General features: G+C 58.3%; 65 protein-coding genes (2 of these 65 running past the window's edge). 33 read left to right on the top strand and 32 right to left on the bottom strand.

Going from position 1 to position 54,275, the window contains the following annotated elements; genetic code table 11:
* A protein-coding gene (locus tag BMY44_RS16825) for a sugar kinase (RefSeq protein WP_207510575.1) crosses the window boundary here: on the top strand, positions 1-780 show its 3' portion. The gene continues 144 nt to the left of window position 1, outside the view; 780 of the gene's 924 nt are visible here — the last part of the coding sequence; its start codon lies beyond the left edge, outside the window; its stop codon occupies positions 778-780.
* On the opposite strand, the gene BMY44_RS16830 is transcribed toward BMY44_RS16825, so the two are convergent.
* The 9 genes from BMY44_RS16830 to BMY44_RS16870 form a co-directional block, all read right to left on the bottom strand.
* Positions 777-2,507 carry an ankyrin repeat domain-containing protein gene (locus BMY44_RS16830; protein WP_089997045.1) on the bottom strand — a complete coding sequence of 577 codons (1,731 nt, stop codon included), beginning with the start codon at positions 2,505-2,507 and terminating at the stop codon, positions 777-779. The genes BMY44_RS16825 and BMY44_RS16830 overlap by 4 nt on opposite strands.
* A 185-nt stretch (positions 2,508-2,692) precedes the next feature.
* A complete protein-coding gene (locus BMY44_RS16835) occupies positions 2,693-3,250 on the bottom strand; it encodes a hypothetical protein (protein WP_089997046.1) in 558 nt (185 codons plus the stop codon).
* 103 nt (positions 3,251-3,353) lie between these two features.
* A complete protein-coding gene (locus BMY44_RS16840; RefSeq protein WP_089997047.1) occupies positions 3,354-4,706 on the bottom strand; it encodes a S41 family peptidase in 1,353 nt (450 codons plus the stop codon).
* A gap of 12 nt (positions 4,707-4,718) precedes the next feature.
* Positions 4,719-5,831 (bottom strand): murein hydrolase activator EnvC family protein, encoded by a 1,113-nt coding sequence (locus BMY44_RS16845; RefSeq protein ID WP_089997048.1) that lies wholly within the window; start codon positions 5,829-5,831, stop codon positions 4,719-4,721.
* The gene (gene gpmI, locus BMY44_RS16850) at positions 5,831-7,342 is read right to left on the bottom strand and encodes a 2,3-bisphosphoglycerate-independent phosphoglycerate mutase (RefSeq protein WP_089997049.1); all 1,512 of its coding nucleotides are present in this window, start codon (positions 7,340-7,342) and stop codon (positions 5,831-5,833) included. The genes BMY44_RS16845 and gpmI overlap by 1 nt, the downstream gene beginning before the upstream one ends.
* Positions 7,343-7,446: 104 nt before the next feature.
* Positions 7,447-7,917 (bottom strand): 23S rRNA (pseudouridine(1915)-N(3))-methyltransferase RlmH, encoded by a 471-nt coding sequence (gene rlmH, locus BMY44_RS16855; protein ID WP_089997050.1) that lies wholly within the window; start codon positions 7,915-7,917, stop codon positions 7,447-7,449.
* A complete protein-coding gene (gene rsfS / locus BMY44_RS16860) occupies positions 7,917-8,282 on the bottom strand; it encodes a ribosome silencing factor (protein WP_089997051.1) in 366 nt (121 codons plus the stop codon). The genes rlmH and rsfS overlap by 1 nt, the downstream gene beginning before the upstream one ends.
* A gap of 221 nt (positions 8,283-8,503) precedes the next feature.
* Positions 8,504-9,499 carry a hypothetical protein gene (locus tag BMY44_RS16865; RefSeq protein ID WP_089997052.1) on the bottom strand — a complete coding sequence of 332 codons (996 nt, stop codon included), beginning with the start codon at positions 9,497-9,499 and terminating at the stop codon, positions 8,504-8,506.
* Positions 9,500-9,623: 124 nt separating this feature from the next.
* Entirely contained in the window at positions 9,624-10,958 is a 1,335-nt protein-coding gene (locus tag BMY44_RS16870; protein ID WP_089997233.1) for a mechanosensitive ion channel family protein, read from the bottom strand.
* 207 nt (positions 10,959-11,165) lie between these two features.
* Here BMY44_RS16870 and BMY44_RS16875 point away from each other — a divergent pair, with 207 nt between their 5' ends.
* The gene (locus tag BMY44_RS16875; protein ID WP_131801636.1) at positions 11,166-11,447 is read left to right on the top strand and encodes a hypothetical protein; all 282 of its coding nucleotides are present in this window, start codon (positions 11,166-11,168) and stop codon (positions 11,445-11,447) included.
* Between the two features lie 45 nt (positions 11,448-11,492).
* Here BMY44_RS16875 and BMY44_RS16880 read toward each other — a convergent pair whose 3' ends face one another.
* Complete coding sequence (locus tag BMY44_RS16880; protein ID WP_089997054.1) at positions 11,493-12,107, bottom strand: SOUL family heme-binding protein; 615 nt, start codon at positions 12,105-12,107, stop codon at positions 11,493-11,495.
* A gap of 242 nt (positions 12,108-12,349) precedes the next feature.
* On the opposite strand from BMY44_RS16880, the gene leuC reads away from it, so the two are divergent.
* The 7 genes from leuC to BMY44_RS16920 all read left to right on the top strand — a co-directional run bounded on the left by leuC (position 12,350) and on the right by BMY44_RS16920 (position 18,289).
* Positions 12,350-13,756 (top strand): 3-isopropylmalate dehydratase large subunit, encoded by a 1,407-nt coding sequence (gene leuC / locus BMY44_RS16890; RefSeq protein ID WP_089997055.1) that lies wholly within the window; start codon positions 12,350-12,352, stop codon positions 13,754-13,756.
* A 69-nt stretch (positions 13,757-13,825) separates the two neighbouring features.
* Entirely contained in the window at positions 13,826-14,356 is a 531-nt protein-coding gene (locus tag BMY44_RS16895; RefSeq protein ID WP_089997056.1) for an HdeD family acid-resistance protein, read from the top strand.
* A gap of 28 nt (positions 14,357-14,384) precedes the next feature.
* Positions 14,385-14,864, top strand: coding sequence for a hypothetical protein (locus tag BMY44_RS16900; RefSeq protein WP_089997057.1), 480 nt, complete (start codon positions 14,385-14,387; stop codon positions 14,862-14,864).
* Positions 14,861-15,325 (top strand): hypothetical protein, encoded by a 465-nt coding sequence (locus BMY44_RS16905; protein ID WP_089997058.1) that lies wholly within the window; start codon positions 14,861-14,863, stop codon positions 15,323-15,325. Before BMY44_RS16900 ends, BMY44_RS16905 begins: the two co-directional genes overlap by 4 nt.
* 133 nt (positions 15,326-15,458) lie before the next feature.
* Entirely contained in the window at positions 15,459-16,064 is a 606-nt protein-coding gene (leuD, locus tag BMY44_RS16910) for a 3-isopropylmalate dehydratase small subunit (RefSeq protein ID WP_089997059.1), read from the top strand.
* Between the two features lie 273 nt (positions 16,065-16,337).
* Positions 16,338-17,273 (top strand): hypothetical protein, encoded by a 936-nt coding sequence (locus BMY44_RS16915; protein ID WP_242650588.1) that lies wholly within the window; start codon positions 16,338-16,340, stop codon positions 17,271-17,273.
* The gene (locus BMY44_RS16920) at positions 17,270-18,289 is read left to right on the top strand and encodes an endonuclease/exonuclease/phosphatase family protein (protein WP_242650600.1); all 1,020 of its coding nucleotides are present in this window, start codon (positions 17,270-17,272) and stop codon (positions 18,287-18,289) included. Before BMY44_RS16915 ends, BMY44_RS16920 begins: the two co-directional genes overlap by 4 nt.
* Here BMY44_RS16920 and BMY44_RS16925 read toward each other — a convergent pair.
* Complete coding sequence (locus tag BMY44_RS16925) at positions 18,224-19,138, bottom strand: NAD-dependent epimerase/dehydratase family protein (protein WP_242650589.1); 915 nt, start codon at positions 19,136-19,138, stop codon at positions 18,224-18,226. The two genes, BMY44_RS16920 and BMY44_RS16925, sit on opposite strands and share 66 nt — an antisense overlap.
* Positions 19,139-19,222: 84 nt before the next feature.
* Here BMY44_RS16925 and BMY44_RS16930 point away from each other — a divergent pair, with 84 nt between their 5' ends.
* From BMY44_RS16930 to BMY44_RS16940, 3 genes are all read left to right on the top strand, one after another.
* A complete protein-coding gene (locus tag BMY44_RS16930) occupies positions 19,223-20,107 on the top strand; it encodes a LysR family transcriptional regulator (RefSeq protein ID WP_089997061.1) in 885 nt (294 codons plus the stop codon).
* Positions 20,108-20,165: 58 nt separating this feature from the next.
* On the top strand, positions 20,166-21,269 hold the full coding sequence (gene leuB / locus BMY44_RS16935; protein WP_089997062.1) for a 3-isopropylmalate dehydrogenase: 1,104 nt from the start codon (positions 20,166-20,168) through the stop codon (positions 21,267-21,269).
* 134 nt (positions 21,270-21,403) lie between these two features.
* Positions 21,404-22,363, top strand: coding sequence for a DMT family transporter (locus tag BMY44_RS16940; RefSeq protein ID WP_089997063.1), 960 nt, complete (start codon positions 21,404-21,406; stop codon positions 22,361-22,363).
* A gap of 1 nt (position 22,364) precedes the next feature.
* Here the strand turns inward: BMY44_RS16940 and BMY44_RS16945 are convergent, their stop codons facing one another.
* The 4 genes from BMY44_RS16945 to BMY44_RS16960 form a co-directional block, all read right to left on the bottom strand.
* Positions 22,365-23,852, bottom strand: coding sequence for a TIGR01777 family oxidoreductase (locus BMY44_RS16945; protein ID WP_089997064.1), 1,488 nt, complete (start codon positions 23,850-23,852; stop codon positions 22,365-22,367).
* 4 nt (positions 23,853-23,856) lie between these two features.
* Positions 23,857-24,504, bottom strand: a complete 648-nt coding sequence (locus BMY44_RS16950) for a DUF4166 domain-containing protein (RefSeq protein WP_242650590.1) — start codon at positions 24,502-24,504, stop codon at positions 23,857-23,859.
* 72 nt (positions 24,505-24,576) lie between these two features.
* Positions 24,577-25,137 (bottom strand): GbsR/MarR family transcriptional regulator, encoded by a 561-nt coding sequence (locus BMY44_RS16955; protein ID WP_089997237.1) that lies wholly within the window; start codon positions 25,135-25,137, stop codon positions 24,577-24,579.
* Positions 25,138-25,187: 50 nt separating this feature from the next.
* Positions 25,188-25,964: an aspartate dehydrogenase gene (locus tag BMY44_RS16960; RefSeq protein ID WP_089997065.1), complete on the bottom strand. Its 777-nt coding sequence runs from the start codon at positions 25,962-25,964 to the stop codon at positions 25,188-25,190.
* A gap of 138 nt (positions 25,965-26,102) precedes the next feature.
* On the opposite strand from BMY44_RS16960, the gene BMY44_RS16965 reads away from it, so the two are divergent.
* Together BMY44_RS16965 and BMY44_RS16970 are read left to right on the top strand one after the other, a co-directional pair.
* Positions 26,103-28,508 carry a GcvT family protein gene (locus BMY44_RS16965; protein ID WP_089997066.1) on the top strand — a complete coding sequence of 802 codons (2,406 nt, stop codon included), beginning with the start codon at positions 26,103-26,105 and terminating at the stop codon, positions 28,506-28,508.
* A 40-nt stretch (positions 28,509-28,548) separates the two neighbouring features.
* The gene (locus BMY44_RS16970) at positions 28,549-29,208 is read left to right on the top strand and encodes a TetR/AcrR family transcriptional regulator (protein WP_089997238.1); all 660 of its coding nucleotides are present in this window, start codon (positions 28,549-28,551) and stop codon (positions 29,206-29,208) included.
* On the opposite strand, the gene BMY44_RS16975 is transcribed toward BMY44_RS16970, so the two are convergent.
* Genes BMY44_RS16975 through BMY44_RS16985 form a run of 3 tightly spaced genes read right to left on the bottom strand, consistent with a single transcriptional unit; the run spans position 29,194 to position 31,785 of the window.
* Positions 29,194-30,084 carry an NAD(+)/NADH kinase gene (locus BMY44_RS16975; protein WP_089997067.1) on the bottom strand — a complete coding sequence of 297 codons (891 nt, stop codon included), beginning with the start codon at positions 30,082-30,084 and terminating at the stop codon, positions 29,194-29,196. The genes BMY44_RS16970 and BMY44_RS16975 overlap by 15 nt on opposite strands.
* Position 30,085: 1 nt before the next feature.
* Positions 30,086-31,105 carry an SPFH domain-containing protein gene (locus BMY44_RS16980; protein ID WP_089997068.1) on the bottom strand — a complete coding sequence of 340 codons (1,020 nt, stop codon included), beginning with the start codon at positions 31,103-31,105 and terminating at the stop codon, positions 30,086-30,088.
* A 5-nt stretch (positions 31,106-31,110) separates the two neighbouring features.
* Positions 31,111-31,785 (bottom strand): NUDIX hydrolase, encoded by a 675-nt coding sequence (locus tag BMY44_RS16985; RefSeq protein WP_089997069.1) that lies wholly within the window; start codon positions 31,783-31,785, stop codon positions 31,111-31,113.
* A 133-nt stretch (positions 31,786-31,918) separates the two neighbouring features.
* Between BMY44_RS16985 and BMY44_RS18250 the strand changes: the two genes are divergently transcribed.
* Positions 31,919-32,068, top strand: a complete 150-nt coding sequence (locus BMY44_RS18250; protein WP_165611871.1) for a hypothetical protein — start codon at positions 31,919-31,921, stop codon at positions 32,066-32,068.
* Positions 32,069-32,071: 3 nt separating this feature from the next.
* Here BMY44_RS18250 and BMY44_RS16990 read toward each other — a convergent pair whose 3' ends face one another.
* Both BMY44_RS16990 and BMY44_RS16995 read right to left on the bottom strand, forming a co-directional pair.
* Entirely contained in the window at positions 32,072-32,371 is a 300-nt protein-coding gene (locus BMY44_RS16990) for a DUF1244 domain-containing protein (RefSeq protein ID WP_089997070.1), read from the bottom strand.
* Positions 32,372-32,383: 12 nt separating this feature from the next.
* On the bottom strand, positions 32,384-33,118 hold the full coding sequence (locus tag BMY44_RS16995) for an N-formylglutamate amidohydrolase (RefSeq protein WP_089997071.1): 735 nt from the start codon (positions 33,116-33,118) through the stop codon (positions 32,384-32,386).
* Between the two features lie 128 nt (positions 33,119-33,246).
* Between BMY44_RS16995 and pyk the strand changes: the two genes are divergently transcribed.
* From pyk to rplT, 4 genes are all read left to right on the top strand, one after another.
* The gene (gene pyk, locus BMY44_RS17000) at positions 33,247-34,692 is read left to right on the top strand and encodes a pyruvate kinase (RefSeq protein WP_089997072.1); all 1,446 of its coding nucleotides are present in this window, start codon (positions 33,247-33,249) and stop codon (positions 34,690-34,692) included.
* Positions 34,693-34,728: 36 nt separating this feature from the next.
* Positions 34,729-34,950, top strand: a complete 222-nt coding sequence (locus tag BMY44_RS17005) for a hypothetical protein (protein ID WP_089997073.1) — start codon at positions 34,729-34,731, stop codon at positions 34,948-34,950.
* A gap of 139 nt (positions 34,951-35,089) precedes the next feature.
* Entirely contained in the window at positions 35,090-35,290 is a 201-nt protein-coding gene (gene rpmI, locus BMY44_RS17010; protein WP_089997074.1) for a 50S ribosomal protein L35, read from the top strand.
* A 13-nt stretch (positions 35,291-35,303) separates the two neighbouring features.
* Positions 35,304-35,663: a 50S ribosomal protein L20 gene (rplT, locus tag BMY44_RS17015; protein ID WP_089997075.1), complete on the top strand. Its 360-nt coding sequence runs from the start codon at positions 35,304-35,306 to the stop codon at positions 35,661-35,663.
* A 75-nt stretch (positions 35,664-35,738) separates the two neighbouring features.
* On the opposite strand, the gene BMY44_RS17020 is transcribed toward rplT, so the two are convergent.
* Both BMY44_RS17020 and BMY44_RS17025 read right to left on the bottom strand, forming a co-directional pair.
* Positions 35,739-36,065 (bottom strand): hypothetical protein, encoded by a 327-nt coding sequence (locus BMY44_RS17020; RefSeq protein ID WP_089997076.1) that lies wholly within the window; start codon positions 36,063-36,065, stop codon positions 35,739-35,741.
* Between the two features lie 62 nt (positions 36,066-36,127).
* On the bottom strand, positions 36,128-37,177 hold the full coding sequence (locus BMY44_RS17025; RefSeq protein ID WP_089997077.1) for a GGDEF domain-containing protein: 1,050 nt from the start codon (positions 37,175-37,177) through the stop codon (positions 36,128-36,130).
* Between the two features lie 131 nt (positions 37,178-37,308).
* Here BMY44_RS17025 and pheS point away from each other — a divergent pair, with 131 nt between their 5' ends.
* The 3 genes from pheS to BMY44_RS17040 are packed head-to-tail and all read left to right on the top strand — an operon-like array spanning position 37,309 to position 39,051.
* Positions 37,309-38,382, top strand: coding sequence for a phenylalanine--tRNA ligase subunit alpha (pheS, locus tag BMY44_RS17030; protein ID WP_089997078.1), 1,074 nt, complete (start codon positions 37,309-37,311; stop codon positions 38,380-38,382).
* A 37-nt stretch (positions 38,383-38,419) separates the two neighbouring features.
* Positions 38,420-38,848, top strand: a complete 429-nt coding sequence (locus tag BMY44_RS17035) for a hypothetical protein (RefSeq protein ID WP_089997079.1) — start codon at positions 38,420-38,422, stop codon at positions 38,846-38,848.
* On the top strand, positions 38,845-39,051 hold the full coding sequence (locus BMY44_RS17040; protein WP_089997080.1) for a phenylalanyl-tRNA synthetase subunit beta: 207 nt from the start codon (positions 38,845-38,847) through the stop codon (positions 39,049-39,051). Before BMY44_RS17035 ends, BMY44_RS17040 begins: the two co-directional genes overlap by 4 nt.
* Here the strand turns inward: BMY44_RS17040 and BMY44_RS17045 are convergent.
* Positions 39,021-39,227: a hypothetical protein gene (locus BMY44_RS17045; RefSeq protein ID WP_089997081.1), complete on the bottom strand. Its 207-nt coding sequence runs from the start codon at positions 39,225-39,227 to the stop codon at positions 39,021-39,023. The two genes, BMY44_RS17040 and BMY44_RS17045, sit on opposite strands and share 31 nt — an antisense overlap.
* A 164-nt stretch (positions 39,228-39,391) precedes the next feature.
* On the opposite strand from BMY44_RS17045, the gene BMY44_RS17050 reads away from it, so the two are divergent.
* The 4 genes from BMY44_RS17050 to BMY44_RS17065 all read left to right on the top strand — a co-directional run bounded on the left by BMY44_RS17050 (position 39,392) and on the right by BMY44_RS17065 (position 43,514).
* Positions 39,392-40,174 (top strand): CE1 family esterase, encoded by a 783-nt coding sequence (locus tag BMY44_RS17050; protein WP_089997082.1) that lies wholly within the window; start codon positions 39,392-39,394, stop codon positions 40,172-40,174.
* Between the two features lie 69 nt (positions 40,175-40,243).
* Positions 40,244-42,640 carry a phenylalanine--tRNA ligase subunit beta gene (pheT, locus tag BMY44_RS17055; protein WP_089997083.1) on the top strand — a complete coding sequence of 799 codons (2,397 nt, stop codon included), beginning with the start codon at positions 40,244-40,246 and terminating at the stop codon, positions 42,638-42,640.
* A complete protein-coding gene (locus tag BMY44_RS17060) occupies positions 42,633-43,016 on the top strand; it encodes a methylglyoxal synthase (RefSeq protein ID WP_089997084.1) in 384 nt (127 codons plus the stop codon). Before pheT ends, BMY44_RS17060 begins: the two co-directional genes overlap by 8 nt.
* A 48-nt stretch (positions 43,017-43,064) precedes the next feature.
* Positions 43,065-43,514 carry a YtoQ family protein gene (locus BMY44_RS17065; RefSeq protein WP_089997085.1) on the top strand — a complete coding sequence of 150 codons (450 nt, stop codon included), beginning with the start codon at positions 43,065-43,067 and terminating at the stop codon, positions 43,512-43,514.
* Here the strand turns inward: BMY44_RS17065 and BMY44_RS17070 are convergent.
* Positions 43,511-44,209, bottom strand: coding sequence for a glutathione S-transferase family protein (locus tag BMY44_RS17070; RefSeq protein WP_089997086.1), 699 nt, complete (start codon positions 44,207-44,209; stop codon positions 43,511-43,513). The two genes, BMY44_RS17065 and BMY44_RS17070, sit on opposite strands and share 4 nt — an antisense overlap.
* A gap of 155 nt (positions 44,210-44,364) precedes the next feature.
* On the opposite strand from BMY44_RS17070, the gene mscL reads away from it, so the two are divergent.
* Together mscL and BMY44_RS17080 are read left to right on the top strand one after the other, a co-directional pair.
* Positions 44,365-44,790, top strand: coding sequence for a large conductance mechanosensitive channel protein MscL (mscL, locus tag BMY44_RS17075; RefSeq protein ID WP_089997087.1), 426 nt, complete (start codon positions 44,365-44,367; stop codon positions 44,788-44,790).
* A gap of 168 nt (positions 44,791-44,958) precedes the next feature.
* Positions 44,959-45,537, top strand: a complete 579-nt coding sequence (locus tag BMY44_RS17080) for a DUF2585 family protein (RefSeq protein ID WP_089997088.1) — start codon at positions 44,959-44,961, stop codon at positions 45,535-45,537.
* 15 nt (positions 45,538-45,552) lie between these two features.
* Here the strand turns inward: BMY44_RS17080 and BMY44_RS17085 are convergent, their stop codons facing one another.
* Positions 45,553-46,128, bottom strand: coding sequence for a sigma-70 family RNA polymerase sigma factor (locus tag BMY44_RS17085; RefSeq protein ID WP_089997089.1), 576 nt, complete (start codon positions 46,126-46,128; stop codon positions 45,553-45,555).
* A 116-nt stretch (positions 46,129-46,244) separates the two neighbouring features.
* Here BMY44_RS17085 and BMY44_RS17090 point away from each other — a divergent pair, with 116 nt between their 5' ends.
* Positions 46,245-47,045, top strand: coding sequence for a response regulator (locus tag BMY44_RS17090; RefSeq protein WP_089997090.1), 801 nt, complete (start codon positions 46,245-46,247; stop codon positions 47,043-47,045).
* On the opposite strand, the gene ald is transcribed toward BMY44_RS17090, so the two are convergent.
* Positions 47,042-48,160, bottom strand: coding sequence for an alanine dehydrogenase (gene ald / locus BMY44_RS17095; protein WP_089997091.1), 1,119 nt, complete (start codon positions 48,158-48,160; stop codon positions 47,042-47,044). The genes BMY44_RS17090 and ald overlap by 4 nt on opposite strands.
* A 135-nt stretch (positions 48,161-48,295) precedes the next feature.
* Here ald and BMY44_RS17100 point away from each other — a divergent pair, with 135 nt between their 5' ends.
* Together BMY44_RS17100 and BMY44_RS17105 are read left to right on the top strand one after the other, a co-directional pair.
* Positions 48,296-48,754 (top strand): Lrp/AsnC family transcriptional regulator, encoded by a 459-nt coding sequence (locus tag BMY44_RS17100; protein ID WP_089997092.1) that lies wholly within the window; start codon positions 48,296-48,298, stop codon positions 48,752-48,754.
* Positions 48,751-49,356: an exopolysaccharide biosynthesis protein gene (locus BMY44_RS17105; protein ID WP_242650591.1), complete on the top strand. Its 606-nt coding sequence runs from the start codon at positions 48,751-48,753 to the stop codon at positions 49,354-49,356. The genes BMY44_RS17100 and BMY44_RS17105 overlap by 4 nt, the downstream gene beginning before the upstream one ends.
* Positions 49,357-49,412: 56 nt before the next feature.
* On the opposite strand, the gene rpsU is transcribed toward BMY44_RS17105, so the two are convergent.
* Positions 49,413-49,619 (bottom strand): 30S ribosomal protein S21, encoded by a 207-nt coding sequence (gene rpsU / locus BMY44_RS17110; protein WP_072857096.1) that lies wholly within the window; start codon positions 49,617-49,619, stop codon positions 49,413-49,415.
* 108 nt (positions 49,620-49,727) lie between these two features.
* On the opposite strand from rpsU, the gene BMY44_RS17115 reads away from it, so the two are divergent.
* Together BMY44_RS17115 and BMY44_RS17120 are read left to right on the top strand one after the other, a co-directional pair.
* Positions 49,728-50,414 (top strand): COQ9 family protein, encoded by a 687-nt coding sequence (locus BMY44_RS17115; protein ID WP_089997093.1) that lies wholly within the window; start codon positions 49,728-49,730, stop codon positions 50,412-50,414.
* Between the two features lie 35 nt (positions 50,415-50,449).
* Positions 50,450-51,442 (top strand): NAD(P)H-quinone oxidoreductase, encoded by a 993-nt coding sequence (locus tag BMY44_RS17120; protein WP_089997094.1) that lies wholly within the window; start codon positions 50,450-50,452, stop codon positions 51,440-51,442.
* 88 nt (positions 51,443-51,530) lie between these two features.
* On the opposite strand, the gene BMY44_RS17125 is transcribed toward BMY44_RS17120, so the two are convergent.
* The 5 genes from BMY44_RS17125 to BMY44_RS17145 form a co-directional block, all read right to left on the bottom strand.
* A complete protein-coding gene (locus tag BMY44_RS17125) occupies positions 51,531-52,430 on the bottom strand; it encodes a nucleoside hydrolase (protein ID WP_242650592.1) in 900 nt (299 codons plus the stop codon).
* Positions 52,427-52,879: a ribonuclease HI gene (rnhA, locus tag BMY44_RS17130; RefSeq protein ID WP_089997095.1), complete on the bottom strand. Its 453-nt coding sequence runs from the start codon at positions 52,877-52,879 to the stop codon at positions 52,427-52,429. Before rnhA ends, BMY44_RS17125 begins: the two co-directional genes overlap by 4 nt.
* Positions 52,872-53,468 carry a class I SAM-dependent DNA methyltransferase gene (locus BMY44_RS17135; RefSeq protein ID WP_089997096.1) on the bottom strand — a complete coding sequence of 199 codons (597 nt, stop codon included), beginning with the start codon at positions 53,466-53,468 and terminating at the stop codon, positions 52,872-52,874. The genes rnhA and BMY44_RS17135 overlap by 8 nt, the downstream gene beginning before the upstream one ends.
* A complete protein-coding gene (locus BMY44_RS17140; RefSeq protein ID WP_089997097.1) occupies positions 53,468-53,911 on the bottom strand; it encodes a DUF3429 domain-containing protein in 444 nt (147 codons plus the stop codon). Before BMY44_RS17140 ends, BMY44_RS17135 begins: the two co-directional genes overlap by 1 nt.
* 68 nt (positions 53,912-53,979) lie before the next feature.
* Positions 53,980-54,275 carry the final stretch of an HAD family hydrolase gene (locus tag BMY44_RS17145; RefSeq protein ID WP_089997098.1) on the bottom strand. 355 nt of this gene lie beyond the right edge of the window, so 296 of the gene's 651 nt are visible here — the last part of the coding sequence; the start codon falls outside the window, past its right edge; its stop codon occupies positions 53,980-53,982.

The raw sequence follows: 54,275 nt of genomic DNA on the forward strand, positions 1-54,275 counted from the left end.
CTGACAGCCGTAGGTGATGACGCGATTTCGGAAAAGATGCGCGCGTTCATGCGCGAGAGTGGCATCGGCGATCGGTTTGTACAGGTTTCGCCCAATAAGACCGTTGGCTTGTATCTGATTTCTCTCGATCAGGGAGAGCGCAGCTTTTCATATTGGCGCGGACAGTCCGCAGCTAGGACGTTAGCTGATGATCCGGCTTTGCTGGCTGATGCGATGGACAACACCGATCTCATCTATTTTTCGGGCATCACCTTGGCGATCCTTTCGCCTGACAGCCGCGCAACCCTTCTCGCTGCGCTTCGCGAAGCACGGGCGGGCGGGAAATCAATCGCATTCGATCCCAATTTGCGCCCAAGGCTTTGGACATCGGACAGCGAGATGACCCAAACGATCATGCAAGGTGCAGCTGTCAGCGACATCGCGCTCCCCTCATTCGAAGATGAGGCGGAATGGTTCAATGACGCCAGCCCTGAAGCGACTGCGGCGCGCTATCGCAAGGCGGGTGCGACCACAATCATCGTTAAAAACGGTGCGGCACCAGTGCGCTACGTCAAAGGGGACGAAAGCGGTGAAGTGACCGTAACCCCAGTCAAAAAGATCGTCGATACGACCGCAGCAGGCGATAGCTTCAACGCGGGTGTATTCGCGGGCCACGCTTCAGGTGCAGCAATCACCGACTGCATCGGCTATGCCTGCGCCCTGTCGCGGGTGGTCGTGCAGCAACGCGGCGCGCTCGTGTCGGTTGATCTGTCCAGTTTGCCAAAGATCAAAGTGACCTAAGTTGCCGTTGCTTGCAGCAATGCAACGATGTCACCATGTCCTTCGTCCTTGGCATATTCTACAATGGTGCGGCCTTCATCATCCGCAATCGTCGGGTCGGCACCGCGGTCAAGAAGCATCTGAACGACCTCTGTCTTGCCGTTCACGGCTGCAAACCAAAGCGGCGTCGCCCAGTCGCGTTCGTGGCGTTCCTGCGGGCCGGTACGGACAGAGCGGAAACGCGCATGCACGAGAGTAGCGTCCTCTGACAAAGCGGATTCAACAAGATCTTTGCGCCCCATCGCGGCGGCCGCAAATATATCCATCGGACTTGCAACCAGAATTGCCGCTGCTTCGTCCTGAAGGCCGTGCATCGCGTGCACAAATGGCGGTGTATTGTAATCTGGATCGCGCATCGCCGTGTCGGCCCCTGCGTCGATCAAGGCGCGAATGACCTCGACATGCCCGTTGATGGCCGCCACATGCAAGGGGGTGCGTGTTCCAGCGCGGCTCAGTTCGAACCCCAGCCGGATCATCGTCTGCACGGCGGCAAGGTTGCCGTTCCCCGCTGCCTCCCGCAGAAGCTCCCGTTCCGTATCCGGCTCTGCCCCCAAATGAACAACGGCGAGGCGGCTGGCTGTCTCGAAGTCGCCTTGCATGCAGGAAGCCTGAAAGGCCTGCCGCCCGTCAAGAGGGTCAGCACGACCGCCCTTGGCTTTGATCAACGCCGCAATCTCTGGCATCCCGCGCATCAAGGCCACCTGATAGGGCGTGTAACCGACCGTATACGTTGGATAATAATTGTTATCAGGTGAATTGATATCGACTCCGTGGTCGATCAACAGGCGCGCGCGGTCGGCATATCCCCATCGCAACGCGATAATCAGCTGGAAATGCATGGTGCGATGATCCGCCGGATTGCGGTCAGGCTCGGTCAGCCACCAATCCGATGGGTCGCTGTCCTTCAGCCCGTACTCCAGCATCAATTCAAGATGCGTGTTGTCCGGACTGAAGCAACGGTTATAGGCCCCCTGACTGTCGTTCGGGTTCGCACCCTTGTCCAAAACGGCGCGCGCAAAGCGCACCATCTCGGGATGTTCTGGCAGACGCGCCTTGCCACCTTCTCCATCACCGAAAATACCGGTCAACACAGAAAACCGATAGGTTCCGCCCCACATGTAATGGGCATTTGGGTCAGCTCCGGCATCCAGCAGAACCTGACCAGCCGGATAGGTCGAAACGTAGGGAAGGCGGGCATAGGCGGCGTACATCAAAGGTGTCCATTGAAAGGGGCCGCCCTTTCGATCCACGGAACGCGGATCTTCTGCCACCATCTCGCGCAGCGCCTCTACATCACCAACAGCCGCCGCCGTATGCACCGAATGCCGTGCGATTTCGGGATACATCCGCAAGACCTCTGCTGCGTCCGCGAAGTTTTGTGGACCACGGGTGTTGTCAGGCCCGTAGTGCAGACACGCCAGATCAAGAAAGTAGTTGGCTCGTTGCTCTGTCTTGGACGCATCCGGCGAACCGGCTTCAACATGGTGTTTCAGCTTGGTCCAGCTGGAAAACCCGTGATCCCGCGCAATGACAAGCTGGGCTTGCTGAAGCGAGATTTGCGATGGATCGCCGAAATAGGGCCCAACCTGCGCGAGTGCGTCTAAATCATTCGCCCGCGCAGATCTTAGCAATCTCTTTGCTTGCTTCTTGAGATGCTCTAGCGACGGGCGTGCTGGAAGAACGGGCATAAAAGCCTCCTTTCATAAGTCCGGTATCCGCGCCCTCGGACCTGAAAGAAGGTCAGCGATAGGTCGTCGTTCCAAAAAGTCAGATAGGCTTGGCCCTTCCCGCGGATCGGTCGCGCCCTGACGCGCCGGTCGACGATAGCATGGATTGCAGCGGGCAGCCAATCTTGGGGTTCGTTAAAGCGGGACTATTCGAATAAGTAGAAATCTCGCACGATATTCCACATCCATGGGGTCGTGTCAGGGTGGGCTGTTTTGATGGTCTGTACATAGCTGTCTGAAAAGAAGCCCGCCCATGCGTTGGGGAAAGACGCAACGAACGATGGCTCCAACAACAGCAACGCGAAGAACCCTGTCATTGCCGATCCGTATTCGATTAATGATCGGTATCGTAAGACCAGCGCAAAAATTACAAAAATCAGACAACCGGCAAATACTGATCCATTGGTCTGGAGGTTCGGCCCCGTAAGCCCCATGTCACTTGCGATATGGAACATGAACAGCTTGCCGCAAAGGATCGCGAAGACCCCTGCGAGGAATGCGACCGTCATGAAAAGCAGGAAGTTCTGCAGCCGGTACTCATACACAGGGCTGAAAGGACCCCCGGACTGCGCGAGCGGCAGCTGCTTTTTGGTGTTGCGACGACCATATGGCGGTGAATCAGCGTCAAGCCGCCCGTCTCGGGCAGCTTTGGTTCGGCTTAGAAAATCATGAAGCCGCGCGCGTGATCGATCAGTGGCTGACAATTTCAGGTCCGCTCAAAGTTGTACCCAGCATTCCTATCTCAAGAACTGGGCCAAATTTTGGCGGAACGATGGACCGGGGACATGGCCCCCGATCCATGATTGGTTACTGGCCGTTCGATACTTCCTGCGGACCCAGAGCGTTCAAACCTTTCAGAATATCAATGGCATAGGCCAACTGATAATCCTCTTCCCGCAGTTCTGCGGCAGCTTCTGCACGGGCGCGATCTTCCTCGATCTGGCGAATCTCATCTTCGGACAAGCTGTCATTGTTCAGTGATCCGCGCAGGTCCGCTTCTGACCGGAACCGTGGTGAAGCCTCTTCTTCCGCATCCTCGGGATCGGGTTCGCGACGCGGCTGTTCCACGATGATGTCGGGCGAGATACCAAGTGCTTGGATAGAGCGCCCCGACGGTGTGTAGTAGCGGGCTGTGGTGATACGCATCGCGCCTTCACCCTGCAGCGGCACGACCGTCTGGACAGAGCCTTTGCCGAAGGATTTCGTTCCTACGACAATCGCGCGGCGGTGATCCTGCAAAGCACCGGCAACGATTTCTGATGCCGAGGCAGAACCGCCGTTGATCAAGACGACAATCGGCTTGCCCTGCGCCAGATCACCCGCGGTCGCATTGAAGCGGTCGCTATCCGCGAGATCACGGCCACGGGTCGAAACGATCTCGCCGGCATCTAGAAACGCATCGGACACGTAAACGGCCTGATTGAGAAGCCCACCTGGGTTATTTCGCAGGTCGATGACGATCCCGTCGATATTTTCGATTCCGCCAGCTTCAGCGATCTGTTCAGCCAGCCCTTCCTGCAGATTCGGGAAGGTCTGTGCGTTAAATGTGGTGATACGCAGCACGACGGCCTTGCCTTCCGTGCGGGTACGCACGGCGGTAAGTTTGATGGTATCGCGGATAATAGAGACATCGAAGGGTTCGACCTCCCCGTCACGCACGACGGTGATGATGACTTCCGACCCGACAGGCCCGCGCAGCAGTTCAAGCGCTTCATCAAGGGTCAGGCCCAGCAGACCCTCGCCATCGACTGCGGTAATGAAATCACCGGCTTCCATGCCAGCTGCTGCCGCTGGGGTGCCATCAATGGGTGACACGACCTTCACCCAACCCTCTTCCTGCGTGACTTCAAGTCCAAGCCCGCCGAATTCCCCGCGTGTCTGGACGCGCATATCGGCGGCATCCTCGGCAGACAGATAGCTGGAATGCGGGTCAAGCGACGTCAGCATGCCGTTGATCGCAGCCTCGATCAGTTCTTTCTCGTTGACCTCTTCGACATAGCCGGACCGGATCCGCTCGAAAATGTCCCCGAAAAGATCAAGCTGCTCGTAGACGTTCACATTCTCTTCGGCTTCCTGCGCAAGCAAGGGGCCAGCGATTTGTGTGGTCCCGACCAGACCAAGTAACGTGCCACTCGCAGCGGCGATCATCAGCTTTTTCATCTTCAATCCTATCTAGTCCAGCACGAACCACGTGGCTGGGTCCACGGGACTTTGCCCTTCCCTGACCTCAAGATAAAGGGTCTCCGACGCCGCAGTTGGCGTTGTTGCATCATTTTCAGTCAAAATCACGTTAACGCTGGGCGCTTCCCCGCCCATCAGGCCAATTGGCGCGTCCGCAGGAAGGACCTGCCCAACTGTGCCATAAACCTCTGCCAACCCGCCAAAGACAAAAAGGACGTCCGGCGCGGGTTCGACGATAACGACGTTGCCGTACTCCAGCAATGGCCCCTGAAACAGCAGAGTCGCGGGAACGGGGGTTGTGACAAGCGCCCTTGGTCGTGTGGCAAGGATGACGCCCGGGCGCGTGATGCCCGCTGCGTCGGCCGCATTGAAACCGCGCAGCACTTGCCCTTGCACAGGCAGGGCCAACGATCCCTTCGCTGCGCGTGCATCTGTCCCGCCCGGTTGGTTCAGGAACGCGTCTGTCAGACCGCTTGCAAAGCCATCCAGCGTTTCAGTGCTGGCGATCAGCAACGCGGTCTGAATGGGATCATCGGTAAAGCGTCGGGGTAGATCCGTGCGATCCGAAATCGCTTCGCTCAAGGCGGATCGGGCCTCTTGCGCGCCAGCCAGTCCCTGTTCCAGCGTTTCAGCAGCGCTCTCCTGCAGGCTGCGCAGCAAGGCGACCTCTTCCAATTGCGCACGCAGCGTGTTGACCTCGGCTTGCAGTGCAGGTGTGACATCCGCCGCGATCATCCCGGCACGTGCGGTGCCAAGGGCTCCATTGGGGTGTAGCAAGGACAACGGGCCGGATGTTTGACCGGTCGCCTGCAAGACGCCCAGCAGTTGCCCAACCTCGGTGCTCTTCGCATCCAGCGTTGCCCTGAGGGTCTGTTCCCGGATGGCCGCGCGGCGCAACCCGTCGCGCATCGCGGCCAACCCGTCCTCGTAGGCGCGCACGGTCGCGGTCAGTGCCCGCACTCGGTCACGTGCGCCGCCGGCTTTCGACAACTGCACGGATGCAGCTTCCAGCCGGTCGGCAGCGGCCTGCGCCGCGGCACCGGCGCTGTCCTGTGCAGACGTCGGGGTGGCCAGGCAAAAAAGGCAGGCCGCAAGGCGCAGCATCAGTCGATCAAGCTTTCGCCGGTCATTTCTTCCGGCTTTTCAAGGCCCATCAACTGAAGGATGGTCGGGGCGAGATCGGCAAGGCGACCGTCATGCAATTTTGCACGCTGCGGGCCACCGACCAATACAACAGGCACGGGGTTCAGTGTATGAGCAGTATGGGGGCCGCCGGTTTCAGGGTCGATCATTGTCTCGCAGTTGCCGTGATCGGCCGTGACAATCATCGCACCACCAACAGAGTCCAGCGCTGCCAGAACCTCGCCCAAGCCGTGATCGACGGCTTCGCAGGCTTTTTTCGCCGCTTCCAGATCGCCGGTATGGCCAACCATATCGGGGTTAGCATAATTCGTGACGATCAAGTCATAGCCGTCCTTGATTGCCTTGACAAAAGCTTCGGTCACCTCGGCTGCGGACATCTCTGGTTGCATGTCATAGGTTGCGACTTTCGGTGATGGTGGCATATGGCGATCTTCGCCCTTTTCAGGTGTCTCGACACCGCCGTTCAGAAAAAATGTGACGTGCGGATATTTCTCGGTTTCGGCAAGGCGGAACTGGCGCAGACCCTTCTTGGCGACCCAGGCACCCAGTGTGTTCTTGATCTCGCGCTTGGGGAAAACGGCCGGATACCACGCTGTGTGACGGTCGGAGTATTCAACCATGCCAAGTCTTGCGGCCAACTGTGGCATCTCGCGCGGAAAACCCTCGAACTCAGGATTGGCGATGGCTTCGAGAATTTCGCGGGCACGGTCAGAGCGGAAGTTAAGACAGAACAGCCCGTCCTCTTCGCGCAGTCCGTCGTAATTCGCGATGACCGTGGCGGAGATAAACTCATCGGTCTTGCCCGCTGCGTAGGCCTGTTCTATAGCGGCTTTTGGGTTCTCCGCCTTGTCGCCTTCGCCATGGACGATCGCATTGAAGGCGGTTTGTACCCGGTCCCAACGGTTATCGCGATCCATGGCAAAATAGCGGCCCGTGACGGTGGCAATTTTTACACCTTCCGGCAGCATCTGGATCAGCTTGGCCATGTAATCATGGGCAGATTGCGGGGCTACGTCACGCCCGTCGGTCAAGGCATGGACGACGACGGTGATGCCTTGCATGTTCAAAAGATGGGCCACGGCGGCAATGTGATGGTAATGACCATGCACACCCCCGGCAGAAACGACACCCATCAGATGCGCCCAGCCACCGGTCTGCTTGAGCTTTGCAGCAAACTGCACAAGGGCCTCTGCCTGCGCAAAAGATCCGTCTTCAATCGCAAGGTCGATCTGGCCAAGGTCCATGGCGACGACCCGCCCAGCACCGATATTGGTATGTCCCACTTCCGAATTGCCCATCTGCCCTGTCGGCAGACCAGCATCCTTGCCATGGGTCACCAACTGTGCGCTTGGGCATTCTGCCATGATCCGATCGAAATGCGGCGTGTTGGCAAGTGCGGGGGCATTACCCTCTGTCGTTGGGCCAATACCCCAGCCATCCAGAATACATAAAACAACCGGTTTTTGTGCCATGCGCCCGCTCCATCGAATGTCTGCCGCCTGCTTAGCGCACCTGCGTCAGACACGAAACACCCCGGCCTGTCTTTCTTTGTCCAATCAAACTTTCCCCGAAGGGTCTACACCCGATGATAGGGCGCGCCCGACAGGATCGACGCGGCCCGGTACAGCTGTTCGGACAGCATCACCCGCACCAGCTTGTGCGGCCAAACCATCTTTCCAAAGCTCACGGAAAAATCCGCCTCCGCCCGTAAAGCAGGATCAATGCCGTCAGCGCCACCGATAAGAAAGGTCACATCGCGGCCCTGATCGCCCCAGTCGCTCAGTTTCCGCGCGAAATCCGGTGACGTCAGCAGCTTGCCACGTTCATCCAGCGTCACAAGCAAATCGCCCTTTGGGATTGCCTTGCGCAACAGTTCGGCCTCGGCAGCCATACCGCCGCCCTTCTTGTCTTCGACTTCGTGTTCGATGAAAGGGCCCCAGCCCAGCGGGCGACCGGCGCGGCAGAACCGGTTCATATAGTCATCGGTCAGGGCACGTTCTTCCGATCGGGCTTGCAGCCGACCGACCGCACAGACGGTGACGCGCATCAGGTCGCCTTAGCGACCTCGGATGCAGGCTGCCACATCTTCTCGAGCTGATAGAACTCGCGCACTTCGGGACGGAAGATATGAACGATGACGTCACCGGTATCGATCAGAACCCAGTCGCCGATGTCCTTGCCTTCGACCTTGGAGATGATGCCATAGGCCTGCTTCATGCGATCGACCAGTTTCTCGGCCATCGCGCTGACCTGGCGGGTCGAACGGCCGGAAGCGATGACCATATGGTCGCCGATCTCGGACTTGCCGCGCAGGTCAAAGCTGACCACGTCTTCGGCCTTGTCGTCGTCCAGTGATTTCAGGATAGCAGCGAGCAGGGCGTCGCTGGTGGCGGTTTGCGTGGCCTGTGTCATGTCCGGCCCGCGCTTGGCCGCATGTGCGGCCGAGGTGGATAAAGACAGTTCATTGTCCTCCAATGTTGAGCTCCGGTGTATCGCCCCGGAACAAGGCATACCCTACAATAACACGGATTTGCGCAATCTCAACGGGTGACAGCCTGTGACGCGGTGTTCGTCCAGCGATCAGGCGGAAACCGGCACTTCCGTATCCGGCGAATTGGCCGGTTCCAGACGCCTCAGGCGATCCGCAGCACAGGTGCAAGTCGGCGCAGCAGTGTGACCACCAAAGGCAGCAACAGATAAGCCGCCGTCAATCCGGCCCAGATTTCAAACGTCCATGGTGTGTAGTCTGTCGTATTGCCAAGGGCGGTACTGACATACCCGTACCCTTCGGCCATGGTCTGCACTTCGGCCAGCATCTGCTGTGGTGCGGATTGCACGAATGCCAGCGTCGCCTCTTGTCCGAAGGTCATGTAATGCCACGGCAACCAGAATCCGGCAGCGCCGGCAATGCCGCCAACGATTGATACGATCAGGGCTTTGGCAAGGCGCATGTGCAGCTTGGTGTACAGCAGCCCTGCCGCAAGTGGCGGGAACAGCGCGATCTGCAGCGGCAATTCGTAGGCGACCAAATAAGGGTATGCGTAGACCGCGCCAGCCGCGATTCCAAAGCTCAACAGCGGTTGCAGAAAAAGATGCTTTGCCATCGGATCGGCAAAGTCGGGATGGATGTCGAACGGATTGTGTGGAACGCGCGCGGCCTTTTGTTTGGACAAGGATGCCAGCAGCGGAACTGCTGCAAAAAGGGCCGTCAAACCCACCCAGAATTCGAACATATAGCCGCGCAGATCGAACGTTTTGCCGAAGGATTGCACGCTGTAGGATGTATCCGCGAAAGCGGCCTGTAGTTGCGCGACTGTCGGCAGCCCGTCAAACCGGGCCTGAATCCAAAGGCCCCACATTCCGATGACAAATGCAGCGGCAAACAACACAGCAGCGAACATGCGCTGCCCACGTTCATAGGATACATGTGTGGTGAGAAGAACCAGCGCGATCACCAGACCAAGGCCAAGGCCCGCGCGCCCGGTCATATCTTTAATCTGCGGCATATATTCACTGAACGCCCAGCCCAAACCGGCAGCGATCAGGGTGAAAACGGCAAGGCGAAGGGGGAATGGCCCGCGCGGGGAAAGCCCGGATTGGGGATCGTTGATCAAACCACTATAAGTCATGTCCTGTCCTTGAATGCCTGTAAACGAACGCGTAATCCGCCCAGCAATACATGGAAATCGGGCACTTCGATGGGCAGGAAAGGGCGAGAGTGTGGCAGCCCGCAGCCGTCAGGCAGGGATTGGATCAGTCCAGCGCCCCATGCCTGATCTGCGATCCTTCGAGCATTGTCACTTCGCGCTGCGGGAACGGAATCGAGATGTCGTGTTCCTTGAACGCATCCCACAGCGCCAGATACACGTTGCCGCGGATGTTGGTCAGGCCACCTGTCGGGTCCTTGATCCAAAAGCGCAGGATGTAGTCGACGGAACTGTCGCCAAACCCGACGATGTGACAGACAGTAGGGCGGAAACTGAGCACCCGGTCAACGCTTTGGGCAGCCTCGATCGCGATCTTGCGCACGTCGTGGGGGTTGTCGTGATAGGCCGTGCCGAAATAGATATCAAGCCGCACGAAATCGTTGGAATGGGACCAGTTGACCACCTGACCGGTGATCAGGTCTTCGTTCGGAATCAGATATTCCTTGCCGTCGCGGGTAACGACCGACACGTAACGCGCGCCAAGCGAATTGATCCAGCCGAAGGTATCGCCGAGGCTGATAACGTCCCCAGGTTTGATCGACTTGTCCAGCAGGATGATGACGCCGGACACAAGGTTCGACACAACCTTTTGCAGACCAAAACCAAGGCCGACACCGATCGCACCGGACAGCACAGCAAGGCCCGTCAAATCGATGCCGATGGCCCGTACGCCGATGAAAAACGCCGCCGCATAAAAGGCGATCTGCATGATCTTGACGATCAGCACCTGCATCGACGGGCTGATATCCTCGTTCGTGCGGATCCGGGCAGCGGTCGTCGTGGTGATGAATCGCGCAGCGGTCACCAATGCGCCAAGGATGACAATGCCCTGTACCACCAACAGCATCGAAATCCGGAATTCACCGATGGAAAAGCCAAGGCTGTCCAGCAGCTGTTCGGCCTCGCTTACAAGGCCAAGGATATAAAGTGTGACGTAAATCCAGGCGCCGTAACGCACGAATTTACGCAGAAAGTTACTTTTGATCAGGCGGGTGACGAAAACGACGATAAGCCACGCAAGTGCCAGTGTGCCGATCACGCTCAGTAGGTAACTGCGACTGGGCCAGGTGATTTCGCGCATTGCGAAAATGACAAGCCAGATCAGCAGCACAAAGAAGATGGCGCGCAATCGCTGGTGGACGACGACCAGTACGCGCATTCGCCATTTCGGCCAATTCTCGCGGCTACCCATCCATGCACGGATGCGTGGGCCCAGCACAGCGCGCAGCAACTGCGCGACGACAAGGACGGCGATAGCGATCAGGACCTGATACAGGTTCCACGTGCGAAACAGGCTCAGCAGAAAGACTTCGGCCTGTGAAATCAGGGACTGGCCGACAACGACAACCTGTTCCAACGCAACGTCGGGCGACGGTGGCATACCGTCTGGTGGCGTGGCCTCAGGACCTTGGCCTGCAATCACATCATCTGGTCCGGTCGTGCTGACGTGTCGCGACATTGGTGCCCTTTACCTGCTTTTTCAAAGTTTTGCATGGGCGCTGGCAACGTTCAAGCACTGGTCTGGTTCCGCAGTTCGGATAAGAGTGAGGGACAAGAAAAGCCACCTCTTACGAAGGAACCGACAAAGATGACCCGCATGAACCCGATTTGGATCGCAATCCTTTATTGTGCGGTTAGTTTTGTCATTCTGTTCACCACGTTGGGCGTCCACAAATACTTCATTTTTTCCGGAATCTATATCTGGGCGGCAATCGTCGTGCCAACGTTCCTGATCCCCGGTCTGATCATTTACTGGCGCATACGTTTCAACCAGCTGCACTGGCTCTACGGAGTGGTCGGATGTCTCATGGTCGTGGGGATTTCGTTTCTGCACATGCTGTTCGTCGTTACGGCGTCTGCGACTGTCTGATGCCGGCACCCACGCTGAACAACGCGACTGGGCAACAAACTGCAGTTACTCAATCGGCAGGGCCACCTCATTGCGCCGCTGCCATGGCAAGGTCAGGGGATCATCGTAGATCAAATATTGTGCTGGTCCCGTGATGTTCAGCCCTTCACGGGCGGCATAGGCCCGCAATTCTGCCTCTTTCGCGACCAGTCGACCAGACCCGGCCCAGCCGCTGAACCGCACGGCGACCTGCCTGCCTGGATGCGACATGACAAAGCGGATCGCGTCGTTTTTTGGTTCGGGCAACGTGTCCATCGTGTATTGCGATGGCATCATGAATTGCACAGTCCAAAGCCCGTCACCGCCCGTCTGCGTCACAGGAGAGGTCATTGCGATGTTTTCGGCTGGCGCTTGCGCAACGGGCGATGTCATCGCGACATTCGCCGCACTGGTGTTGCCGCCAAAGATGTATCCGGCAAGGATCTGAAATCCCTGCCGCAAGGCACCGGATTGGCTCGACCGCACCGTCACTTCGGCCATCAAGGCGGGCTCATACTGGCGGATTTCGAACGAACCGTCCTGTTCCAATACGCTGTATTGCGGGGTTTCGTATTTGCCGTAGGTCTCAGCCACGGCGGGACAGGCCAGCGCGAGGGCGGCAATCAGGACAAAGGATTTCATCAAAATGCTCCATTTAGCCTTCATACGCAGGGGATCGGCTAGTCGATCACTCTTGCGGGACTCATGGAGTGGGTATATCTGGATGCCATGACACCGATTTTCGACATGGATGACCGCGCGCGCCTGCCTTGGCGCTTTTATGGTGCCGATTGCACCATTCTCGCCCACCTATGATCGTCCGGCCCCGAAAAGGGCCTGCCATTCCCCACGCTTGAAACGCACATAACCAACGGGAGAGGACCATGTCCCCCAAAACGCTCTATGATAAAATCTGGGATGACCACGTCGCGCACGAGGCAAAAGACGGCACCTGCCTGCTTTATATTGACCGCCATCTTGTTCACGAAGTGACAAGCCCGCAGGCCTTTGAAGGGCTGCGCATGGCTGGCCGGTCTGTCCGGGCCCCCGACAAGACGATCGCTGTTCCCGATCACAACGTCCCCACGACGCTGGATCGCGCAAATGCGGCAACCATGACTGAAGACAGCCGCGTTCAGGTTGAAGCGCTCGATAAGAACGCAAAAGACTTCGGTATCCATTATTACCCCGTCTCTGACGTGCGTCAGGGAATCGTCCATATCGTCGGCCCTGAACAGGGCTGGACGCTGCCGGGCATGACGGTCGTTTGCGGCGACAGCCATACCGCGACCCACGGTGCTTTCGGGGCGCTTGCCCATGGCATTGGCACATCCGAAGTGGAGCATGTTCTGGCCACGCAAACGTTGATCCAGAAGAAATCCAAGAACATGAAGGTCGAAATCACCGGCAAACTGCGCCCCGGCGTGACGGCCAAGGACATCACCCTGTCCGTGATTGGCGAAACCGGCACTGCCGGCGGCACAGGCTATGTGATCGAATACTGTGGCGAAGCGATCCGCGATCTGTCCATGGAAGGGCGCATGACCGTCTGCAACATGGCAATCGAAGGCGGCGCACGCGCAGGACTTATCGCGCCGGACGAAAAGACGTTTGAATACTGCAAAGGCCGCCCGCACGCCCCGAAAGGGGCCGCTTGGGAAGCTGCCGAAGCCTACTGGCGCACGCTTTATTCCGATGACGACGCACATTGGGACAAGGTCATTACGATCAAGGGCGATGACATCGCCCCTGTCGTCACGTGGGGCACATCGCCTGAAGACGTGTTGCCAATCACCGCCCATGTCCCCGCCGCGAGCGATTTTCAGGGTGGCAAGGTCGGTGCGGCGCAACGTTCGCTCGACTATATGGGTCTGAAACCCGGCACGCCATTGAACGAGATCGAGATTGATACGGTCTTTATCGGGTCCTGCACAAACGGGCGCATCGAAGACCTGCGCGCTGCTGCGGCCATTCTGAAAGGCAAGAAAAAGAAGGACGGTCTGCGTGCGATGGTCGTTCCGGGATCGGGGCTTGTGCGCGCACAGGCCGAAGAAGAAGGACTGGCACAAATCTTTATCGACGCCGGTTTCGAATGGCGCCTTGCAGGCTGTTCCATGTGTCTTGCGATGAACCCCGACCAGCTGGCACCGGGCGAGCGCTGCGCGGCAACGTCCAACCGCAACTTCGAAGGCCGTCAGGGCCGTGGCGGGCGCACGCATCTGATGTCGCCACAAATGGCGGCTGCCGCCGCAATCACCGGTAAACTGACGGATGTGCGGGAACTGATGTGAAACAGATGCAACAAAACCGGCAGTTCGTTGGTTTCTTTCGTGAACTATTCACACGAAAGGAGACGGATCATGCATGGTCGCATCTTACATATCGTTTCTGGAATCGTCCTTATGCTGGGCGGGCTGCTGGCATTTCTGCTGCCGCAATTGGCGTCGTTGACGGCAACGTTGATCGTAGGCTGGTCATTCATTCTGGCGGGGGTGCTTCATATCGTCGAAGCTTTCCGCGAGTCCGAAGATCGGCTGTGGAACGGCGCATTCGGAGTGTTGGGCGTTCTGCTCGGCTTGTCGTTCCTGATCAATCCGTTTGGCGGCATGGTGTCGCTGACCATTGTGCTTGGCGCAGCGTTTTTTGCGTCGGGCATTATGCAGCTTTACCTTGCTGGCAAGCGGTTCAGAACATACTCGATCTGGATGCTGGCGATTTCAGGCATCGTTTCTGTCGCGCTCGCGGTCATGATTGCCTTCAACCTGTTCACGGCAGCCGTCACGGTGCCAGGTATCCTGCTGGCGATCGAACTGATGACCACAGGGATCGCGCTGATCATGCTGCGCCCGGACGCGCGCAAACAGACAGACCCAGCAACCGCCAGCGTCTGACGTCCATTGCTCGGAGGCTGCGGACCTCATGAAACGCCGCAGCTTCCTCACCGCACTTGGTGCGGCTATCGCTATGCCTGTCTTGCCATCACTTCCTGCCGCTCAGGTGGCCAGCTTTAATCGCTACACCTACGGCCTTGCTGTATTTCACGCACGTACCCGTGCGCACGTCAGTGCGCGCGGGATCGCACACTGTCTGAAGGTCAGCGTCCCACAGGCCGAAGCAATGATCGCTGAAATGGCGCGGAACGGTCTGGTCAAGCCAGTCTTCGGCGGCCCGAACGTGCGCGCTGTTAGCAACATCCTGAAACCGGATACATGGGGGCTGGACAAGGCCGCACGACAGGCGCGCGCCCAAGTCCGCAAGGATCGCATTGCACCCCCCAGGACAGCGCACAAGTCACTGACGCTGGAAACAGACCTCAGTCGCCTGATCGCACACTTGCGTCAGGTTTGCCGCGATCAAGGCATGACGCTGAGTCCCCGTTGCACAGGAGCGATCGCATGAAGCGCCGCAGTTTCCTTGGCCTGTTCAGCAGTGCGGTTGCCGCACCGCTTTTGCCCGGCGCAACCGTTGCAGCTGCACCAGCGACTTACAGTAAGGCCGCGCTGCATGGGGCCATCATGCACGCACAGACCCGCGGATCGTTCAGCGTTTGGGGGCTTGCGCAAGCGGTCAAAGTACCGGTCGCGCAAGCAGAGGTGCTGATGCAGGACCTCGCCAAGCGCGGCATACTCGGGCCGCTTCAGGGCACGACATTTGGCGGACGCTGGGCGACTAGCCGGATACTGGTGCGCGAACACATCGGCCTTGCCAAATCTGTCCAGACCGCTGCCCGCAAGATTGTGCATGGCGGATCGAAGGCGGGGTTTGCGACCCAGAATTCGGCCATGATGGCGCATCTGCGCAATCTGGCAGACCGCTACTTCGCAGCAAAGATCGGAGGTAAACATGCCGTTTCCAATTGAAATGGATGCAAGCCTTGCACAGTTGGCCTCCAGATGCAGAAAATTCAAAAGACCTGACCGCCGCGCGCGGTCTTAGACTCCACATAACTTTGGATGCGACATCCCGCGTCCCCTGACCGAAAGGATCGGAACAATGGATAAATTCGACAAGCTGAGTGGCATCGCCGCGCCTATGCCGCTGGTAAACATCGATACAGACATGATCATTCCCAAGCAGTTTCTGAAAACGATCAAGCGGTCCGGGCTTGGCGTGAACCTGTTTGACGAAATGCGCTATGACGATGACGGCAAGGAAATCCCCGACTTTGTCCTGAATAAACCGCAGTACCGCGATGCGGAAATTCTGGTGGCCGGCGAGAACTTCGGCTGCGGGTCGTCACGGGAACATGCGCCATGGGCAATCAAGGACTTTGGCATTCGCTGCGTGATCGCGCCGTCCTTCGCGGACATCTTCTATAACAACTGTTTCAAGAACGGCATCTTGCCGATTGCGCTGCCGCAAGAACAGGTCGACGTACTGATGAAAGACGCAGAAAAGGGGTCGAATGCCCGGATCGAAGTCGACCTCGAAGCGCAGACGATCACATCTTCGGATGGCGACGTCTTCACGTTCGATGTCGACAGCTTCAAAAAGCATTGCCTGATGAACGGTCTCGATGACATCGGTCTGACGATGGAAAAGGCCGCTGCGATTGACACATTTGAAGCGCAGGCAGGTGCTGTGCGCCCTTGGGTTTAGGGAATTTTGCCGGGCGACGCGGCCCATCTGCGTCGCCCGGCACAACAATCCGTACTTAGCAAACCGCATTAGTACGCATACTGTCGATAGTCTGAAAATCTGTATTTTGTAGGGTGTTGGCCAATCTCCACCATCCGCAGTGGTGAAGCACGAGCCCGCCACACCGATGCGCCGAAATGGTTGCAATGCTGCACCACCCGCGTCGCAAATCTGCCCCAGTTCTTACCAAGATATGAACCCACGGTTGCGACATTTAGCAAACTGGGCAAAATTATGACGACAATGAGGCAACCTGCCAAAGCGCAGGATCAGAACGGCACAAAGACGCGGCGACGTACTGCGACTGGCCGGAATGAGGGTGAGAACGCAGTGCTATCCAGACTGCCAGGTGCAATTCTGCGCGCGATGTTGGTCGTGCTATTGATCGTGACGCCTTCCGTCATGCTCCCGATGACCTTTGCCGACAGCCATCTGACTGTTACGCTGATCGCGCTTTTTGCAGCCCTGTTCACGCTGGTTGAATATACATCCGCAAGCCCGAGTGTCGTCGAATTCCGGTCGGCCCCGCCGTTTAACCGTGTACGCTATGCCGCCTTGTTCATCACTGTATTCATGCTGTCCGTTCTTCTGACGCACGAAAACAGCGGCGATACGTTTTCCCGCTTCTTTTACCTGATCGGAGAACGTGTTGGGTCCTCGATCGATTTTCCTTATTCGCCAGTGCGCCTGTTTCTTTTGATGATGCCCGCTGATACCAGTCCCGGTACGCTGGCAGCGATGCGCACAGCCGCCGGTCTCAGCTATCTGATTTCTCTCATCTCTATCGCGGTCTTTGTCGTAATGCTGCGAATGCGCCGATGGCCCAAGCGGAACGGCAGCTTCAATGTCTGGGTAAACCTGCCCCGTTTTGATCCGACAGCGGGTGGCGACGTCGTTGCCCGCCTGAATCGTGACAGCTCTGTTAACCTGATCTTAGGCTTTCTGCTGCCATTCCTGATCCCGGCAATCATCAAGATTGTCTTTCTGTTTGGCGGCAACTTCACACTTGATGACCCGCAAACGCTGATCTGGGCGGTCACCGCATGGGCGTTCTTACCTGCCAGTCTCTTGATGCGCGGCGTCGCCCTGTCTCGCGTGGCACAGCTGATCTATCAGCAGCGCAAGAAGGCATATGCGCAGGCTTTGGCCGAAGGGGCATTGCCTGCCTGATCGGCCTGATTGCCGCCGCACCTGCATTTGCCGATCCTATCCGCATCGCCACCTTCGCCGCGCCGCTCAGCCGCGATGGTCCGGGACTTTTGCTGCGTGACCTCGGGCGTGAAGACGCCCAGATAGACGCGATTACTGCGATCATCTCGACGGTTGATCCCGATATTCTGCTGTTAACGGACGTAGATCATGACCACGACGGTCTTGCCCTGACCGCCTTGCGCGAAAGGTTTGGCTACCCGCATCAGTTCGCGACGCGGCCCAATAGCGGACTGATGACGACCCTCGACCTTGACCAGAACGGCAAACTTGGAGAGGCGCGGGACGCCCAAGGGTATGGCCGTTTTCCCGGTGATGGCGGTATGGCGATCCTGTCCCGTTGGCCGATTGGAAACGTCACTGATCTTTCTGATCTTTTATGGCAGGACATGCCCGGTGCCACACTGCCGCAAGAGTGGCCAGCAGTGGTGAACGCCCAACAGCGCCTGTCTTCGGCGGGCCATTGGATCGCCCCGGTCCTGCATCCGGAGGGGGCAATCACGCTCATGGCGTTTTCTGCCACGCCACCGGTTTTCGACGGCCCCGAAGACCGCAACGGGCTGCGCAATCGGGACGAGCTGCTGCTCTGGTCACATATTCTGGATACGGAAGAGCTGGAAAATTTCGTTATCCTCGGCAATGCAAACCTTGATCCAAGCGACGGGGAAGGGCTGCGCGATGCGATGGCGGAATTCCTTGCTGACCCGCGCCTGCAAGACCCTGAACCGATCAGCGACGGGGGGAACGTGGCCGCCAATCCGACGCACGTCGGCGATCCCGCCCTTGACACGGCGGACTGGCCAGAGGACGGACCAGGTAATCTGCGCGTTAGTTATGTCCTGCCGGATGCTGACTGGATTGTCGCCGATGCGGGTGTGTTCTGGCCCGCACCGGATGATCCGCTTGCCGACCTACTCGGCAGCGACGGCCTTGCCGCTGGACCGCACCGATTGGTCTGGGTTGATATCAGCCGGTAGGCCCACGCACATCACGTCCGCCAAAGGGGTCGGACGAAAGTCCGGCAAAAGCTCATCGAACTTTCCCGCGCCAAGCCAGTGATTCAGGCTGTAGAGATAGCGCATTTCCAACATTTCGCGCGCCAATTCAACAAATGGCGAAGCAAGGCGGACAGCCCACCACGGGAACGATGTCACCTTGAAAGCCATGCCAGTTGTCGCCTCGACCTGCGATTTCAACTGATTGAGCGTAAAGCTGTGACCGGGAAACGCGATATCCTCGAAGCTCGAAAGGCTGTCCCGCTTCTCTGCCAGCATGCGTGCCGCGCGGGCCCAATCGGGTACATAGGCATAGGCCTGCATGGCATCCGCGTTACCCGGACTTGTCAACTTTTTGGACGCCGCGGCGCGCATGATCAGCATCGACATGATATCGCCATTGCCATTCGGATCGATGAAATTGCCAGCGCGCAGCACGATCGTCTGCACGCCGGACGCGCGATAGGCATCCTCCATTGCGATCCTGATGCGGCCTTTGCGGGTGTGTGCCGCTTGCGGTGTGGTTTCGTTCATCTCGCCTTCATGTCTGCCAAAGTTATAGACGTTCCCCGGCAGTATGACGGTCGCACCGCTTGCCTTTGCCGCTGCGATCACCTGATCGGTGATCATGGGAATATTGCGCGCCCAGTCGCGGTAAAGCGGTGGATTCAGCCCGTTCACGATGACATCGGCCCCCATGGCCGCCGCCGTCATGTCGTTTGTGCTGCGGTCGTAGTGGCGCACGCGCCAACCTGCATTCCAGAACGCATCGGCGGCATGTGATCCGATCTTTCCGTTTCCACCAAGAATAAGAACTGTCTGTGACATCATTGATCTCCTTTGTTGCACTCACAATTGGCTATTCGTAGAGGAATGGAAATTGACCATCATTGTATATCGTGTATTCATATCTGAATGATAAACCAGCTGGATTGGTCTTTGGTGCAGGCGTTCCTCAGTGTTGCTGAAACTGGCAGCCTGTCGGCCGCTGCGCGGGAACTGGGAGCAAGCCAGCCCACACTGGGCCGCCAGATCAAACAGATTGAAACGCAGCTTGGGGCGACCCTGTTCCGCCGCCAGCCGCGCGGGTTCACGCTGACGGAAACGGGGGCCGCCCTGGTCGCGCCAGCTCGCGCCATGCGCGAAGCAACACAACAGATGGCCCTGATTGCCGCCGGTCAACAAGAAGCATTGCAAGGCAGTGTGCGCATCACCGCCAGCACGGCGACATCCTGCTACCACATGCCCTCGATCATCGCTGCGATCCGCACTGCAGAGCCCGAGATCGAGATCGAACTTGTCCCATCCGATGACACGCGCAACTTGCTCTACCGCGAAGCTGACATCGCTGTGCGCATGTACCGCCCAACACAGCTTGACCTGATCACGCAGCACATTGGGGACATCACCCTCGGTGTCTTTGCTGCGCAAAGCTACATCGACCGCCGGGGGATGCCGGAAAGGGGCGCGCTGATGCACCATGACTTTGTGGGATTTGATACGAACCCGGCCATTCTTGACGGCATGCAGCAGGCAGGGTTCGAAGTGGATCGCACGTTCTTTGGTGTGCGCTGTGATGACAACATCGCCTATTGGGAATTGGTGCGGGCAGGGTGCGGGATTGGTTTTGCACAGGCGTGCGTCGGGCGCGCCGACCCATCGGTGCGGGAACTGGATTTCGGCTATCCCCTCCCGGCCTTGCCGATCTGGCTGACAGCCCACGAAGCGATGCGCCAGACCCCGCGCATCCGACGCGTCTGGGATCTGCTGTCAGAAGGTCTGAAACCGTTGGTATCTTGAACCTCGCGCCCAAGCGGGCTAGGGCGATGCCAACAGTTTTCAGCCAAGGATGCGTCCCATGTCGAACCCTTCTCTCTTGATCCTCGCCGGTGACGGCATCGGCCCCGAAGTCATGGAAGAGGTAAAGCGCGTCATCGGATGGTTCGGTGAAAAGCGCGACCTGAAATTCGACGTATCCGAAGACCTTGTCGGCGGCGCGGCCTACGACAAACATGGCGTGCCGCTGCACGACGACACGATGGCCAAAGCACAAGAGGTAGATGCCGTACTGCTGGGTGCGGTTGGCGGTCCGAAGTATGACGACCTTGATTTCTCAGTAAAGCCGGAGCGCGGTCTGCTGCGTCTGCGCAAGGAAATGGACCTGTTTGCAAACCTGCGGCCTGCCCAGTGTTTTGACGCGCTGGCCGATTTTTCGTCGCTCAAGAAAGATATCGTTGCAGGTCTCGACATCATGATCGTGCGCGAACTGACGTCTGGCGTCTATTTCGGCGAACCGCGCGGCATCCACATCGAAGACAACATGCGCGTTGGCATCAACACGCAGCGCTATACCGAAGCCGAAATCGAACGCGCTGCCCGCGCTGCCTTTGATCTGGCGATGAAGCGCAACAAGAAGGTCTGTTCGATGGAAAAGGCCAACGTCATGGAAAGTGGTATCCTGTGGCGCGATGTCGTCACCGAAGTGCACGCTGATTATCCGGACGTGGCGCTGTCACATATGTACGCCGACAATGGTGCGATGCAGCTGGTGCGCGCGCCAAAACAGTTCGACGTGATCCTGACGGACAACCTGTTCGGCGACATCCTGTCCGACTGCGCTGCAATGCTCACCGGATCGCTTGGCATGTTGCCATCCGCGTCTCTCGGTCTGCCCATGGCGAACGGGCGTCCAAAGGCGATGTATGAACCGGTCCACGGGTCGGCCCCGGACATCACCGGTCAAGGCAAGGCAAACCCGATCGCCTGCATCCTCTCTTTTGCCATGGCACTGCGCTATTCCTTCGATCAAGGGGCAGAGGCAACGCGGCTAGAGAAAGCCATCGAAAAAGTGCTGGCAGACGGTGCGCGCACGGCCGATCTGATGGGCCCCGAAGACGGCACACCGATCAGCACGACAGAAATGGGCGACGTGATCCTCGCCGCTTTGGACGCCAGCCTCTAGGCAGTCGTGCCGAATTGCCAAAGGCCGCCCCAAACAGGGCGGCCTTTTTCATGGCGCATAGGTGGATTGCAAAACAAAACCTTTACCTCCGCGCGCCTAGAGTTTTAGGACAGGGAAAAACCGAAAGCAGTTCCATGTCTTTGAATGTCCGCGGAGCGTTGTTCGCGCTTCTCGCTTTTGCGATCTATTCGACCCACGATATCATCATCAAGGTATTGGGCGGGCTGTATTCACCGATCCAGATCGTGTTCTTTTCGGTCCTGTTATCCTTCCCGCTTGCCACTGTGATGCTGATGCGTGACAGCAATGCAGGCACGTTGATCCCGCGCCACCCATGGTGGTTGGGGTTGCGCACGATCGCGGCAGTACTCACTGGCGTATCGGCCTTTTATGCATTTTCGGTCCTGCCGTTGGCGCAAACCTACGCAATCATCTTTGCTTCGCCCTTGCTGATCACGATCCTCGCAATTCCGGTTCTTGGCGAACGGGTGGGCATATTCCGCTGGATGGCCGTTCTACTGGGGCTGATCGGTGTGATGGTCGTATTGCGTCCGGGACAGACTGACCTGGGGCTTGGTCATCTTGCCGCTCTTGCGGCAGCCATCGGCGGGTCCGTCGCCGCGATTGTCGTGCGCAAGATCGGTGCGGACGAACGTCCCGTGGTCATGTTGCTCTACCCGATGGTCTTCAATTTCGTGGTAATGGCAGCGTTGCTGCCACTGGTCTACGAACCGATGCCGATCGAACATCTGGGCATGCTGGGTATCATCGCAGTGTTTGCATGGGTGGCCGGCCGCCTGATCATCAAGGCCTATCAGACAGGCGAGGCCGCAATCATTGCGCCGATGCAATATAGCCAGATCATTTGGGCGTCGATCTATGGTTTTCTGTTCTTTGATGAATCCATTGATGGGCCGACCGCGCTGGGCGCGGGTATCATCATCTTATCTGGCCTGGTTATCGTCCTGCGCGAAAGTCGCGGTGGACGGTCTAAAAATACGCCGGTTCTGCGGAGTCGGTCGCGGGCTGAAACCGGGACAACGCCGCGCGTCTCGTTGTTCATGCGCATGGCGGGGAAAACCCCGCCACGCTAGGTCAGGCGTTTCGCGCCAACGGGACAGGCAGAACGTCACGCGTCGGACGAGAGCCGGTAATGCGTTGCAGCATCGGCCCGATGGTGTCGTGATCAAATTGGAACCCGTGGTCGAGCAGTTTGACTGGCACGACCCGCTGCCCGCCCAACATGGTTTCGCGCCCCATGTCACCAAGCATGCCAATCAATCTTGCCGGAAACCGCAGTACCGCAGGCCGGTGCAAAGCTGCACCAAGTGCGGCGGTGAAATCTGCATTGCGCACGGGGATCGGTGCAGTCGCATTCACCGGGCCAGCAATTTCGGGGTTGGCAATCGCAAAGGCGATGACGCGAATCATGTCGTCATGTTCGATCCACGGCATCCATTGCTGCCCGTCACCCATCACGCCACCGCCGCCGAATTCGAACGGCGTCAGCAGCTTGCCAAGCAGGCCACCGTCGACCCCCATAACAAGGCCGATCCGCAACACGACAAGCCTGACACCGTGGCGGGCGATATGCGCGGCGGCCTGTTCCCATGCTGCGCAGACGTCGTGAACGAACGCGGGATTGGGTTTCGCATCCTCTGCGAGGATCGTATCACCGTGCAGGCCATAAAAACCCACGGCAGACCCGTTGATGACAACGGCAGGCTTTTCATCCAGCCGCGCAATCAACGCATCCAGCGCGCGGGTCATGGCAACACGGGAATCGATGATCCGGGCCCGCTTTCGCGCAGTCCATGGCCCGGTGGCAACGCCTTCGCCTGCAAGATTCACAATGGCGTCGAACCGCATGTCGCTGTGAATCCGCTCAAGACTGTCGATCACCCGCACCGGATGGGCCAGTTGGTCGACCTTGCGTATATCGCGTGTCAGCACGGTGACATCATGGCCCGCCGCGACAAGCGCCTGAACAAGGCGCTGACCGATAAAGCCAGTGCCCCCGGTGATCAGGACGCTTTGACGCGGCGGCAGATCTTTGACCAACCGCGCAGGATCACCTCGATCCAACCGGTCGCTGCGTGAAGCAGCCAGCAAGTCACGCGCACTGAACAGACCGACACCGATTGCAGATGCAGTGGCAAAGATGCTCCACCAACCATAGCTGACGGGGATAAGTTCACTTGGCATCAGCGCCCAGCCCCACAAGACGGGTGCCGCAAGTGCAAGGATCGCGCCATAGTTCAGGGCAAGCAGGGTATGGGTCACGCGTTCGGTCGCAGGCAATTTGCGGGTCAGGTCTTCCTCGACAAAATCCCAAAGCGTGATCAACACCTCCACGATGAGTATGCCGCCAAGGATCATCGTCCAGACGCCATGCGGTTCAAGCCATGCAAAGCACAGGAAGATCACCAAATAGAAGAAATTGCGCACACAATGCAGGCGCAGTTCGTGTTTTTGCGACGGGCGCCAGGCGAGCCGTTCCGTGCCTTCATGATGGAACAGCGTGTCGAACGCTCCCATGGTGACTTGAATGGAAATCAGGGACCAAAGGACAGGGTTATCCATCGCGTTACTCCTTCGCGTCTTGAAACAGGCAGTCCTGCGCGATCAGTTCGCCGAACAGGCGGTTATGAAGGCGCAGGGAAAACATGAAATTGTGTTCGCCCAGATCATGGTGTCCGATCACCAGCGCGCCGGGCGACAGAAAGCGGGGCAGGCGGAATTTGCGGCCAAAGACCTGAACAAAGTAGTGATCGCTTTTGAACAAAAGCGCATCGTCCTCGGCGACGATCTTCAACGCCATGCCGATGCCATACCCGATGTATTCTTCCAACCCGCTGGGGCCCGCGAAACGCTTCGAGCTGTGCACCACTTGCGGGAACCCCTTGGCACGCCCGTATTGACGCACCCAGAACTGCCCGTCGCTGGCAATGTCTTCGGTGACAATGACCACAGCTGGCTGACCTTTGGAAGACAGGTCATAGGGCAGTGGGGCACCAATCAGACGGGCGGCCTGCGCCAGAAGCCTGCCCGCAAGGTTCATCTGCATCGCGACAACCTTGCCCTGATAGGCAACGCTAACGCCGCCCTTCAGGCGCTTGCCAAAGCGGCGGCGCACAGCAGCGGGAAGGCGGTGCCAGCCAGCCTCGCCCAGCAGTTTGCGAAAGCGGCAGTCAGAAGCCGGGGCATCATCTTCAAAAACTTGCTTCATCAACATAACAATCACCAATTCCGTACTATCGTTTATTTCTGTATAAACAGAAATTCACAGGCAAAGAAAAAGCAGGGTCTATTCACTTTTCTTTCCGGTCAGGCGCAGCACGGAAAACACCTTATCGCCCATTTTCATCAGCATGTTCAGCTGCTTCTTTGGCACGCCAAGCATCTGCGAATACCACTTGTCGGCGGTGTTCAGGAAATCCTGCATGTCTTTCAGGCGGCGTAAAACCTCAGGGTCAAGTCCCGGCTCGCTCTCGGCCTTGGTCACACAAGCCTCGATCGCGGTGCGGGCGGGGTCGATCTCACGCTCCTTGCGACCTTGTGCGATGCGCATGGCCATTTCCCAAACGTCCGCCTCTGCCTCGAAATGCTCGCGCCGATCGCCCCGGATGGGTACACGGCGGATCAGTTTCCAGCCGACCAGTTCCTTCAAGGAATTGGACACATTCGACCGCGCAATCCCCAACTCGTCGGTGATCTGCTCTGCATTCATCGGCTTGATGGACAAAAACAACAGCGCATGGATCTGCGCGACAGATCGGTTCACACCCCACTGACTGCCCATATCACCCCAATAAAGGATGAATTGCGCCTTGGCGGAAGAATCGTGGATGTCAATAATTTCTGTCATGACAGAAACATCGGACACAACGGACGGAAAGTCAAGCGAAACATGTTCCGTCAAAACCCGATCGGGCTTTGTCGTTCGAGGATGGCGTTCACGATGGACATCGCGGCCAAAGCGGAGCTTTTCGGGTTTGCGGGCAGACCATGGCCCGAGATGGTAAAGGTGAGCGATCCAAATGCCCCTGCGGCGCGCACCTCATGAAGGTTCTGCGCAACAGTCGGATCCGCGATCAGCTGCACCGTGGTCGCGTCAAAGCCGCGCCCGGCGAGGGCGACAGCCGCTGCGACATTCGCATTCTTCGGGTAGGTAAGCGCTGCCTCACGTGCGGTTCCTTCGAAATGCACACTAGGTTCCCGAATATTGTGCAGATCAAGCACCTTTTCAGCAGGTGATCCAATCCATCCTGCAGGTGGTTTGCGGCCGATATAGGTGACCGTGTCCAAGCGCCCAGCCCGTGCCGCCCGCAAAGCGTCAAGGCCACCGATCGCGCCACTGGCGATTTGCAAGCGCGCACCGCCTGAATCGGCAGCATTGCGCAGCAGCGCCATCAGATCACGATCCGCCAACGCCCCGAGCGACACAGTCAGCACATTCATTCCCCGTCGCAAGGCCTGCGCACCGTGGGCTCTTAATGCCCCATGGCCGCCGCAGTCGACGATCAATGCGCAGTCGGTCGAAACATCTGCAATTGAAGAAACAAGCGGCGGATCGCGGGTCACATTTTCCTTGCCCGGACGCACAATCTCGGCAACTTCGGTGACGTCGCACCCCGCAAGTGCGCCGCGCACGAAACGTGCGATCGCCCCGTGCCCGATGATCGCAATTTTCATACCCTCACCTCCTGCCCGTCCAAAGATATCAGGTCTGCCGGTGCCTGCATCTTTTTATTGACCCACAGGCGGGCGGCGGACTAGCGTTTTGAGGAATGGACATAAGTGTCTAGTGCTCTCATTGCGGGAAGGGATGGTATGAATTCGCATTATCGGGTTGTCGTTGTCGGAGGCGGCGTTGTCGGGGCATCAGTCCTATATCATCTCGCAAAGATGGGTTGGTCCGATGTCTGCCTTGTTGAACGTGCGGTGCTGACGGCGGGGTCAAGCTGGCACGCGGCAGGCGGGATCCACGCCCTGAATGCGGACCCGAATATCGCGGCACTGCAGGCCTATACAATTGATCTGCTTCCCAAGATCGAAGAGGAATCCGGCCAGAATATCGGTCTGCGGATGACCGGCGGGCTGACCATGGCCGGCACACCAGAACGGTGGGAATGGTTGCAGTCCGCCTACCGCACCTTCCAGTCCATCGGCATTGATGACTGCCGTCTTGTCACGCCAAAAGAGGCAGGCGAATTGAATCCCATCATGTCCACTGACGGGTTCCTTGGTGGCATGTGGGCGGACCGCGAGGGTTATCTCGACACCACGGGCACCGTCCACGCCTACGCCGGCGCGGCCAAAAAGAACGGCGCAAAGGTGCTGGAACATACCCGCGTATTGGAACTGCACCAACTGTCGGATGGCTGGAAGGTCGTTACCGACAAGGGCGGCATCACCTGCGAGCACGTCGTGAACGCCGGGGGGCTCTGGGCCAAACAGGTTGGACGCATGGCGGGCATTGAGTTACCGGTCTCTCCGCTCAAGCACCATTACCTGATTTCAGACACGATCCCCGCGCTGGAAGATCTGGATTTCGAAGTGCCGATGACTGTCGATTTGGAAGGATTCACCTATCTGCGGCAGGACCAAAAGGGCGTGCTGCTGGGAATCTACGAGGTCGATCATGAACATTGGGCGATGGACGGTGCCCCATGGGATTACGGGATGGAGCTGTTTCAGGAAGACCCCGACCGGATCGAAAAAGAACTGACGCTCGGGTTCGAACGTTATCCGGCGCTGCAAGACGTCGGGGTAAAAACATGGGTGAATGGGGCCTTCACCTTTTCGCCCGACGGCAACCCGCTGGTTGGACCTGTCCCCGGAAAGCCCGGCTATTGGTGCGCCTGTGCTGTGATGGCCGGTTTCCTGCAAGGCGGCGGTGTCGGCAAATCTCTGGCGGAATGGATCATCGAAGGCGAACCGGAAGCCGACTGCTACGGTATGGACGTTGCCCGCTACGGCACCTTTGCCGAGAACAAACAGTACATCCGTGAAACCACTGGCCAATTCTATTCACGCCGCTTCGTGATGACCTATCCAAACGAGCAGTTGCCTGCCGGGCGACCCTTGAAAATGGCTCCGGCCTACAGCGACATGACAGCGGCAGGCGCGCGCTGGGGCTGCAGTTGGGATCTGGAAGTGCCGCTCTATTTTGCGCCTGAAGGTTTCGCGGAAACACCTTCACTGAAGCGATCAAATGCGTTTGATTTCGTTGCAGCGGAATGCAAGGCAGTGCGCGAAGCTGTCGGTCTTCTCGACATTTCCGGTTTTTCCCGTTTCGAAGTCACCGGACCAAATGCGGAAACCTGGCTGAACAAGATATTTGCGACAAAGCTTCCCAAGCCGGGACGCGCACGCCTTGCTGTCATGTTGGGTCATGACGGACGGTTGAAGGGCGATCTGACGTTGTTCAACTGGGGCGATGGCACGTGGTGGATCATGGGCAGCTACTACCTGCGTCGCTGGCACGCGCGCTGGTTCGATGATCACATGATTGACGGTGTCAGCCTGCGTGATCTGGGTGAAGATACAGTCGGCTTCTCGCTCTCGGGTCCGAAATCCAGGGCAGTTATCGAAAATCTGACCGATGGTCCGATTGGTGAATTGCCGTTCATGGGCTGCGGCGACTTTGACATCGGCATGATCCGTTGCAAGGTTGGCCGTCTCTCGGTTGCGGGTGAATTGGGATATGAAATCCACTGCCGCATGGGCGATCACATCACACTGCGCAACACGCTTCTCAAGGCCGGTGCGTCCGAAGATATCAAGGAATACGGGTTCAACGCGCTCTTGTCGCTGCGCATGGAAAAGAGTTTCGGAATCTGGTCCGCTGAATTCACCCAAGGCTACACGCCGGGCATGACCGGGATGGACCGCTGGATTGACTGGTCAAAGACCGATTTCATCGGGCGGGATGCGGCACTAAGCGAACGCGATGGCGATGGTCCGACGCAAACGCTGGTGACGCTAGAGATCGCCGCAAAGGATGCGGACGCCAGCGGGTTCGAACCAGTCTGGGCAGGCGATAAGCGTGTCGGCTTTGTGACATCGGGGGATTACGGACACACCGTCGGCAAATCGCTGGCCATGGCGTTGGTAGACAAGGAACATACGGCGATTGGTACGGAATTGACCGTGCACGTCGTTGGCGTGGCGCGAAAGGCGAAAGTGATCGCCTCCTCGCCATACGATCCCGATGGGAAAGCCATGCGCGGATGATGCAACGGCACGCTATCCCTGACCGTGCATGGTCAACAGCATGAATAAACCCGTTCTGCACCGTGATGACCCAGCGCTGGTGCCGCTGACCGGCAACGTCAAGGTAACGCGGCAGGACTGGCTGAACGCCGCGCTGGACGTGCTGGTGAATAACGGTGCAAGTCAGGTGAAGATCCTGACGCTCGCTGACCGGATGGGTGTGTCGCGCTCCAGTTTCTATTGGTATTTCAAATCGCGCGCCGACCTGCTGGACGCGCTGCTGGATCATTGGCAATCGCGAAACACGGACGCACTGATCCGGCAGTCGGCCTTACCTGCCACTACTATCACAGCAGCGGTGTGTAACGTCTTCCACTGCGTACTGGACGCGCGGCTGTTTGATGCGCGACTTGATTTCGCAATCCGCGACTGGTCGCGCCGGTCTGACAAGGTGCGGCGGGTGCTCGACCACTCAGACCGTCGCCGCGTCGATGCACTGGCTGCTATGTTTGCGCGTTTCGGCTTTCCCGACGCGGTCGTCCGGGCGCGCGTGCTTTATTACATGCAGACGGGGTATGATGACGCAACGCTTGCAGAGTCGCTGGAAGAACGGATCGCCCAGGTGCCAGCATATCTTTACGTCTTCACCGGGCAGCACCCGCAGCCGGGCGAGGTCGAAGCGCTTGCCGCATACGCGCGAGCCGCGTCAGACGACGAGTGACAGACGCTTTTCAGCAATCCTGATCTGCGCCTGCACGCCCCAATCAAACGGCAGATAGTCCTGCTCGATCCCGTCGGCGAAGATCACGCCGCCTTCGTTGATGCGTGAAAGCAGGGTCAAGGACGCATCGCCGCCAATCTCGCCTGCCGCGATCTCGCAACCGCTGGTCCGGCTCGGCCACGGTTCTCGGGCGAAAAACGCCGCCCGACGTTCTTCGGGCGCGATTTCAAAAGGACGATGGGTCGCGGTCATTATCGACTTGGCCCAACCTGTCAGGCCGGTGCCGGTGGCAACGATCATGCCGGACGAGCTTTGGAATTCCTCCGTGCCGCCCGCTTGCACGACATAGCGGGCCGACTGGTGGGACCGGTGTCCGATAAACAATTCGTTCAGGGCCAGCAATGACAGGCCTTCGCCCGCATCCGCCTGCACCATGGCGCGAGCCTGCACGTCGATGTCTGCATGACCGGCGGCCTTCAGCAAGGCAGGCAAACGGTCGACACCATGCCGGGTCAACACACCTTCGGACGATGCAAGGTCGGGCGAGACACCAATGACGGGCTGGCCGTCCAGATACTTGGCAAGGTTCGCAACAAGACCGTCCTGACCAATGGGGACGATGATGTCATTGGGTCCAAACAGAAACCGGTTCAGATCGTCGCGCATGACGTGAACAAAGGTCCATTCTGCTGGCACAGCCTCTTTGGCGGCGGCGAGGGCGCGGGATTGCAGCGCATCCCGCACCTCCAGGTCTGCAATTGTCTGGCCACGGGTGGACAGAAAGAATTCGGCCTGACCCCGCGTGCCGTGCTTGGCCAGCAGGGCGGCATATTCAGTCTCGCGACTGACAAGAACGACACGCGGGTTCAAAGCCATCTCAAATCTCCCGCGCGGGCGGGCCCATCAGTTGCCTGGCCTGCTGAAACAGGCTGGCCAGCATGTCGGGGCTGATATTCAAACTGTCGATCTTCTCCAGCTTGGATGCGAATTCCTGCGCGGCCAGTGCGAACATCACAGCTGGCGGCACATCTGCAATCGCAGACATCCGGGCCTTTTCCATGTCGGCAGCGGCCTGTTCCACGGCGCGGATGCGCTTGGCTTCGGCTTCGGCCCCGATGATCTTGGCCTCGCTTTCCGCTTCGACAGTGATCCGCTTGGCAGCGGCCTTTGCCTCGGCTTCGGATCGCGCGTTGGCGTCTTCGCGTGCAATCAGATCTTTACGGCGTGATGCCAGTTCAATCTGGTTTTGCAATTCGTTTTCCGCAATTGCCCGTTCCTTGTCGACAGCCAACGCACGCCGCGAAAAAGTCGCTTCATCCGCCTTTTGCTGCAAGCTTTCGAAAGTCGGGGCCTGCAAGGCGCGATAAAGTTCAGAGCTGGGGGACAAAGCCGCCACACGAATGCTGACAACTTCAAGCCCCATCCCGTCCAAGGTCGGGTCCGCGTTGAATCCCGCGGCAATCGCGGCCTGCACGGGCGACAGGCCTGCTTCCAGCAGTTCGCGCACGCCTTTGTCCTTCAGGTATGCATCCGCGAAAGTCCGCACGAGGCCAGTCAAAACGGATTTGATCTGTTCTTCGGGTTTGTCCAACCGGACGCCCTTGTTCACATCTATGCCGAAATCAACACGCGATGCGATCTTGTCGGCGTCTGCGACGCGCCAGATAACAGATCCTTGAACGGCCAGATCCTGATAGTCGGACGACTGGCCTTTGATCATGAAAATCAGTTCGCGGTCGTTCATCGGAATTTCGGCCAGTGATGCACCATTCGGATCAAACCAGAATGACAGACCACGGCCCGATTTCCTGAGCGTCCCCTTGCGGAAGTATTGGATGTGCTGGGACGCTTCGGCCCGCAACTGATTGGCGAAAATATAGCGTTTAATGTGTGCCATGGTCCTTACTCCTCTGGCTTGACTTGGTAGAGTTCGGCGGGGCGATAGGCACCGCCGGTTTCGAACTCGCCTGTCGGGACGATCATCCCGCGATCCAGGAGCTTGCGCCGGAACGGGGGTTTCTTGAGTGCGCGGGCAAGAATGGCTTCGTGCACCTCTTGCACTTGGCGCAACGTGAACTTCGGTGGTAAAAACGCGTAGGCAACGTGCGAGTAGTCTAGCTTGCCGCGTAATCTTTTGACGACGTCGCCCAGTATGTCGGCGTGGTCAAAGGCAAGGGGCAAGGAAGCTCCGTCGATGATCGCCGCAGCTTTGCCGCCTTCTTCGGCGGGCCAACTCACAACAACATCGGCCAGTTGCACATCACCCAGAACATGCGCGGGACATAGTGCAAGGTAGACGATGCTGACGACACGCCCGCGCGGGTCACGATCCACAGCGCCGTAACTGGCAAGCTGTTCGAAATGGACGCCGCTGATGCCAACCTTTTCGGTCAGAACACGGGCCACGGTGTCGTCCAGTGAATCCGTGACACGGACGAACCCACCGGGCAGGGCAAAGCCAGGAATGTCGGTCTCGGGCCGATTGACCAGCAGCACTTTCAGCTGGCCATCCACCACTGTGATGATGGCAAGGTCGACCGCGACGCTGGGCTTTGCATATTTATCAAGATCGCTCATATCTTATATCCGTTTTGGTTATTACTTAAATAGATATAAGATATAACGTTGTCAATTAGGAAATGTCCTTCTTTGGAACATTTGCGGGGACAAGCGGTTTCTCCAATGAACCATGACAAAACCGGAGGATAGGATGACCCGCACGAATGACAGCCTCGTCAATCACGAAAGCAAGACGCTGGACCTGAAAGGGTCCGAGCAGCATCACGCGCTCAAGAACCGCCCCGGTGAAAAGGGTGATCCTGACCACGTGAAGGAAAACGACGAAAAGAAAGAGGACTAAAACCTAGTCCTTGGAATGGGTCGCGTTGAAAGCGGCCTGCGCTTCTGGCGTGGCATCTGTCTGATGCCGCGCCTTATATTCTTCAAAAGGCATGCCATAGAACGCCTCGCGCCCTTCGGCCTTGTCCATCGCAATGCCGCGCGCATTTGCGGCTTCTTGGTACCAGCGTGACAGGCAATTCCGGCAAAACCCGGCCAGATTCATCATGTCGATGTTCTGCGCGTCAGGGCGATCTTCCATAAGATGTTTCTGCAAGCGGCGAAATACTTCGGCTTCGATTTCGATACGCGTTTGATTATCCATCATTTCACTCCCTCAAAGCCCGGTACGGGCGAGTGTTTGTTGCAATATAGGGGCCAGCCGACCAGCCCAAAGGGTTTGACCGGCTTCATCCGCGATCAGATCGTGGCGCAGTTCAATCAGGACGTTCGGGCGGCCTTGGCGCAGCGCATGTTGATCCACCGCATCACCGGGCAAATGCCCGGCGTAGGGCTGATTATCACCGACACACCACCCTTGCTCGCGACAGGCTTCCAGAAACGGCAACGCCAATCTGGAATCATCCGCATACAGCACACCTACCTCCCAAGGTCGCGGCGACCGGCTGCGCAGGCGCGGGGTAAAGCTATGAATCGCGCAAACCACCGTATCCATGCGCCGGGCCGCCAGCTTTTCGTATGCGGCGTGGTAGGGGCGATAAAGACGTTCAAGCCGAACGGCCAACTCTGCGGCATCCGCTTTGCGGTTCGCCGGAATAATCGTGCCGTCATAAAGGCGCATCATCAGGGTCGGATCATCTTCGCCCCGGTTCGGATCGACAACAAGGCGCGAGAATTTCGACAGGATGGCGGGACAATCCAGCAGATCAGCCAGAACGCGTGTGACGCCAGCAGCGCCGATATCATAGGCGATATGGCGTCCCATATCTTTCGGCGGCAGGCCAAGATCGCCACCGTTGACCCACCCGGGCACATGGTTGGATGCATGATCACAGGTCACCAACCAGCGGCCCGGTCTCGACTCGCCAATAATTTCGAATGCTTCCGTCACGGGTAAACCCTGCCATTTCTTCGCCAATGCATTTAGGCTAGTTGTGACGGGAATGGAATTGCGCAATAAGAGCGCGACTCTTGTGTTACCGCTAACGCTAACGATTCCGTCCCCATGAAGGAAGACCCATGAAACGTCATCGCAATGTTAAGATTGTCGCCACGCTTGGTCCTGCGTCCAACGACTACAAGATGATCCGGGCACTCCATGAAGCCGGAGCCGACGTCTTTCGCCTGAACATGAGCCATGGCGATCACGCAGAAATCAAAGCGCGCCACGAAATCATCCGGCAGGTCGAAAAAGACCTGAACTCACCCATCGCGATCCTTGCCGATTTGCAGGGGCCAAAACTGCGCGTCGGCACCTTCAAGAACGGCGAAGAAGAGCTGATACCAGGCGCGGCGTTCCGGCTTGATCTGGACGAAGCCGAAGGCGATGTGAACCGCGTGCGCCTGCCGCATAAGGAAATCTTCGATGCGCTGGAACCGGGCGCGCACCTGCTTGTCAACGACGGCAAGATCAAGCTGCGGGTCAAGGATTGCGGCGCGACATTCGCAAATTGCGAAGTGATTGTGGGCGGCACCATTTCCAACCGCAAGGGCGTGAACGTACCTGACGTCGTTCTGCCGCTGGCAGCTCTCTCCGAGAAAGACCGCAAGGATCTGGAGTTCGTCTGCGAACTTGGCGTGGACTGGCTGGCGCTGTCCTTTGTGCAGCGGCCGTCCGACGTGGACGAGGCGCGCGCACTGGCCAAAGGACGGGCGGCGATCCTGTCCAAGATCGAAAAGCCCGCGGCGGTGAAGAATTTCGAAGACATCCTCGCGGTGTCCGACGGTATCATGGTCGCACGTGGCGATCTGGGTGTCGAACTGCCAGTACAGAACGTGCCACCGATCCAGAAGCAGCTGGTGCGCAAGTGCCGGGCGGCAGCCAAGCCGGTCATCGTTGCGACGCAGATGCTCGAATCGATGATCGAAAGCCCGATGCCGACCCGCGCAGAGGTCAGCGACGTTGCGACCGCTATCTACGAAGGCACCGACGCGATCATGCTGTCAGCGGAATCCGCGGCAGGTGACTACCCGATCGAAGCCGTCACAACCATGAGCAATGTCGCCGCCGAAGTCGAAGCGGATCCGACCTACACGGAAATCATCGAAGCCTCCCGCATGGCAAAACGTGCATCCGTGGCCGATGGAATCGTCGCCGCGGCGCGCGAGATCGCGGAAACGACGGACATCAAGGCCATCTGCTGTTTTTCGCAGTCCGGCACAACGGCGCTGCTTGTCAGCCGCGAACGGCCTCGCGTGCCGATCGTTGCACTGACCAGCCGTGTTGACACAGCGCGTCGTCTTTGCCTGTCATGGGGTACAAACTGCGTGATCACCGGGGATGTCACACGCTTCAAGGAAGCCGTGCTGAGCGCGGTGCGCGGCGCACTCGCAGAAGGGGTTGCCACCAAGGACGATTTGGTGGTCGTCACAGCCGGTGTGCCATTCAATACGCCCGGTTCGACAAATATTCTGCGTGTGGCCCCTTGTGACGAACGCTTGATCGTTCCAGCAGAGGCTGATTAAACTAACGCCGAAGGACGCTGCAAAAGGACAAGTCCTATGAACCCGGATCTATTTTTTGTGACCGGCGTGGTTATCGGTGTGTTTTCGATCCCGGCAATTGTCAGTGCTTTCGCTGACGGGCGTGCGCCACGCACGCCTGCTTTCCTGATCATTATCGGTGGCCTGATGATAGGCTATGCGATGCAGCAACGGCCGGGATCTTACGGTTTCGACACGCTGCCCGATGTCTTCGTGCGGGTGATCGCACAGTATTTCTAAGACCGTATTTTCGTGCGATTGCGCGATTCACAGCTTGCGTTGCGGGCCGCTTCCTCCTAGAAGGCGGCTTCACTCCGCGCGTCCGGCCGATATGGCATGCCGAGTCGCGCGTTTCGACCGACCTTAAGAGGAGACGGAAATGCCGAAGATGAAGACGAAATCGAGCTGCAAAAAGCGGTTCAAGTTGACGGCCTCTGGCCGCATCAAAGCGGGTCAGGCCGGCAAGCGCCACGGCATGATCAAGCGCAGCACCAAATTCATCCGTGATGCCCGTGGCACCACAGTCCTGTCAAAGGCTGATGAGCAGATCATCAAGCCAATGATGCCCTACGCACGTTAAGGAGGACTGAGATATGCGCGTTAAAGGTGGAACAGTCACACACCGTCGTCACAAGAAAGTCCTTGATGCAGCGAAAGGTTACTATGACCGTCGCTCCAAGACATTCAAAGTTGCAAAGCAGGCCGTCGACAAGGCGAACCAGTATGCGACCCGCGACCGTCACAACCGCAAGCGGAACTTCCGCTCGCTCTGGATTCAGCGGATCAACGCTGGCGTCCGCTCTGTTGACGAGACACTGAACTATTCCAAGTTCATCAACGGCCTGACGCTGGCTGGCATCGAAGTCGACCGCAAGGTTCTGGCCGATCTGGCTGTCAATGAACCAGCCGCGTTCGAAGCGATCGTTAACAAAGCAAAGGCTGCAATGGCCTAAGCCATCCAGACCTGAAGTCAAATGGGGGCCGCTCTGAAAAGGGCGGCCCTTTTTCGTATCAGGCCACCGGTCTGCCTATTGTTTCGGTACTGCCACGCAGGATTCGACAAACACGCCGTTCATCGTCTGCGCGCCATGATCGGTGACGATGATAACCGTTTTGTCCGCGACTCCGATGATATTTCGGATGGTTGCGGCACAATCATCCAACGTTTCATCAGATTCGATTATCAACTGTGCCCCGCTGCTCAGTGTGATTATCAGCGTTGCAGGTTCTTCCATTCCGATGGGCGGTGTTTGCACGCTGGCGATATGTGCCCCGCTGATGCGGTTTTCGATAAGGCTTTTCTGCGCCAACGCTATGGCAGGGCAGAGAATGAATAATGCGGCGAGGTATTTCATGAGGTCGTCCCAAGTCGCTTGCAGCTTAGGGCAGCGTTGCACGATGTATCGCGCCTTGGCAATTACCCGGCGGCCATGACGTCCTGGCGGACATGGGTGACGACCGTGTTGCGTCCCGCAGCTTTCGCCGCGTAAAGCGCCTTGTCGGACCGGCGCAGCGTTTCGTCGAAACTCGAATCCTCGTAATCCGGTGATGCGATCCCGATGCTGGCGGTGACGGCGACCAGACCGTCATTTGTTTGAAATGGCGTGTCCTGAATGACATTGCGCAGACGGCGGACGAATGGGCTAGCGGCTGAATCGCTCATCCCGCCGAGCAGGATGCAGAATTCCTCTCCTCCCATGCGGATGATCGTATCGCCCGACCGTAGCTTCGACTTCAGGCGACGGACGGTTTCGCGCAGCACGGCGTCGCCGATTGCATGACCCATCGAGTCGTTGACAAGTTTGAAATGGTCGAGGTCGACCGAGGCAATGCAAAACGGACGCGCAATTGCCATCCAGTCGTTCCAGTGCTGCGCAGCCGTATGTGCAAGGTGGTTGCGGTTGAAGGCACCGGTTAGCGGGTCGGTTCGTACCAGTCTTTTCAGGTCGGTCATTTGTCGCAGCAAAATAACCTGCGCGCCCAGGACGCTTGCGAGCACTTCGAATATCGCTCTGTCGCGGGGCGATACGACCCGCGCCTTGCGATAGGTCGCGCTGATGACACCAAGGCACAGCTTGTCACCAATGACCGGCACCGCAACGATCGTACCCATCCCTGCAGCACCCAACACCCGGCACCCGGCATAGCGCTGTTGTTCCAGGTGCCGTACGATCCGCATTTCCCGGCTGAAAAGAACATCGCCCATCAGGCTACCTGCAATCGGGTGACTGCGCCCGGCGGAGGCGCGGCCAGTGTCGCCGGATTGATGCACGACGAAGGTCGTGTCGCTATCCTGGATGGCGACGGCGCATCGTTCGGCATTTGTCATCCTGATGGCCCATCGCACAAACAGTTCTGACAAGGCATCCTCGCTTGTTGCGTTTGTCATTTCCATCAGGAAACCAAGGGGAATCTGGACGTCTTCCTCCACATCTGGTGGGCGCAAAGACGTGGTGTGGATAGTCATGCATTACCTCGCTGCAGCGACACCGATCTAGTCCAATTCCGTTAAGAATTGCTAAAGCGGTGCGCCAGCTCGCCCTTGCCCCTGTGCCGGCATTTCGCTAACCCATGCCGAACCATTCCAAGAGGCGTGACATGGACGATCTTAAAGCCAAGTACCTTGATCTGATCGGCAATGCCGGAGACGAGAACAGTCTTGAAGAACTGCGCGTTCAGGCGCTTGGCAAAAAGGGCGAGATCAGCCTGCAGATGCGCGAGCTTGGCAAGATGACCCCGGAAGAGCGGCAGGTCGCCGGCCCGGCTCTCAACGCGCTCAAGGATGAAATCAACAGCGCCCTTGTCGCGAAACGGACCGCACTTGCCGATGCGGCGCTTGATGCGCGTCTGCGCGACGAATGGCTGGACGTGACTCTGCCATCGCGTATGCGCGGACAAGGCACGATCCACCCGATCAGCCAGGTCACCGAAGAGGTGACGGCAATCTTCGCAGATATGGGGTTTTCCGTCGCCGAAGGGCCGCAGATCGAAAGCGACCACTATAATTTTGACGCACTCAACATCCCCGGTCACCACCCGGCGCGCGCGGAAATGGACACGTTTTATACGCACCGTCGCAAAGGCGATAATCGCCCGCCGCACGTTCTGCGCACACATACGTCTCCGGTGCAGATCCGGTCGATGGAACAAACCGGCGCACCGACCCGCATCATCTGTCCCGGCCGCGTCTATCGTGCCGATTACGACCAGACGCACACACCGATGTTCCATCAAGTCGAAGGGCTGGCGATCGACAAAGACATCTCGATGGCGAACCTGAAATGGGTGCTGGAAGAGTTCGTCAAAAGCTACTTCGAGGTGGACAACGTCGACATCCGCTTCCGCGCGTCGCATTTCCCCTTCACCGAACCCTCGGCCGAGGTCGACATCCGCTGTTCATGGGCAGGCGGCACATTGAAAGTGGGCGAGGGCGACGACTGGCTCGAAATTCTGGGATCCGGCATGGTTCACCCCAAAGTGCTGCAAGCGGGTGGGATCGACCCGAATGAATGGCAGGGCTTTGCTTTCGGCATGGGCATCGACCGGATCGCAATGCTGAAATACGGGATACCTGATTTGCGGGCGTTCTTTGATTCCGACCTGCGGTGGTTGCGGCATTATGGGTTTGCAGCGCTGGATCAACCGACGTTGCAGGGTGGTTTGAGTAGGTAGGCGTACCAAACGCCAACTTCGAGGAAAACCACCGCACATGTTTATCGAGTTGGTAAGGTGGACGACAGAGTTCGGGCGGGTGATTACCACCGCCGGAATTGGCTTTGGAATTCTCTGGTATTGTTTCTGGACGACGCAGGATTACAGGCTGCGCTACCGGTTCAGCAAGGCGACCGCCCACTTGACCGCCGAGGACCTGCACCTTGGACGGCAAAGGAACATTGACGTGCTTGTGGCGTATTACCAATCATGCGCGACGGCAAAACTTCTCGACACGCGCGTTGTAAAAGCAGAGCGGCAGGTGCATTTCAGGCGGGCGAAGGCTGCGCTTGTGATGGTCACGGTTCTGGATGAACATATCGCCGCGTCCGCTAAGGTGGCCGCACCACTAAGCTATCTCTACGCGAGACGGCAGATCATTCTTGAGGCGAAAAGGAAGCGAAAAATGGCGAACCTCTCAACATGACACTCCACCGCATCGCCCTCACACTCCTCGCGACCCTCATCGTCGGCGGACACATCGCGATGTGGACCTCTGACATGCCCAAAGACCTCGCACTCAAGCTGACGCTGATCAACGCGGCGGGGTGGGGGATCGTGCTGATACCAGCTTATGGAGTTTCACGCTGGGCGCGGGCTCAGCGCCCGATGGCGGCGCGCGAAGACTGACAACCGATACGCTTGGTGCTCAGTTCAAACCCGCTGGACTGGCATTTGCGGACACCGTCACCCAGCAAGGCCAGCCCGTTGCCGTACTGCTGCGATTCCGCGTAAAGCTTGAGGGACGCTGTCAGAACCAACAGCGCCGCTGCCAAAATTACATAATTTCGTCCTGCATCCAACATGATGCCCTCATTCGACAACAAAACCAGAATACTGTCCTGATTGGACCAGATGACGGAAACAATTTGTCAAAAATTTGATTGACGCAAGGTAACCTCAAGGCGTTTTTGACCCGCTCACTCAACGGTGACGTGACAAGTGTGGCGGCGTATCGCAAAACGCTTGCATGGTGTTGCGTGTCTTGATTGCCATCTTGTTGCTTGCGTCTCCCGTTGCCGCCTGCGAGGCCGACATCGCCTGCCGCATCGACAACCGGTCCTATCATGTGCGCCTGCCTGACGATTGGGATGGCGTCACCCCGATGCCCGTCATGCTGCATTTCCACGGCTGGGGACGCCAGGGTGATCTTGTCGTCAACCACGGCCGCATTTCCGCCTCGACCCGTAAACGCGGGGTTCTCTTACTGGCTCCAAACGGCAACGGGCGCACTTGGAATTTCCGGCGCGGGCGCAGTGAGGATGTGGATTTCGCAGCAGCAGTGATCGAAGATGCCGCGGCGCGCTTTCCGATCGACCGCGCGCGCATCTTCGTTTCCGGCTACTCCTTCGGGTCGGGAATGGCGTGGCGCTATGTCTGTGAAAACGGCAACGGCGTCGCTGCGCTTTTTGCGGTGTCCGGCACGATCGACCAGCGCGAAACCTGCCCAGAGGCACCGGGCGAGGTGCGCCATGTCCACGGGCTAAGCGACAATGTGATGGGCTATCCCAAGGGGCAGGGGAATGATCTGCTCTACCCTGTCGCGCTCTGGCGGGCAGCTTACGATTGTGACGGGGCCAGCGCGCCTGACCCCTATTTTATCCGCAGTTTCCTGACCTTTGATCGCTACACGTGGGATTGCCCGCGCGGGCGCGTGACCTTCGACCAGCATGCCGGCGGACATTTCATCCCGCACGGCTGGTTTGGACGGCAACTGGACGAGATGCTGGGGCTTACCCCAAGCTACCCCTAAGCGCACTTCCCCCTTGCGCTGGTCTGCGTTAGACAAACGCCAAACCGCAGACCGGACGGAACAAACGACATGAAATTCACACTTTCCTGGCTCAAGAGCCACCTCGACACCACCGCCTCGGTGGACGAGATTGCTGAAGCGCTGACCGATCTGGGGCTGGAAGTCGAAAGCATCGAAAATCCAGCAGACAAGCTGTCGGATTTCACGATCGGCTATGTCGAAAGTGCGGAAAAGCACCCCGATGCCGACAAGCTGAAGGTGTGTCAGGTCAATACCAAGGATGGCCCGACCCAAATCATCTGTGGTGCGCCGAACGCACGCGCGGGGATCACCGTCGTCATCGCATCCCCCGGCACCTATGTGCCGGGCATCGACACCACCATCGGCGTCGGCAAGATCCGCGGCATCGAATCCTTCGGCATGATGTGTTCCGAACGCGAGATGGAAATGTCGGACGAACATGACGGCATCATCGAATTGCCCTCTGGCGAGGTCGGACAAACCTTTCCGGACTGGCTGGCTGAACATGATCCAGCCAAAGTTGATCCGGTCATCGAAATTGCCATCACACCGAACCGCCCAGACGCCTTGGGCGTGCGCGGGGTTGCCCGCGATCTGGCTGCACGCGGACTTGGCACACTCAAACCGTGCAAAGTCACCCCCGTCCCGTCGGCGTTCAAGGCCGACATGACCGTCAGCATCGACGAAGACACGCTGGATGGCTGCCCGCTCTTTTGTGGTCGCGTGATCAAAGGCGTGAAAAACGGCCCTTCACCGCATTGGCTGCAGGATCTGCTGCGCGCGATCGGTCTGCGCCCGATCAGTTTTCTTGTCGATGTGACCAACTATTTCACCTATGACCAGAACCGCCCCTTGCACGTCTTCGATATGGACAAAGTGGCTGGAAACCTGCGCGTTCTTCGGGCCGCAGGTGGCGAAACGCTGACCGCACTTGATGAAAAAACCTACACACTGCAACAGGGCCAGATGGTGATTTCCGATGACAACGGCCCGGAAAGCATTGCGGGAATTATGGGTGGACTCGAAACAGGCTGCACCGAAGAAACAGTCAATGTCTTTGTGGAAAGCGCCTATTGGGATCCGGTTCAGATCGCCTATGCCGGGCGTGCGCTTAAAATCAACTCCGATGCCCGCTACCGGTTTGAACGGGGCGTTGATCCGGCCTTCACACCCGAAGGGCTGGAACATGCGGTGCGGATGATCGTGGATCATGCGGGTGGCGAAGCCTCCGAACTGATCCAGGCCGGTGCAGTGCCCAATACCTCGCGCGCATACGAACTGGATACAGCGCATATTGAATCGCTCGTTGGCATGGAAATCTCTGATGCAGATCAACGTGCGTCGCTCACAGCGCTCGGGTTCACTCTTGACGGTGACATGGCGCATGTCCCCTCGTGGCGACCCGACGTGCAGGGCGAGGCTGATCTGGTCGAGGAAGTTGCCCGGATCGCATCGTTGACCAAGCTGCAGGGTAAACCATTGCCCCGCGTCAACGCCGGTGTGCCCAAGCCAATCCTTACCGCAGGCCAACGTCGCGCCAGCATCGCGCGGCGCACGGCTGCGGCGCTGGGTTACAACGAATGTGTCACGTACAGCTTCATCGACGCCAAGGCAGCGGCCCTCTTCGGCGGCGGTGGCGATGAAACCATGCTGGAAAACCCCATTTCCACTGAAATGAGTCATATGCGCCCCGCATTGCTGCCCGGCCTCTTGCAGGCTGCCGCGCGTAATCAGGCACGTGGGTTCATGGATATGGCCCTGTTCGAGGTCGGCGACGCATTCCATGGCGGCGAACCCGGTGAACAGCACATGATGGTCAGCGGCGTCCTGATCGGGAGGACCGGGCCAAAAGACGTGCACGGTGAATCGCGCGCGGTCGATCTCTACGATGCCAAAGCCGATGCAGAAGCAGTGCTGTCCGCGATGGGCGCCCCGACCAAGGTGCAGATCCTGCGCGGAGCCAGCGGCTGGTGGCACCCGGGGCGGCACGGCATGATCTGCCTTGGCCCCAAGAAAGTGCTGGGCGTATTCGGCGAACTGCACCCCAAGGTGCTGCGCGAAATGGACATCAAGGGTCCGGCCGTCGCCTTCACGCTTTGGCCGCATGAAATCCCACAGCCCAAGAACCGCACGACCAACCGTGGCGCACTGCAGGCGACCGACCTGCAAGCCGTCGAACGGGATTTTGCCTTTGTCGTTGACGCCGATGTCGAGGCGCTGACGCTGGTCAATGCGGCCGCCGGTGCCGACAAGGCGCTCATTGCTGACGTGCGGGTGTTCGACGAATTCATCGGCGGCAGTCTGGGTGAAGGCAAGAAATCACTCGCGATCACCGTGCGCCTGCAACCGACCGAAAAGACGCTGAAAGAAGACGATATCGCTGCCGTCGGTGCAAAAATCATCGAAAAGGTCAGCAAGGCAACGGGCGGCACGCTCCGTGGCTAAGGGCAAGCATCTTGCATTGATCGCGCATGATCGCAAGAAGGATGCGCTGTCCATGTGGGTCAAGGCGCACGAAGCCGCGCTGACCGGCCACACAATATCCTGCACGGCGACGACGGGCGGTGTCATCGAAAAGAACAGCCCCGGCCTGAAGGTCGTCAAAACCAAAAGCGGCCCACTGGGCGGGGACCAACAAATCGGGGCACTGATTGCGGAAGGCGAAATCGACCTTCTGGTGTTTTTTACCGATCCGCTGTCACCGCACCCGCATGATGTGGACGTCAAGGCGTTGACGCGGCTTGCCACAGTCTATGACATCCCGATGGCCTGCAGCAAAGCGACCGCAGACCTGATCATCGCATCCGGTTTCTTGGACTAGGCGGCCCTTTGGGCTAGGTCCACCGGCAAGCAAGAAAGGACCGACCCCATGACTCTGAACGTCTATCTATCCGGTGAAATTCATACCGACTGGCGCGATCAGATTACCCAAGCGGCCAAAGGGCTGGATGTCACATTCAGCAGCCCGGTCACAGATCACGACGCATCAGACGATTGCGGCGTGGCGATCATGGGGGCCGAGGATCAGCAGTTCTGGCATGACCGCAAGGGTGCACAACTCAACGCAATCCGCACGCGGCATGGGATCGAAAACGCCGACATCGTGGTTGTGCGTTTTGGTGAAAAGTACAAACAGTGGAATGCGGCCTTTGATGCGGGGATGGCCGCGGCACTTGGCAAGTCACTGATCGTGATGCACCAGCCCGAACACCAGCACCCTCTGAAAGAGGTGGACGCTGCGGCGCTCGCGGTCGTGCAAACGCCACAGCAGGTGGTGGATATCCTGATTTACGTGCTGACAGGCAAGCTACCGGCCTAGGTTGGACGGGCCGGAATATTGCGGGCCTTGGCGACGGCGGGGCGATCAAAGAACCGCGCGACGTAATCCGGAACATTCTTCAGGTCGTGATAGCCGACGACGTCTTTGACCTCATAGAAATCAAGGGCATTCAACCACGGGGCAATCGCCATGTCTGCGATGGAATACGCACCGGTGATCCAGTCCTGCCCGTCCAGCTGGCCATCCACCACCGCCAGAAGACGCTTGGCTTCATCGACATAGCGCTGACGGGGGCGGGGGTCATCGATCTCTGCTCCTGCGAATTTGCTGAAAAAGCCAAGTTGCCCGAACATCGGGCCCAATCCGCCCATCTGGAACATCAGCCATTTCGTGATCTGCGCCTTCTCGGACGCCGACGCACCGCCGAATTTTCCTGATTTTTCCGCAAGATACAGCAGGATTGCACCGCTTTCCCACAAGGCAATCGGTCCATCGGGACCAGTCGGATCGATGATGGCAGGAATCTTGTTGTTGGGGTTCAGCGACAGGAATGCATCGCTTTTCACATCGGCATCCGCAAGCGTCACAAGATGGGGTTCATAGGGCAATTCCATCTCCTCCAGCGCGATCGAAACCTTCACGCCATTGGGCGTTGGAAAGGAATAAAGCTGAATGACCGACGGATTTTCGGCGGGCCATCGGGCGGTAATCGGGAATGATGAAAGGTCGGCCATAAATTATCCTCTAGAAGCGTGGAAAGTAGGGGGTAAAGGTGGGGGAATAAGTCAGGAATGAAACCCTTTGGATGGTTTTAGTTTTCGGGTATGAATGTGCGCATATGCGCAATAGCCGTCAGAGCAGAGCGCGAGCTAAACTGGAATGGGACACAATGATTCAAGAATTCAAGGACTTCATCGCTAAAGGCAATGTCATGGACATGGCCGTTGGTATCATCATCGGGGCCGCGTTCACCGCGATCGTGACATCGCTTGTCGGCGACCTGATCAATCCGTTCATCGCTTTGTTCACAGGCGGCATCGACTTCTCGGGTTGGTTCTATGTACTGGGCGATGGCGAATATGCATCGATTGAAGCCGCAACAGAATCCGGCGCAGCTGTCTTTGCTGTCGGTCGGTTCATCATGGCAATCATCAACTTCCTGATCATCGCACTTGTGGTCTTCATGTTGGTCAAGATGGTCAACCGGGTAAAGGACGCCGCCGAGAAGAAAGAGGAAGAAGCACCCGAAGAGCCAAAGGGCCCAACCACGGAAGAGCTTCTTGCCGAAATCCGCGACGCGCTGAAAAGCCGCTAATCAGCCGGCAGTTATGGGAAAGGGCCCGCAAAGTTGCGGGCCTTTTCTTGGTTTTGGGGGCAGTCCACAATCCGACCGCATTCAGGCCCTAAAAATCCCAAACAGATGCGGTAACGTGTTGATCAACAAGGTTCGAAAACCAGACCAGCAGTATCAGGAGCCGCACCTATGGCCCACAGGTTAACGATTGCATTCGCCATATTCGGCGCGTTTCTCATTGCAGGCACCCTGTCACTTTGGGGACAACCGTGGATCTGCACATGCGGCGAAATCAAGATCTGGATCGGGTCGATCTTTGATGGCGGGAATTCGCAGCATATCGCGGATTGGTATACGCTCAGCCATATCCTGCACGGTGTTCTGGTGGCGCTTGTCGGGCGATGGCTCTTTCCGCGCCTCAAATTCCCCGCCCTGTTCTTTATCGCCTGTCTGACCGGCATCGCATGGGAAATCGTCGAACATACCGAATGGGTCCTGTCCGCGTTCCGCTCCACCACCGTAAATCAGGGATATACAGGCGATAGCGTGCTGAACGCTGTTGCCGATTACATCTGGATGATCGGCGGGTTTCTGGCCGCCTATTCCATGCGCACGGTCAATGTCATCGGGCTTGTGGCCGCACTGGAACTGTCAGCAGCTTTCGTGGCGCGCGACAGCCTCGTGCTGACGACGCTCATGCTGATCTATCCGGTTGAATCAGTGGACACATGGCAGCAGGAACTGAATCCGAACAGGATTCAAAGCTGACAGGATGCGTTAGCGTCACCTGCGTGTAATGATCGCCAGCGTGATCGGGTCCGTCAAAGGCACAGCGCCGGACTCATCCAGCGCCAGCATGTCTGCCAGCCTGCGACGGGCACGGTTGGCGCGGCTCTTGATCGTGCCGGGTGCCACGCCACAAATGACAGCAACTTCATCGTAGGAATAGCCAGCCCCGGCAAGCAGGGCGAGTGTCTCGCGTTGCGCAAAGGGCAACTGCTCGAACGCCCTGTAAAAGTCGCGCAGCTGCAATCGCCCGTCATGGTCGGGCTTTACGGACAGTGTATCCAGGTCAAAGCCGACAGGATTGCCCACCTCCCATTTACGCTTTCTCAGATCGGAAAAGAAACAGTTGCGCAAAATGCGAAACAGCCAAGCCCCCATGTTCGTGCCCGGCGCGAACTGGTGCATATGGGTCCACGCCTTGACGATCGTGTCCTGCACAAGATCATCGGCAAGGGTCGGATTGCGGGCCAAAGCAAGCGCATAGGCGCGCAGCGCCGGCAGATGAGTGATGATGTCATCTTTCGGGTCGTCTGACCGGTCCGGCGGTTTTGCCTGTTTGCGCTTGTGCGTCATGTGGGTGGGCGGGCTCTTGGCTTGCATGGCAGGCGGTCGGAAACCACCGCGTCATATCGGATTAGTGGGCAAGACCGTTAAGACTCCATTAACCCTTCACCGATCAGGATAAGGCGATGAAGACTGATCGCGCATCCACGATAGCCAAACAGCTGCCATACCTGCGCCGCTACGCGCGCGCTCTCCTTGGGACTCAGGACAGGGGCGATCGGGCTGCTGCCGCCACGCTCGAAGCGATTTTGGATGATCCGGCCAGATTGGATGCGTCCATGCCACCAAAAACAGCATTGTTCCGGGCGCTGCACAAAACCGTCTTTCGGGCAGTGCATGTTTCAACGACCGATGAATCCGACCTGACCATAGCCGACAAACGGCTTTCTACCTTGACGCTGGACGCGCGCGCAGCCCTACTGCTCTACGCGATCGAAGAATTCACCGCGGCGGATATCGGTCATATCATGGAATGCTCCGCCGAAGAGGCCGACGCAATTATCTCGTACGCGCGCCAGTCGCTCAAGTCCAGCGTGGCCGGACACGTCTTGATCATCGAAGATGAAACCCTGATCGCGATGGACCTCAAGGCGCTTGTCACCGCGCAGGGCCATACGGTCACGGGCATCGCGCGCACACGCGAAAGTGCCGTCGCACTGGGCCTAAGGTGCCGGCCCGACCTGATCCTTGCCGATGTCCGCCTCGCCGATCAATCGTCCGGAATCGATGCCGTTCACGCATTGCTTGCGGCATGTGGAAAGATTCCGGTGATCTACATTACGGCGTTCCCTGAAACGCTGCTAACAGGAAAACGACCCGAACCGGCCTTCGTTATCACCAAACCCTACACGGAAGAGCAGGTTCACTCCGCCGTGTCACAGGCAATGTTCTTTGCAATAGCAGGCGAGATCGTCGCGCCAGCCTAGCGTTTCAGCGCAAGGTTGGGGGCCAGTACATCCATACCAAGCGCCTTTCCAACGGCGTAGTAGGTCAGTGACCCGGCATGAACGTTCAGCCCGTTCAACAGATGAGGATCGTCTTCGCAGGCCTGACGCCATCCCTTGTCTGCAAGGGCAAGCATGAACGGCATTGTAGCGTTCCCCAGCGCGATGGTCGACGTGCGGGCAACCGCCCCTGGCATGTTGGCGACGCAATAATGCATGATGCCGTCCACGTCATAGATCGGGTCTTCATGTGTGGTGGCCTTGGACGTTTCAAAACACCCACCTTGATCGATAGCGACATCGACCAGCGCGGCACCCGGTTTCATGTCTGACAATTGCGCGCGCGAAATAAGCTTTGGTGCTGCAGCACCGGGTATAAGAACGGCCCCGACCACCATATCGGCCTGCTGGACAAGTTCAGCCGTGTTGCCCGCACTGGCATAGCTGGTCTTGAAGCTGCGCCCAAAGACATCGTCAAGATAACGCAAACGGGGCAGGAACCGGTCAAGCACCGTCACATCGGCACCCATGCCTGACGCAATGCGTGCGGCATGCGTGCCGACAACGCCGCCACCGATCACGACGACCTTCGCAGGGCCGACACCGGGAACGCCGCCCATCAAGACGCCACGCCCGCCGTTCGCTTTCTGAAGGGTCCATGCGCCGACCTGTGGTGCAAGGCGGCCCGCGACTTCTGACATGGGGGCCAGCAAGGGCAATCCGCCATTCGCGTCGGTCACTGTCTCATAGGCGATGCAAGTCGCGCCGGACGCCAGCAAGTCCTTCGTCTGTTCGGGATCGGGTGCAAGGTGCAGATAAGTGAACAGCAACTGACCGTCCCGCAGCATCTTGCGCTCACCCGCTTGCGGTTCCTTGACCTTGACGATCATGTCCGCGGTTTCAAAGACATCCTTTGCAGACCCGGCGATCTTTGCACCAGCGTCGATATAATCTGCATCGGGAAAGCCAGCCCCTTCACCGGCACCGGTTTCAATGGTGACGTCATGCCCGTGGGCGACAGCCTCGCGTGCTGCGTTCGGTGTCACGCCGACACGAAATTCCTGCGGTTTGATCTCTTTCGGGCAACCGATATGCATGGATGGTCCTCCTCTTCCCTGTAATCACTTTGGGCCGGTGCTTGCGAAATTGCTTGGTGTCTTTTACGTTCTCAAGGCGTATCTTTCGAAGAACTGCGCGCCATGTTGGGATTAGGCGAAAGGAACGTGCGCCATATGGAACTGGACAACATAGACTGCCGAATCCTCGCGGTTCTGCAGAAGCAGGGGCGCATGTCAAACGCGGACCTGTCGGAACTTGTCGCGCTTTCCGCGTCAGCCTGTCATCGGCGTGTACAGCGGCTCGAAAAGGATGGCTATATTCGGGACTACGTCGCCCTTCTGAACCCCCGCAAGGTCGGGCTGCCAACGACGGTTTTCGTGGAAATCACCCTGTCAGGGCAGGCGGACGAGGTTCTCGATGCATTCGAAAAGGCAGTGGCGCGGGTGCCGGACGTACTTGAATGCCATCTGATGGCAGGCAGTGCGGATTACCTGCTCAAAGTCGTGGCCGGCGACACAGAAGATTTCGCGCGGATCCACCGCCGCTATCTGGCAACGCTGCCCGGTGTCGCGCAGATGCAAAGCTCGTTTGCGTTACGCACGGTGCGTCAGACAACGGCGCTGCCTGTATGACAGACGACTCAGTCAGTCCAGAACGCCCGCTTGGCGACATCGTTGTAATGCTCCGCGATCTCGGACAGCAAAGAACCGTGAACGCGCGGAAGGTGATTGCGGCTTTCGGACACGCATCCTTCACGCCCGCAATGCTGGTACCCGCTTTCCTCGTCGCATCGCCATTATCCGGAATCCCGCTGTTTTCGACAATCTGCGGGCTGACGATTGCACTTGTCGCAGCACAAATGATCTTCCGGCGCGATCATCTGTGGCTGCCCGGGTTCGTTCTGGATCGTAGCATGAACGGCGCACGATTGCTGGCCGCAGTGGACAAAATGGCTGGCCTCGCGCGCTGGCTTGACGACAAAAGCCGCCCGCGGTTCCGGGTGATGATGCACAGACCGCTGGTCTGGGTGCCGCAATCGCTTTGCTTGTTGTTCGGGCTGGCGATGCCGGTGCTGGAATTGGTCCCGTTTTCATCCTCAATCCTGGGACTCGGCGTCATCTTGCTATCGGTGGGATTGATGGTGCGGGACGGCGCATTCTTCGTTGCGGGTGCCTGTGTGGGATCACTTGCGCTGCTGATTCCGCTTTTCGGGTTCAGCCGGTTGGTCACATGAAAAACCCCCGCCAGATTTTTCTGACGGGGGCATATTCGATACGTTGATCGGGTTGCTTAAAGCAGACCTTCACGCTGCGCTTTCTTGCGCGCCAGCTTGCGCTGACGGCGGATTGCTTCAGCTTTCTCACGCGCTTTGCGGACAGACGGTTTTTCGAAATGCTGCTTGAGTTTCATTTCACGGAACACGCCTTCGCGCTGAAGTTTCTTCTTCAGAGCACGCAACGCCTGATCGACGTTGTTATCACGAACACTAACCTGCATGTGGTTTACACCACCTTTCTAATCTGGATTTGCAATAAGTTGCAGGAAGTGGGCATATAGCAACCGCGTCCTAGCTTGTCTAGTACCCGCCGCCACAGGAGAACGACCATGCATGATGACGTAAAACAGAACCTTCTCGATGCGATCCTGCCCCACGTCGCCTTTGATGGCTGGTCGCCGGATGCCTTCCGTGCGGCCGCTACCGATGCGGGTGTGACACACGAAACCGCCCGTCTGACCTGTCCGCGTGGTGCGGTTGATCTTGCGGTACTGTATCATCAAAACGGCGATGCGGCGATGGTCGCCGCACTGAACGATGCGGACCTGTCGGACATGCGGTTCCGCGACAAGGTCGCCCACGCGATCCGGCTGCGCCTTGCGGCCGTTGACGACAAGGAAGCCGTGCGCCGGGGCACAACGCTTTTCGCACTCCCGCATATGGCGCCCGAAGGCTCAAAGCTGATCTGGGACACGGCCGATGCGATCTGGACCGCGCTCGGCGATACATCGGATGATATCAACTGGTACACGAAACGCGCGACACTGTCGGGCGTTTACGGCGCTGTCGTGCTTTACTGGCTGGGCGATGACAGTCTGGACGGACAAGCGACCGATGCCTTTATCGACCGGCGCATCGACAATGTGATGCAGTTCGAAAAGGTAAAGGCGGGGGTAAATAACAACCCGTTGCTCAAACCGATCACCGGGCCGCTCGGGCGTATGATGGGGATGATCAAAGCCCCGAACCAGACGCCGCGCGATGACTTGCCGGGGCGCTGGGTGGATCCAACCTAGTCCACCCCTTTAATCTGACCTTTTAAGGAATGCCTATGACCACCTCCGTCTCGTCCCGCGTCGTTGAAATCACCAAAGCCGGTGGGCCGGATGTGTTGCAGGTCACCGATCTGAAAATTCCGGCACCGGCGCATGACGAGGTACAGATCAGGATCGCCTCCGCTGGTGTGAATCGCCCCGATGCGCTGCAACGCGCAGGGCTCTACAACCCGCCCCCGAACGCAAGCCCGATTCCGGGGCTGGAAGCAGCGGGCACCGTCGCCGCCATCGGTGCAGGCGTGTCCGGCTGGTCCGTCGGCGACGAGGTCTGCGCCCTGCTACCCGGTGGCGGCTATGCGCAATATGCCAATACGCCTGCCGCCCATTGCTTGCCCGTCCCAACGGGAATGTCCTTGAAGCAGGCGGCGTGCCTGCCCGAAACCTTCTTTACCGTCTGGTCCAATGTTTTCATGCGCGGCGGATTGCAAGGTGGCGAACGGTTCCTGGTTCACGGCGGGTCATCCGGCATCGGCACAACGGCCATCCAGCTTGCCAAAGCCTTTGGTGCACGGGTCTTCACGACCGCGGGAACGGACGAGAAATGTGCGGCCTGCCGCGACCTCGGAGCAGAACGGGCGATCAATTACCGCACCGAAGACTTTGTCGACGTGATGAAAGCCGAAGGCGGGGCGCATCTGATCCTGGACATGGTCGGCGGGGACTACATTGCCCGCAACCTCAAATCGCTGGTCGATGACGGGCGACTGGTGCAGATCGCATTCCTGCAAGGGTCAAAGGCAGAAATCAACTTTGCGCCAATGATGATGCGGCGGCTGACGATCACCGGTTCGACCCTGCGCCCGCAAAGCGACGCCGCCAAAGCCGAAATTGCGCGGCAATTGCGCGAACACGTCTGGCCACTTCTGAACGCAGGGCGCGTTGCGCCAGTGATGGATCAGGAATTCGCACTTCAGGACGCCGCAGCAGCACACGCCCGCATGGAAAGCTCTGAGCATATTGGGAAAATCGTACTGCGCGTGCAAGAATAATCGCCCGCGCGAAGCGTTGAAATTTCGTTCATTGTCAGTGATTTACGTGGCTTGAGATGTTTCGCGCGCGAAACATCGGTACGCAGGCTTAACGTCCGAAATCAAAGATCGTGGCCTTGGCCAGATCGACGGCCCAGCCGCCTTCTACATCCATTGCAACCTTGCAGACTGGACGGGACGGATCAGCGATGGTCGCCCCCTTCTCATCGACGAACAGACCCGTTTCGATGAATGTGAACCGTTCGGGATAGACGCACGCCAGTACGGCAGTTGAATCATGCATCGCGCAGCCGTCGTGCTTGCCCACGGACTCGTAAAACCGCAGGTAATAGTGGGAAATCTCGTCAATGAACTGCCCCACCGCAGAGGCTTGCGCCATCTGCGCGAAATCATCAGCTGTCAGCAACGTCTGGTGCGTCGCATTCAACCCGACCATGACCAGATCGAAACCCGCCGCAAAGACGGCGTTCGCAGCCGCAATATCGTGAAATATATTCGCTTCTGCTTCGGGCGTGATGTTGCCGGGGATGTCATACGCCCCGCCCATGATGACAAGCTGTTTGACGTTGGTTGCAAAATGCGGATCCAGCTTGATCGCGTCTGCAATATTGGTCAGCGGGCCAATCGCACAGACAACCAGCGCGCCGGGATGGGCTGCGGCGTTGCGCACCAGAAATGCTGCCGCACTTTCATGCGCATTCTGGCCAATCTGCGGGATGTCCAGCAAATCGCCCAGACCTTCGGTCCCGTGAACATTGGCCGAGGGCTGATAAGTTGTCGCGCCCCACGGCAGGGCGGCACCTTCCGCAACGGGCAGATCGGCCCCCAGCAGGTCCAGAATATAGCGCGCATTGCGACTGGATTGATGGACAAACGTATTGCCGAAAACAGTGGTCAGCCCCAGCAATTCGATCTCTGGCAAGGCGTGGGCCAGCGCAATGGCCAGCGCGTCGTCAATCCCCGGATCGGTGTCGATAATCATTTTCATGGCTTGAAAGGCTCCATGCCTGCGCGTGCCAGCGCATCTGCCCGTTCGTTCTCGGGATGGCCCGCATGGCCCTTGACCCATTCCCAGGTGACGTCATGGCGCACGGTCGCCGCGTCAAGGCGTTTCCACAGCTCTTCGTTCTTCACAGGCTTCTTGTTGGCGGTTTTCCAGCCCTTTTTCTTCCAGCCGTGGATCCACTTGGTGATCCCATCCTTCACATAGGCGCTGTCTGTCACGATGGTCAGCTTGGACGGTGTCGCCAGCGTTTCCAACGCGTTGATCGCGGCAAGCAGTTCCATGCGGTTGTTGGTCGTCTCGGCCTCGCCGCCGGACAACTCGCGTTCCTTCAGAATGGTATCGCCATCCTTGGCAACCAGCAGGGCACCCCAGCCGCCGGGGCCGGGATTGCCGGAACAGGCACCGTCCGTATAGGCAAGCAATTCAGGCAATCTTGCGTCCCCGCATCGCAATCCAGGGGGCGATGACGCCGTCACAGCCGCGCGACTCCCCTCGGTCTGATCCGATCACATCGAAACCGGCATCCTTGAACAGATCACGCAGCTCGTCTTCAGTGACATAGGTATATCGCCGGTCAATCCGGTCGCGCGCCTCACCCGTGCCGGTTTTCATCGCAACATGGATGATCCCGTCTGATCGCAGCGCATGTGCCAGCGCGGCAAGATGGCGCGGCAAGGCATCGCGCGGCGCGTGCAAAAGCGAAAAATTGGCCCAGACCCCGTCATAGCGATCCACCATATCGATCTGATCAAAGGTCATCTGCCGCGCATTGATCGCGTTCTTGGAATTGGCCAATTCCACCATGCCAAGCGATGCATCCACCGGATCAGGATGAAATCCCGCCTCTCGCATCTTGACCGAAGCCAACGCCGGGCCGCACCCGACGTCCAGCACATCCGCACCTTTGGGCAACAGGTCCATAAACGCCTGCAGTTGCGCATCGGGCTTGGGTTCAAAGAACGCATTTGCGTATTCGTCGGCCTTTGCGTCGTAAAACGCGATTGTTCGTTTATCGACCATCAGATGACGACCGGCAGGAATGACACCACGACGAAGGCGGTAATGATCACCCGTAACTTGAACCACCAAGGCGGTGTCATGCCCAAGTTCCAGAAATGCCAGTCCAGCATCAAGACCGCCAGAAAGCCGACGATCAGATTGGTGGCAGCCGCCGTCGGGCCGGACCCGGTCATGAAAAACCCCCACAGGGCAGGAAGAACAGACAAGGCGTAGCCCACTGCATAATCCGCTTTGGCCGCAAAGCCCCAAAGCACGCCCGACATGAACGACAGAATGATGACACCGTAAAAGAACAGCACCGACGCGCCGACAAAACGCGCACCAAGCAGCGACGCGACAGGGCTGCCAATCTCGGGCCGCAAATAGGTCAGACCACCCCACAGAAATGGGATCGCCCCGGCAAGGGCCAGCAGAAAGGGGGTGCGGGGAATGCCGACGAACATAGGTCGCTCTTGTTGGGATCAGGTGTGCGGCAGGAAGCTAACATGCGCGCACAGATGTGCAATCCCGCTTAGACGATCAATCCGATCTGGCGTGCACCAGAGAGCAGGTCAGGTGCGATTGTGTGGCCAAGCGCGCGCAGCGCCGCAGAAGGCGAGACAAGGTCAGGGATCTGTACGGTCGCAAGTCCCGCCGCATGGGCCGCACGCACGCCGTTCTCGCTGTCTTCAAAGGCTGCACAACGGGCCGGTGCGATGCCCAGCGCCGCGACCGCTTTGTGATAGATATCGGGTGCCGGCTTGCTGTTCTGGACCTGATCACCACCGATCAGCGTCTCAAAATGATGGTCAATCCCCGCTTCGGACA

This window comes from Cognatiyoonia koreensis, assembly GCF_900109295.1.
GTDB lineage: Bacteria > Pseudomonadota > Alphaproteobacteria > Rhodobacterales > Rhodobacteraceae > Cognatiyoonia > Cognatiyoonia koreensis.

Coding starts and splice junctions, on each gene's coding strand:
- BMY44_RS16830 (WP_089997045.1), bottom strand. CDS start 2,507: ATGCCCGTTCTTCCAGCACGCCCGTCGCTAGAGCATCTCAAGAAGCAA.
- BMY44_RS16840 (WP_089997047.1), bottom strand. CDS start 4,706: ATGAAAAAGCTGATGATCGCCGCTGCGAGTGGCACGTTACTTGGTCTG.
- BMY44_RS16845 (WP_089997048.1), bottom strand. CDS start 5,831: ATGCTGCGCCTTGCGGCCTGCCTTTTTTGCCTGGCCACCCCGACGTCT.
- gpmI (WP_089997049.1), bottom strand. CDS start 7,342: ATGGCACAAAAACCGGTTGTTTTATGTATTCTGGATGGCTGGGGTATT.
- rlmH (WP_089997050.1), bottom strand. CDS start 7,917: ATGCGCGTCACCGTCTGTGCGGTCGGTCGGCTGCAAGCCCGATCGGAA.
- rsfS (WP_089997051.1), bottom strand. CDS start 8,282: ATGACACAGGCCACGCAAACCGCCACCAGCGACGCCCTGCTCGCTGCT.
- BMY44_RS16865 (WP_089997052.1), bottom strand. CDS start 9,499: ATGACTTATAGTGGTTTGATCAACGATCCCCAATCCGGGCTTTCCCCG.
- BMY44_RS16870 (WP_089997233.1), bottom strand. CDS start 10,958: ATGCCACCGTCGCCCGACGTTGCGTTGGAACAGGTTGTCGTTGTCGGC.
- BMY44_RS16875 (WP_131801636.1), top strand. CDS start 11,166: ATGACCCGCATGAACCCGATTTGGATCGCAATCCTTTATTGTGCGGTT.
- BMY44_RS16880 (WP_089997054.1), bottom strand. CDS start 12,107: ATGAAATCCTTTGTCCTGATTGCCGCCCTCGCGCTGGCCTGTCCCGCC.
- leuC (WP_089997055.1), top strand. CDS start 12,350: ATGTCCCCCAAAACGCTCTATGATAAAATCTGGGATGACCACGTCGCG.
- BMY44_RS16895 (WP_089997056.1), top strand. CDS start 13,826: ATGCATGGTCGCATCTTACATATCGTTTCTGGAATCGTCCTTATGCTG.
- BMY44_RS16900 (WP_089997057.1), top strand. CDS start 14,385: ATGAAACGCCGCAGCTTCCTCACCGCACTTGGTGCGGCTATCGCTATG.
- BMY44_RS16905 (WP_089997058.1), top strand. CDS start 14,861: ATGAAGCGCCGCAGTTTCCTTGGCCTGTTCAGCAGTGCGGTTGCCGCA.
- leuD (WP_089997059.1), top strand. CDS start 15,459: ATGGATAAATTCGACAAGCTGAGTGGCATCGCCGCGCCTATGCCGCTG.
- BMY44_RS16915 (WP_242650588.1), top strand. CDS start 16,338: ATGACGACAATGAGGCAACCTGCCAAAGCGCAGGATCAGAACGGCACA.
- BMY44_RS16925 (WP_242650589.1), bottom strand. CDS start 19,138: ATGATGTCACAGACAGTTCTTATTCTTGGTGGAAACGGAAAGATCGGA.
- BMY44_RS16930 (WP_089997061.1), top strand. CDS start 19,223: ATGATAAACCAGCTGGATTGGTCTTTGGTGCAGGCGTTCCTCAGTGTT.
- leuB (WP_089997062.1), top strand. CDS start 20,166: ATGTCGAACCCTTCTCTCTTGATCCTCGCCGGTGACGGCATCGGCCCC.
- BMY44_RS16940 (WP_089997063.1), top strand. CDS start 21,404: ATGTCTTTGAATGTCCGCGGAGCGTTGTTCGCGCTTCTCGCTTTTGCG.
- BMY44_RS16945 (WP_089997064.1), bottom strand. CDS start 23,852: ATGGATAACCCTGTCCTTTGGTCCCTGATTTCCATTCAAGTCACCATG.
- BMY44_RS16950 (WP_242650590.1), bottom strand. CDS start 24,504: ATGTTGATGAAGCAAGTTTTTGAAGATGATGCCCCGGCTTCTGACTGC.
- BMY44_RS16955 (WP_089997237.1), bottom strand. CDS start 25,137: ATGACAGAAATTATTGACATCCACGATTCTTCCGCCAAGGCGCAATTC.
- BMY44_RS16960 (WP_089997065.1), bottom strand. CDS start 25,964: ATGAAAATTGCGATCATCGGGCACGGGGCGATCGCACGTTTCGTGCGC.
- BMY44_RS16965 (WP_089997066.1), top strand. CDS start 26,103: ATGAATTCGCATTATCGGGTTGTCGTTGTCGGAGGCGGCGTTGTCGGG.
- BMY44_RS16970 (WP_089997238.1), top strand. CDS start 28,549: ATGAATAAACCCGTTCTGCACCGTGATGACCCAGCGCTGGTGCCGCTG.
- BMY44_RS16975 (WP_089997067.1), bottom strand. CDS start 30,084: ATGGCTTTGAACCCGCGTGTCGTTCTTGTCAGTCGCGAGACTGAATAT.
- BMY44_RS16980 (WP_089997068.1), bottom strand. CDS start 31,105: ATGGCACACATTAAACGCTATATTTTCGCCAATCAGTTGCGGGCCGAA.
- BMY44_RS16985 (WP_089997069.1), bottom strand. CDS start 31,785: ATGAGCGATCTTGATAAATATGCAAAGCCCAGCGTCGCGGTCGACCTT.
- BMY44_RS18250 (WP_165611871.1), top strand. CDS start 31,919: ATGACCCGCACGAATGACAGCCTCGTCAATCACGAAAGCAAGACGCTG.
- BMY44_RS16990 (WP_089997070.1), bottom strand. CDS start 32,371: ATGGATAATCAAACGCGTATCGAAATCGAAGCCGAAGTATTTCGCCGC.
- pyk (WP_089997072.1), top strand. CDS start 33,247: ATGAAACGTCATCGCAATGTTAAGATTGTCGCCACGCTTGGTCCTGCG.
- BMY44_RS17005 (WP_089997073.1), top strand. CDS start 34,729: ATGAACCCGGATCTATTTTTTGTGACCGGCGTGGTTATCGGTGTGTTT.
- rpmI (WP_089997074.1), top strand. CDS start 35,090: ATGCCGAAGATGAAGACGAAATCGAGCTGCAAAAAGCGGTTCAAGTTG.
- rplT (WP_089997075.1), top strand. CDS start 35,304: ATGCGCGTTAAAGGTGGAACAGTCACACACCGTCGTCACAAGAAAGTC.
- BMY44_RS17020 (WP_089997076.1), bottom strand. CDS start 36,065: ATGAAATACCTCGCCGCATTATTCATTCTCTGCCCTGCCATAGCGTTG.
- BMY44_RS17025 (WP_089997077.1), bottom strand. CDS start 37,177: ATGACTATCCACACCACGTCTTTGCGCCCACCAGATGTGGAGGAAGAC.
- pheS (WP_089997078.1), top strand. CDS start 37,309: ATGGACGATCTTAAAGCCAAGTACCTTGATCTGATCGGCAATGCCGGA.
- BMY44_RS17035 (WP_089997079.1), top strand. CDS start 38,420: ATGTTTATCGAGTTGGTAAGGTGGACGACAGAGTTCGGGCGGGTGATT.
- BMY44_RS17040 (WP_089997080.1), top strand. CDS start 38,845: ATGACACTCCACCGCATCGCCCTCACACTCCTCGCGACCCTCATCGTC.
- BMY44_RS17045 (WP_089997081.1), bottom strand. CDS start 39,227: ATGTTGGATGCAGGACGAAATTATGTAATTTTGGCAGCGGCGCTGTTG.
- BMY44_RS17050 (WP_089997082.1), top strand. CDS start 39,392: ATGGTGTTGCGTGTCTTGATTGCCATCTTGTTGCTTGCGTCTCCCGTT.
- pheT (WP_089997083.1), top strand. CDS start 40,244: ATGAAATTCACACTTTCCTGGCTCAAGAGCCACCTCGACACCACCGCC.
- BMY44_RS17065 (WP_089997085.1), top strand. CDS start 43,065: ATGACTCTGAACGTCTATCTATCCGGTGAAATTCATACCGACTGGCGC.
- BMY44_RS17070 (WP_089997086.1), bottom strand. CDS start 44,209: ATGGCCGACCTTTCATCATTCCCGATTACCGCCCGATGGCCCGCCGAA.
- mscL (WP_089997087.1), top strand. CDS start 44,365: ATGATTCAAGAATTCAAGGACTTCATCGCTAAAGGCAATGTCATGGAC.
- BMY44_RS17080 (WP_089997088.1), top strand. CDS start 44,959: ATGGCCCACAGGTTAACGATTGCATTCGCCATATTCGGCGCGTTTCTC.
- BMY44_RS17085 (WP_089997089.1), bottom strand. CDS start 46,128: ATGACGCACAAGCGCAAACAGGCAAAACCGCCGGACCGGTCAGACGAC.
- BMY44_RS17090 (WP_089997090.1), top strand. CDS start 46,245: ATGAAGACTGATCGCGCATCCACGATAGCCAAACAGCTGCCATACCTG.
- ald (WP_089997091.1), bottom strand. CDS start 48,160: ATGCATATCGGTTGCCCGAAAGAGATCAAACCGCAGGAATTTCGTGTC.
- BMY44_RS17100 (WP_089997092.1), top strand. CDS start 48,296: ATGGAACTGGACAACATAGACTGCCGAATCCTCGCGGTTCTGCAGAAG.
- BMY44_RS17105 (WP_242650591.1), top strand. CDS start 48,751: ATGACAGACGACTCAGTCAGTCCAGAACGCCCGCTTGGCGACATCGTT.
- rpsU (WP_072857096.1), bottom strand. CDS start 49,619: ATGCAGGTTAGTGTTCGTGATAACAACGTCGATCAGGCGTTGCGTGCT.
- BMY44_RS17115 (WP_089997093.1), top strand. CDS start 49,728: ATGCATGATGACGTAAAACAGAACCTTCTCGATGCGATCCTGCCCCAC.
- BMY44_RS17120 (WP_089997094.1), top strand. CDS start 50,450: ATGACCACCTCCGTCTCGTCCCGCGTCGTTGAAATCACCAAAGCCGGT.
- BMY44_RS17125 (WP_242650592.1), bottom strand. CDS start 52,430: ATGAAAATGATTATCGACACCGATCCGGGGATTGACGACGCGCTGGCC.
- BMY44_RS17135 (WP_089997096.1), bottom strand. CDS start 53,468: ATGGTCGATAAACGAACAATCGCGTTTTACGACGCAAAGGCCGACGAA.
- BMY44_RS17140 (WP_089997097.1), bottom strand. CDS start 53,911: ATGTTCGTCGGCATTCCCCGCACCCCCTTTCTGCTGGCCCTTGCCGGG.